This is a genomic window from Streptomyces sp. NPDC000594 (assembly GCF_040299965.1).
Taxonomy (GTDB): domain Bacteria; phylum Actinomycetota; class Actinomycetes; order Streptomycetales; family Streptomycetaceae; genus Streptomyces.
The window spans coordinates 56,548-113,534 of sequence record NZ_JBEPCY010000024.1 but is presented as its reverse complement, the minus strand read 5'-3'; the positions used below and the strand labels follow the sequence as shown (position 1 = coordinate 113,534).

Here is a 56,987-nt window from a genome sequence, read left to right as displayed (position 1 = left end):
CCCGGGACGGACAAGCGCGGCCGGCCGGACCCGCGGCCCGGGACGGGCAAGGTCTCCGGGAAGGGCGGATGGCCGGGGGGCCGGTCCACGGACCTCCGCCTCCGGGGGAACGTCCGCAGACTGCTGGGGATGATGCGGTGCGAACCGCGGCTGCTCCACGGAGTGGCGGCCCTGGGCACCATCGCGGTGACGATGGCGACGGCGGGGCCATGGCTCCTGGGCCGGGCCACGGACTCCGTGGTCGCCGGGGACGGGCCGGAGGAGGTGGGCACCCTGCTCGCCCTCGCCGCCCTGGTCCATGCGGCCGACGGGCTGTGCCGTGTCCTCCAGGGCCGGTGGACGGTGCGGCTGGCGAACGGCGTCGCGTACCGACTGCGTGCGGACAGCCAGGCCAAGACGGCGCGCCTGCCGCTGTCGTACTTCGACCGGTCCAGCCGCGGCGATGTGCTGAGCCGGGTCACCAACGACATCGACAACATCACCCTGATGATCCAGCAGGTCATCGGCAGCTTCGTCAACGCGCTGCTGACCGTGGTCGGCGTGCTCGCGGTGATGGTCTGGATCTCTCCGCTCCTGGCGCTCGTCGCCCTGGCCTCCGTGCCGCTCGCCCTCTTCGTGTCGGGGCGCGTCGGCGCACGGTCCCAGCCGCATTTCGTCCGGCAGTGGGCCTCCACGGGAGCGCTCACCGCACAGGTCGAGGAGACGTACAGCGGTCATCTGCTCGTCAAGGCCTTCGGCCGGCAGCGGCAGTCGGTACGGGAGTTCGCCGAGGTCAACGACGCCCTCTACCGGGACGGTCTGCGCGCCCAGTTCATCAGCGGCATCCTGCAACCGCTGATGATGCTCGTGTCCCACCTCAACTATGTGCTGGTCGCGGTCGTGGGGGCGGTGCAGGTGGCCTCCGGCTCACTGTCGATCGGCCAGGTCCAGGCGTTCATCCAGTACTCCGGCCAGTTCTCCGTCCCGCTGACACACCTGGCGGGGATGGCGAGCATGGTGCAGTCCGGTGTCGCCTCCGCCGAGCGGGTCTTCGAGCTGCTGGACGCGGAGGAGCAGACCCCCGACCCCCGGCTGGCGGCCGTGCTGCCGAGGCCCGTACGGGGCCGCGTCACCATGGAGGAGGTCTCCTTCCGGTACGCGGCGGACCGGCCGCTGATCGAGGACCTGTCGCTGACGGCCGAGCCCGGCCACACGGTGGCGATCGTCGGACCGACCGGCGCGGGCAAGACCACACTCGTGAACCTGCTCATGAGGTTCTACGAGGTGACGGGCGGCCGGATCACCCTGGACGGTGTGGACATCACCCGGCTGCCGAGGGACGGGCTGCGTTCCGAGATCGGCATGGTCCTTCAGGACACCTGGCTCTTCGGCGGCACCATCGCCGAGAACATCGCCTACGGCACCGCCCGCCGGGAGGTGGCCCGCACCGAGATCGAACGGGCCGCGCGCGCCGCGCACGCGGACCGGTTCATCCGCACCCTGCCCGATGGCTATGACACGGTGATCGGCGAAGAGGGCGGCGGGGTGAGCGCGGGGGAGCGACAGCTGATCACCATCGCCCGGGCGTTCCTGGCCGACCCCGTGATCCTCGTCATGGACGAGGCCACCAGCTCGGTCGACGGCCGCACCGAACTCCTCATCCAGGAGGCCATGGGCCGCCTGGCCGCGGGCCGTACCTGCTTCGTCATCGCCCACCGGCTCTCGACCGTGCGCCACGCCGACACGATCCTCGTCATGCGGGACGGCTCGATCGCGGAACAGGGCACGCACGACGAACTGCTCGCCGCCGGAGGCATGTACGCCGGACTCCACAGCGCCCGGTTCACACCGGACCGCCCGCCCGCCGCACCCCGAACCACCTGACGGAAAGAACGCCGCCATGCTGAGTCGCATTCTTGTCTGCGAAGAACTGCCGCTGATGAGAGAGGGGTTGCACACGCTCCTGGACGCGCTGCCCGACATCGACGTGCTCGCTTCCACGGGGAGCCAGATGGAGACGGTGCAACTGGCCCGGACACACCGGCCCGACGTGGTGCTCATCGGCGTGTCCGAGGTGGCGACCGCGGTACGCCTCGTGCGCCGCATCGGCGACGAGACCCGTACGCCGGACGCCGTGCCCGGGGCGGTGGTCTTCCACCTCAAGGGCGACGACCAAGGCGTGGCCGCACTGTTGCGGGCCGGCACCCGGGGCCTGCTGAACCGGGACGCCACCAGCGCCGAGGTGATCGCGGCGACGCGCGCGGTGGCGCGCGGCCGGGCCGCGGTGGGCCCGGAGGTCGTCGACAGCCTCGTCGAGTGGTTCCGGGACGGCGGTGCCGCGCCCCGGATGGATCCCGGCCCGGAGGCGGGGTCGCTGACCGGCCGGGAGCGGCAGGTCCTCTCCCTCATCGGCCGGGGTCTGTCGGTGGACGATGTCGCCGAGGACCTGTACATCGGCGTGAGCACGGTCCGTACCCATCTGCACCGCATCCGCCATAAGGTCGGTCTGCGCGACCGGGCCCAGCTCGTCGCCTTCGCCCATCGCACGGGCCTGGTGCGCCACGTGGCCTGACGGCTCCGGTCCACCACCGTACGGGGGAGCGCACGCACGCGCGGGGCATGGCGATGAACGCGCGCCCGTGCGGCCCCCTGTCCGGTTTCCTGTCGAAGGCGGTGTCCCCGTGCCGGCCTGCCCCGGCGGTGGACGGGCGGTGGCATCGAGGTGGCGGTGTGCGTCAGTGCTTCCAGACGGTCGCACGCCAGGTCGTCGGGTTGCCGGCGCCGTCGGTGCCGACGGCGAATCCGGCGACCACTCCGTCGTCGTTGATCGCGAACGCCGCGGCGTAGGGGCCGAGAGGCGACGGCGGCAGCGGGACGACCGTACCGTCGGGCTTCCACAACAGGGCCTTGTCCAACGCGGGATTGCCGGCCGGTGGCCACGCGTACCCGACGGCCGTCCCCCGGTTGTTGATCGACAGCACCTCCCCGGCCGCCTCCGCCGGATTGGCGAGCACGGTCCGGGTACCGTTCGCGTTCCAGCGGGCCGGGTCGCCGTTCGGGTTGTCCTCCAGCGAGGCCCCCACGGCGGTGCCCGCCCGGTTGACGTCGTATCCCCGCCCGCGCCCGGCGTCGCGGACGGTGCCGTCGGCCGCCCACACCAGGACCCGGTCGTACGCCGTGCTCCCGGCGAGCCGCCCGTGACCGAAGACCACGCCGCTGTCGGTGATCCGGCTCGTCCGGGCCCCGGCGAACCCCGCCGGGAGGGGCAGCGCGCTCACGACACCCGCCGCGTTCCAGCGCACGGGGTGCGCGGGGCCACCGGTGCCGTCCCGCCTCTCGGTCCACCCGACCGCCGTGCCGGCGTTGTTGACCGATGTCGCGGTGCCGCTGTTGTCGCCGGGCAGTACGGGCAGGTCGGTCCTGCTGCCGTCGGACCGCCAGCGCAGGGGGTGCGAGCGGTTGTCCGCCCCGGACGCGTCGCCGACCGCGACCCCGGCGTTGTTGACGGCCGCCGCGTTGCCGCCGGCAGACCCGCTGGGAAGCGCCAACCGCGCCGGGGCGGCGCCCGGTCTCCAGCGGACGGGGTGGGATTCGGACGGGCTGTTGTAGGACAGGCCGACCACCCAGCCGCGGTCGCTGAGCGCGGTCGCGCGGCTGAACCGCTCACCGGGCAGCGGCGCCAGGCGGGTGTAGCCGGGGCGGTCGGCGTTCCACCGGATCGCGAGCGGCCCGTCGGAGCCCTCCACGTAGTACTCGCCGACGACCGTGCCGCGGCTGTTCAGCGCCTTGACGAAACTGTGGATTCCTCCCGGCGGGATCGGCAGAAGCCGTGCGGCCGACCGCCGTTCGGAGGGCTCGGCCACCGCCACGGTCGCCGAACCCAGCAGGAGGAGGGAGGTTGCCGCCGCGGCGGCGAGGGTCGCAGGTCGGGAAACGCGTAAGCGGGCCATCGGACACTCCTGCTCTCGTCGAGGACATCGACGTACCAGTGCATGGGTCTTTCGTCTGTTCCAGGCCAGTAAGAGGCCCGCACCGCAGCTCAATTCTGCGATTCGGTTGACCCATTGGCAGTCCGATCTCCGAAACGGCTGGATTCGAACACGGTTTCCCTTGCCCCGCACCATCCGCCCGCCCCGCCCCACAGAGGCGTTGGCCTCCCCGTGACCTCGCCCCAGCAGCACTTCTGCCCCCACGGCCCCACGGCACCGAATCGCGGCCGACGACCGGTGAGCCCCCTCACCCGCCCGTGCACGGCAAAGGCCCACAGCATCTTCCGGCCACCGGCTCGGCCCCACGCCCGGTCCCACGCCCGGTCCCGCCATGCCGGTGCCGGGAAGGTCATGACCGGCCGGTGGGTCGTTCTCGCGGAAGGTGGTGCTGCGCCACAGTGGCGAAACATGCAGGTCAACCCCGGTTCGAGGGGCGATTGTCAGTGGTGGGTGCAAGACTCGTCCATGCCGGTGGGATCTGTGTCGCACACCGCGGCCGTGGGCCGCCGGACATGTCGAAGGAGCACGGACCATGCTCAGTACTGACTTCACGACAGGCTCCCCCAACTGGCTCGACCTGGGCAGCCCGGAGACGGCCGTGTCCGGGGCGTTCTACGGCGCGGTCTTCGGCTGGGATCTCCGGTCAGCGGGGCCGGACGCCGGGGGATACGGCTTCTTCCAGAAGGACGGCAGGACGGTCGCCGCGATCGGCCCGCTCACCGAGGAAGGCGCCTCCCCGGCCTGGACGGTGTATTTCCAGAGCCCCGACGCCGAGGCCACCGCCAAGGCCGTCGAGCAGGCCGGCGGCCGGGTGCGGGTCGCGCCCACCGATGTCATGGAGGCCGGAAGGCTCGCCGCCTTCACCGACGCGCAGGGCGCCGAGTTCGCCGTCTGGCAGCCCGCCGGCACCAGCGGCCTGGAGACCGCCGGTGAGCCGCACACCCTGTGGTGGGTCGAGCTGAGCACCACCGACCGGCTGGTTGCCTACGCCTTCTACCAGGAGGTCTTCGGCTGGCGTAAGCAGGATATGGAGATCCCCGGGATGACGTACACCGTGGTCTCCGCCGCCGAAGGGGATCTGGAGGATGCCTCCTTCGGCGGTATCGCCGAGGAGGGGGACGACCGGCCGGGCTGGTTCCCCTATTTCGACACCGCCGACGTCGACGCCCTGGTGTCACTGGCGCAGGAGAACGGCGGATCCGTGCTGATGCCCGCCGCCGATGTGCCCGAGGTCGGCCGGATCGCCTGGCTCGCCGATCCTCACGGAGCCGCGTTCGCGGTCATCAAGCCGATACCTCCGGCGTCCTCCTGACCGCACCGGACCGGCCGGGCGCCGAGTAGCGCGCGGCCGGGCCCGGAGCGCGTCCGTCCCCCGTGCCGCCCCGGTGTTCCGCGCCGCACGGGACCCGTCAGGCCCGGGGTGCCGCTCGGACCAGCTGGGCGAGGTGGACCGCCGCGTCGCGGAGCGGGGTGTCGTCGGCGGTGACACGGCTGAGGAGTTCGGCGCCCTCCAGCATGCTGATGACCGTCCCGGCGAGGGGGCGCGCCGCGGCCGGTGCGATGCCGCTCTCCGTGAGCTTGGCCGTGACGAGATCCCGCCAGTCGGTGAGGGCCCGGGTCGCCGCTTCCTGGAGGCCGGGGACGCGGCCGACGGTCTCCAGGGCGGTGACCGCGACCGGGCAGCCGTCGCTCCACTCCGACCGTTTGAGGTCCTCCGCCAGCAGCAGGGCACAGGCGGCCGTGGCCTCGGCCGGGTCCGCGGCCGAGGCGAGGCCCCTCGCGAGCAGGTCGCCGAACTCGTGCGCGCCGTGGTGCATCGCCTCGATCGCCAGCTCCTCCTTGCCCCCCGGGAAGAAGTGGTAGACGGAGCTGGGTGACGCCTGCGCGGCGCCCGCGATGCGCTTGACCGAGGTGCTCTCGTACCCCTGCTGCTGAAGCAGCGCGGCCGTGGCCCGGATGATCCGGCGGCGGGTGTCGGTGTCGGACGAGCGGTCGCGCGATGAGGTGGCTGCCATGGCCCCGAGTCTACTGGTTGGAACGTTCGATCCAAAGTTGTCGTATGCTCTGGATCGAACGTTCCAACCAGAGTGATGGATGGGTATCGATGAGAGCAGCAGCACCGGCCTCCTCATGGGAGAGCCACCCCGGATACGCCCGTATGTTCGCGCCGGGGGAGCTGACCGTGGGGCTCTTCCTGCCCCTGTGGCCGTACCAGGGCGAGATGGCGGCGATGCGCGGCCAGACGGAGATCGTCCAGCGGGCCGAGGGCGCCGGGTTCGCCGCCGCCTGGGTACGGGACGTGCCCCTGGCCGACCCGGGCTTCGGCGACGTGGGGCAGGTGTACGACCCGTGGACCGCCCTGACCTGGCTCGCCGCACACACCTCCCGGATCAGCCTGGCGTCCGGCAGCGTGATCCTTCCGCTGCGGCACCCCATTGACCTGGCCAAACAGGCGGCTTCCGTGGACCACCTCAGCGGTGGACGGCTGGTGCTCGGAGTGGCCTCCGGCGACCGGCCGGTGGAGTTCCCCGCGTACGGACTGGACCACGGTGCGCGCGGGGCCCGCTACCGGGAGGTGGTCGATTCCTTCCGCGGGCTGCTGGGGGAGGAGCGGCCCGGTGGTGCGAGCCTGCTGCCGAAGCCGGTGCACGGCCGGATCCCCCTCCTGGTCACCGGCTCCTCCCAGCAGTCCCCGCTCTGGATCGCCGAGCACGCCGACGGCTGGCTGGTCTACCCCGGCGCCACCGCGACCCCGGAGGGCCCCCGGGCGCTCGGGGACCGGATCGGCGCATGGCGTGACCTGATCCCCGGCGGGGAGTTCCGCCCGGTCGCGACCAATGAATGGATCGACCTGCACGAGGACCCGGGCCATCCGCCCACCCCGCTGCGCGGCGGCTTTGTCCTGCGTACGGGTAGCCGAGGGCTGCTCGAACTGCTCGGCCGCTGGAAGGCGGCCGGGGTCAACCACGCCGCACTCGGAGTCCAGCACGGCAGACGGCCCGCGGCGGAGGTCGTGGCGCAACTCGCCGAAGAGGTCGTACCGCACTTCCCCGCCCTGGCCTCCCCCGCACCGCTGGCTCCCGCGTGGTGACCCCCCTGTGCCCCGTGGCACCCGGTGCTCCCGGCGGCGGGGCGGAGGCCGGGGAGTTCCGCGAAGCCATGCGTCTCTGGGCGACGGGCGTCGCGGTCGTCACCACCCAGAGCCCCGAGGGCCCGCACGGGATGACCCTCAACTCCTTGCTGTCGGTGTCGCTCGATCCGCCCACCCTGCTGATCTCCCTCAAGCGGGGCAGCCGCACCGCGGAGGTCATCCGGCGGACCGGCCGCTTCACCGTCAATGTCCTCGCCGCGGGGCAACACGCCCTCGCCGACCGCTTCACACAGCGCCGGGTCTTCGGCGCCGAGGAGTTCACGGGCGTAGGCCACCGGCCGTCCCCCGACGGCGGAGGGCCGGAGTTGGAAGGGGCCGCTGTCGTTCTGACATGCCGTACGACCCAGTGCGTCGAGGTCGCCGACCACACCCTGATCGTCGCCAGGGTCACCACCGCCCACCGGCCGTCCGCCGGTGACTCCCGTGGGCCACTCCTCTATGTGGACCGGGGCTACCGCGCCCTCACCGAACAGGACGCCGCTGCGGGGAACGTCCCCGGCCCCTCCCGCCGGCCCACCGAGCGCTGACCCGACCCGCGCGGGTCGCCGACCGTGCCCCTGGGCCTTGCCGTCGCGAGCTGCCGTGGCCGTTCACGCGGGCTTCGCGTAGTCGCCGTACCCGGTCCAGTCGATCGTGACGCAGGGTTCGTCACCCACCACCCAGGCGTCGTGCCCGGGTGTGATCGCGATGAAGTCGCCCGGTCCGGCCTCGGCGCTCTCCCCGTCGTCCATGACGATCTTGATGCGGCCGCTCACCACATAGCCGGTGTGGGCCGACTGACAGCTGTCGGTCCCCGCCAGTGGTTTGACATGGTCCGACCAGCGCCAGCCGGGTTCGAAGACGGCCCGGCCGACGGGGCCGTCGGCCGTATTCAGCAGATCCAGCCGGCCTTTGCCCGCTTCGAACGGTCGGGTCTCGTCGGCGGTGTCGAAATTGCGGATCAGCAGCCCGGCCATGGTCAATCGCCTCCCGGACAGGAGCGGCCCCGAGTCCGTCTACCAGCCTAGTCCGGTGCCCGGGGAAGGCCCAGGGGTTCCGGACCGCACCGCGACGGTGCGGTCCGGAGCCCGGAGCCGGTGACGGCGTCCGGCCGGGGTCGGCTACCAGGAGGACTTCGTCACCCCGGGAAGGAACCCGGCGTGGGCCTGTCCGCGCATGCGCACGCGGGACAGGCCGAACCTGCGCAGATACCCACGGGGACGTCCGTCCACGCTGTCCCGGTTGCGCACCCGGGTCGCGCTGGCGTCGCGCGGCTGACGGCGCAGTTCCGCCAGGGCGGCCTGTCGTTCGGCGCCGGTGGACGACGGCCGTCGGATGATCTCCTTCAGCTCGGCCCGCCGGGCGGCGTACCGCGCGACGGTCGCCTTGCGCCGCTCGTTCTGCGCGATCTTGCTCGCCTTGGCCATCAGGCCTTCCCCCCTCGCGCCCGGATGCGGGCGACCGCGGCCTCGATGCCGATGGCGTCGATCGTCCTGATCGCCTTGGTGCTGAGCGTCAGGCGCACATGCCTGCCCTCGCTCGGCAGCCAGTACCGCTTGCGCTGGACATTCGGGTCGAAACGGCGCGAGGTGCGCCGGTGCGAGTGGGAGATGGTGTTGCCGAAGCCGGGCTTGGCGCCGGTCAGTTGGCAGTGTGCGGACACCCGGTGACCTGCCTCTCCAGGAGTGGACGGTTATCGTTAATGGAAATCATTGTCATATAGTAGCGTCCATGGCTCGCAACGAGATACGGCCGATCATCAAGCTCCGGTCCACCGCCGGCACCGGCTACACCTATGTCACCCGCAAGAACCGCCGGAACGACCCCGACCGCCTGGTCCTGCGCAAGTTCGACCCCATCGCCCGCCGGCACGTCGACTTCCGCGAGGAGCGCTGACCCCGGCCCCGCCCGAAGAAACCGGACCAGAACACCGGATCAGAGCACCGGAACCGGACACCGGAACAGAACAGAAGGAGTACGTCATGAAGCCCGACATCCATCCGCCCTACGGACCCGTCGTCTTCCGCGACAAGGCCGCCGGCTCCGCTTTCCTCACCCGCTCGACCATGACGAGCCACCGGACGATCGAGTGGGAGGACGGCAACACCTACCCCGTTGTCGACGTCGAGATCTCCGACGTCAGCCACCCCTTCTACACCGGCACCGCCCGCGTCATGGACACCGCCGGCCGGGTGGAGCGGTTCGAGCGCCGCTACGGCCGCCCCGAGGCCCGGTGATGGAGGGCACCGCACGGCTGCCGGTCGTGATCGTCGCCGGGCTGCACTCCCACGCCCGCCGGCGAACCGTCGACGGCCTGCTGCGCTCCGTACCCGACAGCGTCGGCCTCCACCACGACCTGGCGACCGCCCGCGACGGAACCGTACGGCGCGTGATCAGCGACGCCTCGGGACGGATCGCGTACGGCGACACCCCACTCGTCAACGGCTGCGCCTGCTGCGCCCTGCGCGAGGACCTCGTACCCGAACTGGAACGGCTCGCGTCCGAGGGGACGACCCGGCTCGCCGTTGTCGAACTGTGGGACTCCGTGGAGCCCCGCTCCATGGCCGAGGTGATCGCCGCCCATGCCGGCGAGATGGTGGAACTGGCCAATGTCGTCACCGCCGTCGATCCCTCGCTGGTCCTGCCGTATCTCGCCAACGGCGATGATCTGGCCGAGGCCGGACTCGCCGTGGCCGGGAGCGATCAGCGCACCATCGGTGACACCTGGGCCCGTCAGTTGGAGTACGCGCCCGTCCTGGCCCTGGTGGACGGCGAGGACGCCGACGACCAGGACCGGGCACTGCTCGACCAGCTCCATCCGACAGCCCGGAAGGCGGCCGCCGGCTCGGCGGAGCTGGCCCGGCTGGTCTTCGCCGGCTTCGATGTGGACGCGGCCGCCGCCGCCCAGCATCCGGCCTGCGCCCTGTTGCCCCAGGAGAGCGACGACGCCGGTGTCGCCACCTTCGTCTGGCACAGCCACCGCCCCTTTCACCCGGAGCGGCTGTATCAGGCGCTGGAGGAGCTGTGCTGTGCGGCGGCGCGCAGCCGTGGCCGGTTCTGGCTCGCGGACCGCCCGGACACCCTGCTCGCATGGGACGCGGCCGGTGGTGCGCTGTGCGTGGAGAGCGCCGGACCATGGCTGGCCGCCCTGCCGGAGGCCGCCTGGGAACTGGTGCCGCCGGTGCGGCGGGCCGCGGCCGCGCTGGACTGGCACCCCGAGCACGGTGACCGTTGCCAGCATCTGGTCTTCACCTCTCCCGGCCTCGACCGGGCGGGCGTCGAGGGCGTCCTGGAGTGCTGCCTGCTCACCGATGCGGAGTACGCCGCCGGTCCGGAGGCGTGGCAGCGCCTCCCCGCCGCCTTCGACGCCCTGCTCGGCTCCGCTGTCTGACTCCCGTGCCCTAAAGGCGTATGAGTCCCGCGAGCCCTGCCCGAATATCCCTCCCGCGCGTCCCGCCCCCGATGCGGGTCCGCGTTCCCCGTTACGAGGAAGGTCCCATGCCCCGCCGTTCCGAGTCCCGCAGGCCCGTCGCACCCCGCCCCAACCCCCTTGACGCGGCCGGGATCACCTTCATCGACTAGAAGGACACCGATCTGCTGCGAAAGTTCGTCTCCGACCGGGGAAAGATCCGCAGCCGGCGGATCACCCGGGTGACCGTGCGGCAGCAGCGGCGGATCGCCGCAGCGATCAAGAACGCCCGGGAGATGGCGCTCCTGCCCTACGCGAGCCGTTAGCTGTAGGACTCCCGGCCGGTGCCGCCGCCAGGGGTGGCGGTGCCGGCCACCGCCCCGGCGGACGGCGCCGCCCGCTTCTCCCGGGCGCCTCCGGGGCGAGTTCCGGGTGTTGATCGGGCGCCGATGGACAAACCCGGCGAACGGTCGCCCCGGGGGCGAACGTCTCGTCATCATGGAGGGCGAAGCGGACCGTCTCCGGCACCCGAGGAGCGTTGAGGTGGGGGAAGAAGAGGAGAGCGGCGGCGTCCGGGCGCTGCGGACCTGGGCCGGTGAGGCCATCGCCCGGGCGAAGGCGCTGCTGCCGGAACCGGGCACGGTCGCGGAGAACTCCCGCGCCCATGGCGCATCGGTCGGCGAACTCGAAGCGCTCTCGCATCTGTTGGACCACGACCCGGAGCTGCGCGGCTCGGTGACCCTCTGGCTCGGCGGCGCGCTCACCCTGCGCCATGGCATCGGGGGTGGCGCACCCGGGGACCGGGAGCGGGCGCATGCTCTGCTCCGGGAGGTACGGGACCCCGCGACGAGGACCGGAGCCACGGCCTCCGTCGAGGACCGGCGGTGGGCCGCGCTGTTCCTGTTGATGCAGGTGATGCCGTTCCAGGACATGCCCGGTGGGCTCGCGCCGCAGCCCGACACGACCGCTCTGTTCGACAGGATGATGGGGGAGGTGACCACCCTCGCGGCCGAGGTGCGGGAGTGGGTGGCCGACGCGGCCGAGCTGCCGCTGCCGGAGAACCTGAAGGATCTGCCGAAGCTTCGCGACCTCTGGGCCCACCCCACGGTCGACGGGATCGCCGATCTGCTCACGGACCTCGTACCGGACGACGACGGTCCATACGCCGCGGAGTGGCGTTCGATGATCAACTGGCTGAGGAGCAGGGTGAGTGGTTTCAACCCGCCCGGTGCCGCCCCGGATTCCCCAGGTCGGGCCGACGCCAGCGCCCAGGACACCCCGGACGTCCTTCCCGGCGGTGCCGTGTTCCGCGACCCTGACCTCTTCCGTCGGCTCATCGCCGCGAAGCAGGCCGCCGACACCGCGATCGCCGCTCTCGGCGGGTCACTCGAAGGTGATGGCCGCTGCCGTCAACAGACAGCTCGGACAGTTGCGCGCCGCGTTGGACGGCCTGCCGGAGAACGTGCCCGACGGCTGGCCGGACCGGGTCACTCTTGAAGCGCTCATGACCTTTCTCGTCAGTCTGAGCGAAGGCGCGGGTGGTACCTTTCAGGACTACGTACTCGCTGTCGCCCACAGGAAGAAGGTCAGCGACTACGTGCGGCGCACGTCGCAGAGCTCGATCCATCTGGCCGACGGCTTCGCGATCCTGGCGGAGAGCATGGACCTGTTGACGGAGATCCGCAGCGCTTTCCACGCCGCGGACGAGGAGCGGATCCACAGCCTCCTGGGGGAGGCTGAGCGCCAGGCCGAAGCCGCCGCCGCAGAAACCGACTTCCACTTCTTCACCCTCGCCGTCCGAGCCTGGGCCCGGCTCGTGCTCGGCTGTCTCACCATGGAGAAGGACCAGATCCTGCGGGGCTACACGGAGCTGGAGGAGGCCAGGGCGGCCATGAGGAAGAGCAGTCTCCCGGTCGGGGACAAGATGCTCGGGCTCGCGGATCCCGGAGAGATGGCGATCAGGCGTGCCTTCCTCACCGGCGATGCCACGGCCCTGCCGGCCCGGGAGTTACCGCCGGCCGACGCCCCCGCCGGTCGGCTGCGCACCGCCGCGAACCTGCTGGGCATGCGCTACCACCTCACGGAGGATCCGGCGGATCTCGATGCCGCCATCACCACGCTGGAACGGCTCCGCGAACACATCCGGCAGGGCCGGGCCCCGTTCCGGGCCGCCGCGCACCTGGCGTCGCTCGCCAGCCACTACCACGTCCGCTGGCACCGGGGGCGGAGCCGGTCCGACGCCGACGCTGCCACCGGCACGGCGAACGAGGCTCTGGCGATACTCGCCTCCGACGTTCTCATCCAGGACGGCGTCGAGCACCGCCTGATGGCCGCCCGCGAAGGCGCGTCCCTCGCCGTCCAGGCCGCCCTGTGGGAGGGCGAACACGGGAGCGTGGACGACCTGGTCGCTGCCCTGGAGCTGGGCAGGGCCATGGTGTTGCGGGCCGCGGCCACCTCCCGGGCCGTACCGGATTTGCTGGAGGAGCGCGGCCGTCCCGAACTCGCCGCCGCCTGGCGGAGGTCCGGAGCCGTCGACAGCGGCGAGCTGCCCGCCGAACTGCCCAGCACCCTGCGCCGACAGGCCCTGGAAGCCCTCGGCTACCGGGAGCGGGGCGGTCTGTTCAGCACCCCCACCCCGTGCGAATTGGCCAACGGCGTGGGCGAGGCCGGTGCGGACGCGCTGATCTATCTGGTCCCCGGGCTCAAGGGCGATGCCCCGGGCATGGTGCTGGCCCTGGGACCCGAGATCGGATTCGGCGGCGGCTCGCTCTCCATACTCTCCCATGAGGAAAGCGCCCCTCTGGAGCGCTACCTCGACGCGGCCAACGCCCGCTCCCCAGGTGATGCCGACGGGGAACGGGCCTGGGAGGAAGCCCTGTCCGACCTCTGCGACTGGGCGTACGAGGTCTTCGTCCCCATCCTGGCCGGGCTGGCGGAACACCTCCCCGGCGATGCGGCCGACCGCCGGACGCCCAGGGTCGTCCTGGTCCCCTGCGGCCGTCTCGGGATCGTGCCCTGGCACGCCGCCCGATTCCCCGAGGGAGCCCCGTACGAGTACCTCTGCCAGGCCCTGGTGATCAGCTACGCGGCCTCCGGCGGCGAGTTCCTGCGTACGGTGAAACGCGCGCCCCGCGATCCGGTCTCGGCCCCGGCGATGGTGGCCGACCCGGGCCTCTCGCTGACCTATGCCGAGCTGGAGGTCATGGAGCTGCGCGACACCTACTACCCGGGGGCGCGGCTGTACGGCGAGTTCACCGGCCTTCCGCCCGGCTCGGTCCCGGCCGGCACCCCCGACGAGCTGCTGGCTCTGCTCGCCCAGGACCACTCGATGGTCCATCTGGCCACCCATGGCATGGCGGGGACCCGGCCGACGGAATCGGCCCTGTACCTCGCCCCCGACGCCCCCGACGCCTCCGACGAGGGGACCGGCCTGCTCACCGTGACCAGGCTCCTCGACCGGCCCCGGCCCGCCGAACAGGACGACCCACCGGACGGACCGCTGATCGTCCTGAGCGCCTGCGACCACGACGAGGCCCTGACCCTCACCACGGCATTCGTCGCAGGCGGCGCCCGTGATGTCGTGGGGTCGCGATGGACCACCCAGGACTCCGCGTCGATGCTGCTGATGGCGGTCTTCCACCACCATCTGCGGGCCGGGCTCGGCCCCGTCGACGCGCTGCGGGCCGCGCAGCTGTGGATGCTCGACCCGGGCCGGAAGGATCCGGGCCGTCTGGGCGAGCGATTACGGGGGGACATCGGCCGCCCCGACCTCCGGCGGCCCGCCATCTGGGCCGCGTTCATCCATCAGGGCCACCCCGGCAGGGGAGAGGAGACCGTATGACCCCGGGTGAGGACAGTGGGATGAGGCTGCTCGGCCTCATCGACGAACATCGCGACAGCCTGCGCGCCCAGCTGACCGATGAGCAGTATGGACTTCTGCTCACCCAGCTGCGCGCGCTCGCCGACGCCCCGCCGGACGACTCCAGATCCGTACGCCGGGCCTTCCAGGCGGTACGGATCTGCCTGACGTCGCTCCCGTTCGGCCATCCGGTCCGGGAGGCGCTGGACTCCGTGCGGCTCGCCGGTGCGGCGTCCGTCGGTGTGCCGGTGGCCCCGAGGGCACGGGATCTGCTGGCCCGGCTCACGGTCGTGCCGTCCCTGCCCCCAGAGCCCCCGGAAACCTCGGCCATCATCGCCGCCGTCAAGAGCAGACTCCGCCGGGCACCCGCCTTCCCGGCCGCCGAGGTGCTCGCCCGGTACCGGGGTACGGCGCCACCGCCCGAGCTGATCCGGTTCGCCGATCCCGACCACGGCGACCGCTACCCGGAGTTCCAGTTCGAGCCCGGCGGCGGAGCCCCGTACCGGGTCGTCCTGGAGGTCAACCGGGTGCTGCTCGCCGACGCGGACCCCTGGGGAGCCGCCGACTGGTGGCTGAGCGGCAACGCCTGGCTGGGCGGGGGGCCGCCCGCCGGCCTGCTCGGCATCCGGCCGGACCGCGACCTGGTGGGCGCGGTCGTCGCGCTGGTGGAGGGGGACTGATGGACGGGAAAACCCTGCGGCCCTTCCCGTACCGCTTCCGGCCGCACTGGGAGATCCTGCCTGCGGGCACCCAGCTGTGGCGGATGCACTCGTCCCGGTACGCCGCCGGGGAGTTCAAGCCGTTCCACCCGGACGACCCCGCGCCCGGCCGGTTCCACGGCACGCCGGAGGACCCGTACCCCAGTCTGTACGCGGCGACCGACCCGGAGACCGCGCTCGCCGAGACGCTGCTGCGGTCGCTCCCCATCGACCGGGGGACCGGTATGCGACTGGTCCCGCGGCGGTCGGTGCTGGGCAGGTCGCTGAATGTGGTGCGGACCCGGTGCGAGCTGAGACTTGTCTCGCTGTGCTCCGGGGCGGCCCTCGCGGCCGTCTGCAACTCCCCTGAACTGCTGGAGAGCGAGGGGCCCGAGCACTATGCGCGTACCCGGCTCTGGGCGCGGGAGCTACGGGCCGAGGCGCCCGGAGCCATGGGGATGATCTGGGGTTCGAAACGCAATCCGTCACGGTACGCCGTGGTGCTCTTCGGTGACCGTCTCGCGGACCACGCGGGCGGGCCGCTCGAAGCACTCCCGTACCGCAGCATTCCGGATCTCGGCTCCCCGGAGGGCATCAAGGAGGCCAACCAGCTTCTGGAGCCGCTCCGTTCGGCGATCGACGTACCGCTTCACGGCTGAGGGGTGGGGACCCGGCGCGGACAGTTGCCGCGGGCGGTCCCCACCCCTGGTCACCTCACCGTACGCACCGCTGCTCCGGGTCCGTCCGGCACGGCCCGTCGGACGTGGGTACGGACGCGGGTACGGGCCCGGTGGACCGGTCAGATACCGGCGATGGACTGGATCCAGGGCCGGTACGCGGTCACATTGGTGTAGGCGGTGATGGTCTGCCGGTCGCTGGTGGAGGCGACGCCGACCTGGATGCCGTTGAGGTTCATCGGGCCGCCCGAGTCGCCGCCCGCGGTGATGCCGTCGCCCCGGCGGGCGCAGATCGCGGAGCCGTTGTAGGCGTCGCGGCAGCCGCCGGAGACGACGACATTGGCGACCTTCAGATAGCGGGACTGGCAGTTGATCTCGGCGCCGCACTGGGAGGTGGCGCCCCAGCCGTACACCTGTACGGTCTGGCCCACGGCGACCGAACCCGGCTGCCCCAACCGGGCGTAGGTCGCCTGGACCGAGCGGTCGAGTCTGACCAGGGAGAGGTCGGAGGAGGCGTGGTTGTAGACGGCGGAGGCGTTGGCCACCGTGCCGCCGCTGGTCTGGTCGAGGCTGCCGATACGGAACGACAGTCCGCCGCCGCTGACGCAGTGCCTCGCGGTGAGGATCCAGGTGGGCGCGATGATCGACGCGCTACAGGTCTGCCGGCCGTTGGAGAACAGCCGGGCCGCCCAAGGGGCGTTGCTCGCGAAGCCTCCGCCGATGATGGGCCGGGCCTTGCTGCCGGCCGCGCCGGTCGCGCTTGCCGTGCCTGCCGTGCCTGCCGTGGCATAGGGTGCGCTCTCCGCGGCCGGCGCCGGTGCCTGGGCCGAGGCGGTGGGGGCGAGAGCGACTACGGAGAGTGCGGCGGTCGCGAGGGCGGGTATGAGTCGGGTGAGACGCACGTGGTCTTCTCCATCATGTGGGGGTGGAGTCCTGCGGGGATGCGCAGGAAGCCAGGGACACACCAGGGGTGCTTGTTGCGTCCATGACACATGTGACTGCGGAGAATCTGGCAGACGCCGTGCTCCGGGCACAAGGGGTTGACGGAGCCGACTTGTGCGAAGGTCGATCAAGCGCGCGCCGGGACGGCGGTCGGCCGTCCCGGCGCGGGTATGCCGGAGAGGTGCCCCGACGGCTCAGGCTCCCGTGGTGGATCCGGGTCTGACGATCATCAGGACGGTGACGACGGCCCAGAGCAGATTGAAGATGCCCGTGAGCATCGCCAGCCGGGCTCCGGCACGCTCGTCCAGCGCCACGGAGCCGGGGCCCGCCGCCGTCCCGACCGCGTTCAGCGCGTCCTCCTGACGTGGCAGCAGCACTCCGACGAGGATGGCGGCGGCGATGCCCGTGAGCACCATGGAGGTGATCAGCCAGGCGCTGCCCAGGACGCCGAGGCTCTGTCCGGTGGCGAAGCCGAAGACGGGCACCGCGATGCCCACGCCCGCGTACACCCGGCAGATCCGGTGCAGCGTCCGCAGCGTCGCCAGAGGTTCGGGTGCCCCGGGGTCGGCCTGCACCTGGCGCAGCACATTCGGGAACATGCTCGCGGCGACGGTGACGGGCCCGATGGCGACGATCGCCGCCAGGACATGGAGCGAGAGAAAGAACTTGGTCACAGAAGGCACTCCGGTCGGCGGGGCGGTGCCGTCGCGGGAGCGCCGTTGACGGCCGACCCGCCCGCGATGAGCGCCTCAAGGGGCCCGGGGGCACCCGGGGGTTCGGACACGTCGAGGAGAACCGCCTGTGCCGGCATGCCGCACCGCTCCTGGTCTTGTCTGTCGTGGGAGAGCGAACGCCGCACAAGCTATGCGACCGCGGACCGGTGCGAGCAGTGGCAAAAGTGCCCCGTACCACTGGATTCTGGCCAGGGGTTCGTGTTCCCCGAACGGTGCGACGGGGACGGGGTCGGGGGGGCTCAGGGCCGGCGCGGGGATTTCCCGTCGGCCGCGGCCGCCGCCCTTCTCGCGCGGGTCCGGTTTCCCGTACGGGTCCGGCTTCTCGCGCGGGCCCGGCCGAGGTACCAGGTGCCCAGGGCCACCAGGACGGCCGTGCCGAACGCGTACGCCGGCAGCCAGAGGGTCGTGGTGGCCGAAAGACAGTCGGCGACGGCCTCATGGGCCCTGGCCTCCTGTGCGTGGGTCAGGGCGGCTCGGTCGCGGTCCGCCAGATCCGCCAGGGCGGCCTCGGCCTGGAGGGCCTCGTACCGGCCCACATCGGGACAGGCCTGCCGGGTGTCGGGCATCGGGAACAGCCAGGCCGTGCGCTGGAGTACGGGCGCCAGCGCGATGGCCACGCAGAGGCCGATGACGAGGGAGAACGCGATCAGATTCCGCAGGTACGCGGAGCCGGGGCCGGGGGTCCAGGCCGGCAGCCGGTAGAAGGAGAAGACCACCGCGAGCAGGGTCACTCCGATGTAGCCGGCGAACCACTGCCAGGAACCCTGGGCGAGTGCGGCGGCCAGTACGGCGGCGAGCGCGATGCCGATGACTCCGGGCTGGCCGGGAGTCTCCTGGCCGGTGCCGGTGCCGGTGCCGGTGCCGGTGCCGGTGCCCGTTTCCGTGCCGATGTCCGTGTCCGTGCCCGTGGTCGGCGATGGCCGGGCGCCCTGAGGGTCGGGCCGGGCGTCCTGGGGGCTGGGGCGGTCGTCCATGGCCTCTCCCGCGTGGTTCGGAGGCCATCAGCATCCGGGCTCGGCGCGTTCCGGCGGGGCGCCATGCCGGACCGGCCCGGCGGCCCCGCCCGGTTGGCGGGGCCGCCGGGTGTCGGTACCCCCATCGACTAGATACCCCCCATGGGTATTTGACGGTCGGTCGGGAGGGAGGTTAATCTCGCGTCAGACGGATACCCCGCCGGGGTATCGGAGAGGGGAAACAGTGATGACTGGGACGAACTGGCACCTCAAGGGCGAGTGGTTCGACGTGTGCAGCTGCTCGATGCCCTGTCCTTGCACCTTCGCGCAGGCTCCGACGGGTGGGGCCTGCCGGTTCACGCTGGTCTGGCAGATCCATGAGGGGCACTTCGGGGAGGTGCGCCTGGACGGTCTCGGCGTGGTGGCACTCGGGGAGTTCGGCGGGAACATGTGGGTGGGGGACCCCGACGCCACGATGAAGGCGATGTTCTACATCGACGAGAAGGGGACCCAGGAGCAGCGGGACGCGCTGGAGGAGATCTTCCGGGGCAATGTCGGGGGGTGGCCGGGTACCTTCGGCTCACTGATCAGCGAGGTGCGCGCGGTGGAGTACGCGCCGATCCGCTTCGAGGCCGCGCCGGATCTCGCGTACTGGCGCGCGACCGTGTCCGACAAGGTGAGTGTGGGGGCCACGGCGCTGACCGGCCCCACCGCGGACCCCACCCGCCGGGTGCAGCTGATCAACGCTCCCGGGGCGGAGGTGGGGCCCGGCCAGGTCGCGACCTGGGGGGTGGTGAGCGAGGACCGCGCCGAGGGCTTCGACTTCTCCGGTGAGTACCGCGGCGGGTCCAGCAAGCACTTCCCGTTCGACTGGCGTCCGGAGGCGTAGAACGGAAGGGCCGGTGGGCGCGCCGGGGGACGGCGCGCCCACCGGGGCCGTACGGGTCAGGAAGCCGTGGCCGGGGCGGGCAGGGGGGTCGCCAGCCGGCCCAGCATCCCCGCGACCAGGGCGGTCTGGGCCGGGACGGTGTCGGGGTGGATGAACTCGCCCCGGGCGTGGGCGCCGTCGCCGACCGCGCCCATGCCGCACAGGACGGGCAGCCCGAGGGCGGCGACGAAGTTGGCGTCGCTGGCGCCCCCGACGGCCGCGTCCCGCAGGCCCTCGCGGCCCTGCTCACGGGCGACCTCACGGGCGAGGTCGAGCAGGGGGAGGGAGGCGGCGCTGAGGGTCATCGGCGGACGGTTCCAGGCGTGGTCGATCTCGACGCGGACCCGGGGGTCGCTGACCTGGATGGCGTCCATCTCCCGGTCGACACGGGCCTGTTCGGCCGGGCTGCTGATCCGGATGTCGAGACCGGCGGTGGCCCGCCCGGCGACGACATTGATGGCGGAACCGCCCGTGATCAGCCCGGCGTTGACGGTGGTGCCGTTCTCGGGGGCGGCGACGGCGGCGGCGGCGATCACGAACTCGGAGAGTGCGGTGATCGCGCTCGCCCCGTCCTGCGGCGCGAGCCCGGCGTGCGCCTCGACACCGGTGACCGTGACCTGGAAGACCCCGGACCCCTTGCGGGCGGTCTTCACCGCGCCCTGGGCGGAGGGCTCAAGCACCAGGGTGGCGTCGACCGTCCGCGCGACCTGCTCGATCACCGGCCGTGAGGAGAGGGAGCCGATCTCCTCGTCGCCGTTGAAGAGGAAGGTGACGGTGGGCGTCGGCGCCCCGCTCTCCCGGGCCAGCCACAGCGCCCAGATGCCCTGGATCAGGCCCGCCTTCATATCGAAGATCCCCGGCCCGCTGAGCACGGGCCGGCCGTCGTCGCCGGGCTGCCGCCCCTCCCACCCCGCGAGGGTGCCGGTCGGCCACACGGTGTCGTAGTGGCCGACGAGCGCGACATGCCCCGGGCCACTGCCGGTGTAGGTCAGGGTGAGGGTGTCACCGCACTCGCCACCGGGATGGCGCCGCTCCTGGTCGGGCGGGCCGAGCCGGTCGACGGTCAGCTCGCGCAGCAGATCCAGCCCTGCCGCGAGACCGGGCAGGTCGTAGCTGTTGGTCTCCTGGCCGACGAGTCGCAGGATGTCGGCCACGATCTGTGACGACACCTCCTGGGCGCGGGCGGTGAGGGCGGCTGCGGGCGATGTGGTCATGGTCTGCTCTCTCGTACGAGGTCAGCGGGTGGGCTCTCCGGCCGGCGGGGGTGGGCCGGCGGCGGAGGAGATGGATCGGCGGTGTACGGGGTGGATCGGCGGTGTACGGGGTGGATCGGCGGCGTACGGGGGGATCGGCGCCGGACCGGCTTGGATCGGCGGTGTACGGGGGCAGCGGTGGACGGGGTGGGTCAGCTGATGCCGAAGGGGATGCCGAGCAGGTACCAGGCCACGAAGAACGCCATCCAGGCCACCCAGACAACGGCGGCGATCGGGATGGTGAACGAGGCCAGCGTGCCGATCCCGGCGGACTTGCGGTACTGCTGGATGAAGCCCAGGGCCATCACGAAGTACGGACTCATCGGGGTCACACAGTTGGTGACCGAGTCGGCGACACGGTAGACGGCCTGGGTGGTCTCCGGCTCGATGCCGATGAGCATCAGCATCGGGACGAGGACCGGCGCGGCCAGCGCCCACAGCGCGGAGCCGCTGGTGATGACCAGATTCATGAAGGTGATCAGCACCGCGATGCCGACCAGCACGGTCCAGCCCTGCATATCCAGGGAGCGCAGGGTCTCGGCGCCCTTGACGGCGAGGATGTCGCCGATGTTCGTCCACTTGAAGTAGGCGAGGAACTGGGAGATCGCGAAGAACAGGACCAGGATCGGCGCCATCGACCGGGTGCCGTCGATCATCGCGTCGATGATGTCCCGGGGCGCGGTGAAGGTGCCGGCGAGCCGCCCGTAGACCGTACCGAGCAGGGCGAAGAAGAGGCCCAGGACCAGCGCCATGCCGCCGATCACCGGGGAGTTGACGATGCCGCCGCCCTCGCCGCGCAGCGGTGAGCCGGTGGGAACCATGGCCAGCACCAGGAACACGGCGAAGCCGAGGGCGACCAGCCCGGTGACCCGCAGCGCGCGCTGCTGCTCCCCGGTGACCTCGATCGCCTCCCGCTCCTCGGCGGTCGGTGCGGAGACCGGCTCGTCCGGCTCCAGGTCCGTGCGCCGGATGAGGACCTTGTCCACGACGAGCGTGATCACCAGGGCCACCAGGACCGAGGAGCCGACCCCGAAGAAGTAGTTGGCCACCGGGGTGACGACATAGTCCGCGTCGATGGTGTGGGCGGCGGTGGTGGAGATGGACGACAGCAGGACGTCGGTGGTGGTGAGCGACGGAGAGGCGTTGTAACCGGCGGAGATCGAGACATAGGCGACGATACAGCCGAGCACCGGGCTGCGGCCCGCCGCGCGGAAGATCAGCGCGCCGATCGGGATGAGGGTGAAGTAGGCGGCGTCCCCCGCGACATGGCTGACCATGGCCGTCATCGACAGGGCGAAGGTGAGGTACTTGCCCGGCACCCGCGCGACCATGCGGCGGAGCAGGGCGGAGAAGAGTCCGCTCTTCTCGGCGACGACGATGCCGAACATCACGGTGAGGATGGTCGCCAGCGGCGGGAAGGCCGCGAAGTTGTCGACGGCCCCCTCGATGGCCATGGTGAGCCCGGCCTGGCTGAGCAGGCTCTCCACCGTGATGGTCTCGCGGGTACCGGGGTGCACGGCGCTCACGTCCGCCGCCGCCAGTGCGGCGCTGAGGACGGCGACGACCCCCGCGAGGATCCAGAACAGCCAGAACGGGTGGGGGAGTTTGTTGCCGACCCGCTCGATCGCGGCGAATCCCCGGAACGCGGCGCGCAGCGCTCTGGACTCCGGCTCGCTCGGCGGAGTCTGGACGGAGGTGACACTCATCGGTACCTCTTCGGTGACAGGAAGGATGTTCCTGCGAAGAATGGCATCTGAGTGAGAGATTCTCTAGTCTCTGGAGGTAACGGTGGGATTAACCAGCGGGCTAAGGTAGGGCTCCATGACCCGTCCTCTCCTCGACGAGCTCGACCGGCGCCTCATCGGCGCGCTGCATCTGGCACCCCGGGGCACCTGGGACGACATCGGCGGAATCCTGGCCGCCGACGCCAGTACGCTGAAACGCCGATTCGACCGGCTGCGCGAGGCGCGGATGATCCGGGTGATCGGGCAGGCCGACTGGGGGATCCACTCCACGGCGATGCCGGTCCATGTCTTCCTGGACATCACCGGCGACACCCCGCTCGCCGTCCTCCAGCGGCTGAGGGACCTGCCGCATGTCCAGCTGCTGGCGCAGATCTCCGGCGACTATCCCCTCTATGCCGTGGTCCACGCCCCGTCCGAGGCCGCCACCAGCCGGGCGATCGACCGAATGTTCTCCATCCCGGGCGTCCGCCGGGTCAACGCCCTGCCCGCCCTGAGCACCCTGCGCCGGGGCATCACCTGGGACCCCCAGTTCCTCACCGGCGCCGAGCGCGACGAGCTGCTGAAGCTCACGGGTACCCGGCCCGGCGCCACCGCCACCGCGACCAACACACCGCCCGGCAAGCCGCTGAGCGAGGCGGAGCGCACCGTCGTCGCCGAGCTGATCCAGGACAGTCGCGCATCGGCCGCGGGCATCGCCAGGACCGCCGGTCTGGCCACCTCCACCGCCCATCGGGTCGTCCGCCGGATCCTGGACGAGGGATGGGTCCGGCCGCGGCTGGAGATCGTCTCGGAGTGGCTGGGCTTCCAGACGCCCTTCATGCTCCGGCTGCGGGTGGCCCCGGGCGAGACCCCCGAGGTCATGCGGCGCATCGACCAGCTGCCGCAGACCCGGCTCGTCGCCCATGTCGCCAGCGAGATGTCCGTCCTCGCCACCGCGCTGGTCACCGACCGGGCCGCCGTGGCGCTCTTCATCGACAACGAGCTGGCCGAGATCCCCGGGATCCTCGCCGTCAGCGTCGATGTGATGCTGGTCGAGCCGCGCCGCTACTGGGTCGACCGGGACCAGACCTCCGGCCTCGGCACCTTCCACGCGCCGACGCTGCTCTGACCTGCACCGGCACCGGCAGCAGCGGCACCGGCACCGGCAGGGGTGGCATCGGCGGGGGCGGTACGGGTCAGCTGTCGAAGTCGACCGTCAGGGTGTCCGAGACCGGATACGACTGGCAGGTCAGCACATACCCCGCGTCGACCTCGGCCGGGTCGAGGGCGTAGTTGCGGCGCATATCGGCCGTACCGGTGGTGACCAGGGCGCGGCAGGTGCCGCAGACGCCGCCCTTGCAGGCGAAGGGGAGGTCGGGGCGGGTCCTCTGGGCGCCGTCCAGGATGCTGCCGCCCCGGGGGAGGGGCGAGGTGGTGGAGCGGCCGTCGAGGGTGACGGTGACCTGGCTGACCGGGCCCGCCGCGACGGCCTCCTCGTGGTGCGTCTGCCGTACGGGCTCGTCGTCGGCGTAGAAGAGTTCCTGGTGGACGCGGTCGTCGGGGACGCCGAGACCGGCCAGGACCCGCTGGGCGTCGCGGACCATGCCGTGCGGGCCGCACAGCCACCAGTGGTCGGCGGCCTCCACATCGACCAGTGAGTCGATGAGCACCGAGAGCCGGTCCGCGTCGAGGCGGCCGGAGAGCACCTCGGCCTCCCGGGGCTCACGGGAGAGCACATGGGCGAGGTGGAAGCGGCCCGGATAGAGATCCTTCACATCGGCCAGCTCATCGGCGAACATCACCGTGCCGGTGCGCCGGTTCCCGTAGAAGAGCGTGACGGTGGAGCGGGAGTCCGCCGCCAGGACCGACTCGGCGATGGAGAGCATGGGGGTGATGCCCGAGCCCGCCGCGATCAGCACATGGTGCCCGGCGGTGGTGAGATCGGGGGTGAAGACACCAGTGGGAGCCATCACCTCGACGGTGTCACCGGGGCGTATCCCGTGCACCAGCCAGGAGGAGAAGAGCCCGCCGGGCACCACCCGTACCCCGATGCGCGGGGAGGATCCGGCGGCGGAGCAGATGGAGTACGAGCGGCGCTCGTCCCGGCCGTCGATCTCGCGCCGGAGGGTGAGGGACTGGCCGGGGGCGAAGGCGAACTCGGGGCCCAGCTCGGCCGGTATCTCGAAGCCTATGGCGGCGGCGTCCTCGCACAGGGGCTGGACACCGGCGACCCGCAGGGAGTGGAAGACCGGACGGCGGCGGGTACGCGGCAGGGCCGCCGGGTCGTGGATCACGTTTGCCATCAGATCTCCTTGAGGTACTCGAACGGCTCGCGGCAGGCACGGCAGCGCCACAGCGCCTTGCAGGCCGTCGCGGCGAAGCGGGAGGTCTCCTCGGTCTCCCCCGAAGCGCAGCGGGGGCACGGCACCGTGCGCCGGGTCGGGGCCAGCACCAGGGGCACCGGTCCCGAGGGGCGGCCGGGCGCGGCCCCCGGCGGGGCGATGCCGTGCTCGGCGAGCTTGCGGCGGCCCGCCGGGGTGATCCAGTCGCTGGTCCAGGGCGGGGAGAGCACGGTACGGATCTCCACCCGCTCATACCCCGCGTCGCGCAGCCGGGCGGCCACATCGGCCCGCATCTCGGCGATGGCCGGACAGCCCGAGTAGGTCGGGGTGAGGCTCGCGACCACCGCGCCCTCGGGGGTGACCTCGACATCGCGGAGTACGCCGAGGTCGGCCAGGGTGAGCATGGGCAGCTCGGGGTCGGGCACCTGTCCCGCGATCCGCCGGGCGTGGTCCGTGGTGGGCGGGGCGGTCACCATGTCGCCTCCGGGTGGGCGCGGGCCACGCTCTGCAACTCGGCGATGAGCGGGGCGAGATGAGCGGTGTGGTCGCCGTCCCGCCCGGCGCCCGGCAGGGGACGGGCCGCCGGCCGGGGCAGCCCGGTCTCCTCGGCGATCCGCTCCAGGACCGCGGTGACCTCGTCCCGTACGTCGTACGCCGCGAACAGCTCGTCCAGATACGGGGCGGTCCGCTCCAGGGCGGTGACCATCCGGCGGTGGGACTCCTCGGTGCCGTCGCCCAGCCGTACCGCCCACTGGGCCGCGTACTGGCGGTGGTACGTCAGCTCCTGCACGCCCTTCGCCGCGACGGCCGCCAGGACCGGGTCGGGGTGCGAGGCGAGCGCCTGGAAGTGGGCGAGCCGCCAGCTGGAGAGGACCAGCAGCCGGGTGATGGAGAAGGCGAAGTCGCCGCAGGGGAGTTCGGCCAGCCGGACATTGCGGAACTCCCGCGCGTCCCGGAAGTAGGCGTACGCGTCCTCGCCGCGCCCGCTGCCGTCCACCTGTCCGGCGCGGGCGTAGAGCAGCCGGGCCTGGCCGAGCAGGTCGAGCCCGATATTGGCCAGCGCCACCTCCTCCTCCAGCTCGGGCGCGCGGGTGGTCCACTCGGCCAGCCGCTGGGCGCTGATCAGGGCGTCGTCGCCGAGGGCGACGCACTGGGCGGCCAGCTCCCCGGCGTCCACCCCCTCGGGCACGGCGGTGTCCACACCGTGCAGGGGGTCCTCGAAGCCGGTGCCGTACGCCCAGCGGGCATCGTCCTCGTGTCCCTCGGCGAGGGCGAGATACAGATGGTCGTCGCTCATGCCCTGCTCCTCGGCTGCGGTGGGCCCCTGCTCCTCAGATATGGGGGACATCATCGGGTATGTCGTAGAAGGTCGGGTGGCGATAGACCTTGTCGGCGCTGGGGGCGAAGAACGGGTCCTTCTCGTCGCGGGTGGAGGCGGCGATGTGCTCCGAGCGGACCACCCAGAGGGAGACGCCCTCATTGCGCCGGGTGTAGAGATCGCGGGCGTGGGTGAGGGCCATGGCGTCGTCCGCGGCGTGCAGCGAGCCCACATGGACGTGGTTCAGCCCGCGCTTGCCGCGGACGAAGACCTCGTAGAGCGGCCAGCCGCCCGGGGATGCGGTGCTCATGCCGCCGTCTCCTTCTCTGTCCGTTCTTCTGTTCGGGTGCCGTGGGCTGCCCGGGCCGCCTCCTTGGCCGCCCGTGCGGCGGCGGCCTCACGGACCCAGGCGCCCTCCTCATGGGCGGTGCGCCGCCGTGCCACCCGCTCGTCGTTGCACGGGCCGTCGCCCCTGATGACCCGCTGGAGCTCCGACCAGTCGGGGGTGCCGAAGTCATGGCGGCCCCGCTCCTCGTTCCAGCGCAGCTCGGGGTCGGGCAGGGTCACACCGAGCTTCCGGGCCTGCGGGACGGTCATGTCCACGAAGCGCTGGCGGAGTTCGTCGTTGCTGTGACGCTTGATCTTCCAGGCCATCGAGGCGGCCGAGTTCGGCGAGTCCCCGTCGGGCGGGCCGAACATCATCAGCGACGGCCACCACCAGCGGTCCACCGCGTCCTGCACCATCTCCCGCTGGGCCGGGGTGCCGCGCGCCATCGTCATCAGCAGCTCATAGCCCTGGCGCTGGTGGAAGGACTCCTCCTTGCAGATCCGCACCATCGCGCGCGCGTAGGGCCCGTACGAACTCCGGCACAGGGGGACCTGGTTGCAGATGGCCGCGCCGTCCACGAACCAGCCGATCACCCCGATATCGGCGAAGGTGGTGGTGGGGTAGTTGAAGATCGAGGAGTACTTCTGGCGGCCGTCGATCAGCCGCTGGGTGAGGTCCGCCCGGTCGGCGCCGAGGGTCTCGGCGGCCGAGTAGAGATACAGACCGTGCCCGGCCTCGTCCTGGACCTTCGCGAACAGGATGGCCTTGCGGCGCAGGGACGGCGCGCGGGTGATCCACTCGCCCTCGGGCTGCATGCCGATGATCTCCGAGTGGGCGTGCTGGGCGATCTGCCGGACCAGCGTCCTGCGGTATCCGTCCGGCATCCAGTCGCGCGGTTCTATCCGCTGGTCACGCGCGATCGTCGTATCGAACTGCTCCTGGAGCGGTGCGTCCCCGGTGTGTGGCGTGGTCATCGAAACCGTCCCCTACCGATCGTTCGGTTGGCATCAGTGTGGCGCCTTTCCTCCGGCCGGGCAAGACCTGGCCGGGCAAGACCTGGCCGGGCTCGACCTTGTCGGGCGGGATCCGGTCGCTCGGGCCCGGTCGCTCGGGCCCTGGCCCCTGGAGCCCTGGCCGCCGGGGATCCGGCCCTTCCTCCGGTCATGCCCGCTCCACCAGCATCGCGACGCCCTGCCCCACACCCACACAGAGCGTGGCCAGGCCCAGCCGGGCGTCCTCGCGCTCCAGCCGGCCGATGAGGGTGAGCAGGATCCGGGCGCCGGAGCAGCCCAGCGGATGCCCCAGCGCGATGGCACCGCCGTCGGCGTTGACCCTCTCCTCGTCCAGCTTCAGCCGCCGGATCACGGCCAGCGCCTGGACGGCGAACGCCTCGTTCAGCTCGACCGCGTCCAGATCGGCGGCCGTCCGGCCGGCCCGGGCGAGCGCCTTCTCGGTGGCGGGCACCGGTCCGAGGCCCATCAGCTGCGGCTGGACACCGGCGGACGCGGAGGTGACGATCCGGGCCCGGGGTGTGAGCCCGTACCGCCGTACGGCCTCGGCGCTCGCCACCACCAGCGCGGCGGCGCCGTCGGAGAGCGGCGAGGCGGAACCGGCGGTGACCACGCCGTCCGGCCGGAAGATGGTCCGCAGGCCACCCAGCCGCTCCAGGGTGGTGGTGGGGCGCGGCCCCTCGTCGCGGGTCACGGTGGTGTCGCCCACGGGCACCCCCACGATCTCGCGCTCGAAGCGCCCGGCCTCCTGGGCGGCGACGGCCCGTCGATGGCTGCGGAGCGCGAAGGCGTCGGACGCGTCGCGGGTGATGCCGTCCAGCGCGGCGACCTCCTCGGCGGTCTCGCCCATCGACAGGGTGATCCGCACGGTCTCCGGCCCGGCGCCGGCGGGCACCGCGCGGTCCGCCGCCGTGAAGCGCGGATGGGTGAACCGCCAGCCCAGCGAGGTGTCGTGGACCTCTCCCGGCTTGGCCCACGGGGTCCCCGGCTTGGCCATCACCCAGGGCGCGCGGGTCATCGACTCCACCCCGCCCGCCACCACGACCTGGGCCTCGCCGGAGCGGATCGCCTGGGCGGCGGAGGCCACGGCGGTCAGGCCCGAGGCGCAGAGCCGGTTGACGGTGTAGCCGGGCACGGTGTGCGGGAGCCCGGCGAGCAGGACCGCCATCCGCGCGACATCGCGGTTGTCCTCGCCCGCCTGGTTGGCGGCCCCGAGGATCACCTCGTCCACGGCCTCGCCCGGAACGCCCGCGCGCCGGACGGCCTCGCCGACCACCAGGGCCGCCAGGTCGTCGGGGCGGACCGTGGCCAGCGCACCGCCGTAGCGGCCCTGGGGGGTACGGGCGCCGTCGATCAGGAAGACCTCGTCAGACATGGGCGGACTCCTCAGCGGGTACGGACCGCCGTCGGCCAGAGGGAATCGGGGGCATCTGTTCCACCTCTTGACAGGCAGCGGGGTGGCTGGATTACTGGGCGTGGCGCAAGCTAACCGAATGTTCGGTCGGGAGGCAAGGTCCGGGACACCCGGACACCCGGACACCGGGACACGGCGTTGGAAGCACGGCGCCGGAACACGGCGGGGGAGCGGGCCCGGCACCCGCCCCGCAGCGAGAGGCGCGACGGTGACCAGGACACCGAGCACGACGACAAGGGAGTCGCGATGAGCACCGAACCGACGGCCGTGGCGGGCCCCGGGATCCTCCCCGGCCCCCTCCGGGGAGCGGCGATCCCTCCCGGCCTGCTGGACGACGCCGAGCGGCTGACCCGCGCACAGCTGGCGGAGCTCCAGCTCGACCGGTTGCGCGCCACCCTGCGGCACGCCTACGACCACGTGGAGCTGTACCGCGCCCGATTCGACGAGGCCGGGATCAGGCCCGACGACTGCCGCTCCCTCCGGGATCTCTCCCGGTTCCCCTTCACCACCAAGGCCGATCTGCGGGACACCTATCCGTTCGGGATGTTCGCCGTCCCGATGGCGGATGTCCGGCGGGTCCACGCCTCCAGTGGCACCACCGGCCGTCCCACCGTCGTGGGCTACACGGACAACGACCTCTCCCTGTGGGCGGATGTGATCGCCCGCTCCATCCGGGCGGCGGGCGGCCGCCCCGGCCACAAGGTGCACATCTCCTACGGCTACGGCCTGTTCACCGGAGGTCTCGGCGCCCACTACGGCGCCGAGCGGGCCGGCTGCACCGTGATACCGGCCTCCGGTGGCATGACCGCCCGCCAGGTGCAGATCATCCAGGACTTCCGCCCCGAGATCATCATGATCACCCCCTCCTACATGCTCACCCTCCTCGACGAGTTCGAGAAGCAGGGGATCGACCCGCGTACCAGCTCCCTGGAGGTGGGCATCTTCGGCGCGGAGCCCTGGACGGAGGAGATGCGCCGCGAGATCGAGGAGCGCGCCGGCATCCACGCCGTCGACATCTACGGTCTCTCGGAGGTGATCGGCCCCGGTGTCGCCCAGGAGTGCGTGGAGACCAAGGACGGGCTGCATGTGTGGGAGGACCACTTCTACCCCGAGGTGGTCGACCCGCTCACCGGCGAGGCGCTGCCCGACGGCGAGGAGGGCGAACTCGTCTTCACCTCCCTCACCAAGGAGGCACTGCCCGTCATCCGCTACCGCACCCGCGATCTGACCCGGCTGCTGCCCGGCACCGCGCGGCCCGCCTTCCGCCGGATCCAGAAGATCACCGGCCGCTGCGACGACATGATCATCCTGAGGGGGGTGAATGTCTTCCCCAGCCAGATCGAGGAGATCGTGCTGCGCACCCCGGGTGTCGCCCCGCACTTCCGGATCGAGCTGACCCGCCGGGGCCGGATGGACCATATGACCGTCCTGGTCGAGGCGCGGCCCCAGGCCGGCCCCGGGCAGCGGGAGGAGGCCGCCCGGTCCATCGCCCGGAGCGTCAAGGACGGGGTGGGGATCACCGTGGAGGTGCGGATCGTCGACCCGGAGACCCTGGAGCGCTCCCTCGGCAAGATCCGCCGGATCAAGGACCTGCGCGGGGAGTGACGCCCGGCGGTCCTGGGGGTCCCGGCGGGCGCGGCCTCTCGCGCGCCCCCGGCCTCCGGGCCTCCGCCGCGCGCCTCAGCCCCTCCGGCGTACTCGTACCCCTTCCCGCAGGTCCCGGCCCTTCCGTGCGGGTGTCGCGATCGAGCACCATGGCATGATCGCGAAGGAGGCGGTTCATGGCCGGTACCCCCGACATCCTGGAACACGGCGAACGGTTCCAGGCGCTGGTCTCCGACGCGTTCGCCCCCCTGCGCGTCCGCCCCGACCCATCCGCCGAGGCCCACGGCCCCGCCCCCGCACTCCACAGCGCCAGGCCGGGCCAGGTCCTGGTCACCAGGATCACCGGCGGCCCCTGCACGGTGCTGCGCACCCCCTCACTCATCGGCTCGGGCGACCGGGAGCTGGTGAAGGTCGCGCTGTACGGGAGCGGGCGCGCCGGCGTCGAACAGGACGGCCGCCAGTGTCTGACGGCCCCCGGCGACCTCGTCCTCTACGAGACCGCGCGACCCTACCGGCTGCGCTTCTGGGACTCCTTCGACCTGGTCGTCCTCGGTATCCCGCGCACCCTGCTGGGCCCGCACACCGATCGGCTGGCCGCCCGCACCGCTGCGGCGGTGCCGACCGACGGCGGCGGCAGAAGGCTCGCGGCGGCGCTCCTCCGGGACGCGGCGGGGGACCTCGACGCCTGTGGCGGCAGCGGGGGACCCCATCTGGCCGACGCGCTCGTCTCCGTCGTCCTGACCGCGCTGGCCGAACAGCCCGTGGAGCTGCGCCCCGCCGACGACCTCGGCGAACGCATCCTCACCTACTGCCTCGGCCGTCTCGGTGACCCCCGGCTGTCCCCGGAGTCGGTGGCCCGTGCCCACCATGTCTCGGTGCGCTATCTCCACAAGGTCCTGCGGCGGCGCGGGGTGACGCTCGCCTCCTGGCTGCGGGCCCGCAGACTGGAGCGCATCCGCCGGGACCTGGCGGATCCGGCCCTGGCCGACCGCAGTGTCTCGGCCATCGCCGCGGGCTGGGGCCTCCTCGACGCCACACACCTCAGCCGCGCCCTGCGCGCGGAATGCGGGCAGAGCGCGGCCGAGATCCGCCGGGCGGCGGGGGTACGCCCCGCCGTCCGCACCCCGCGGGGCGCGCCACGGGAGTGACGGGGAGCGCCCACCTTCGCTAAAGCGCCCTGCTGTGCCCCGCCCTCCCTACGGCGCAGCGCTCAGCCAGGTGGCGGACGGGTCGTACCCCGGGTCGGCCAGCATCGTGTGCAGCTGGCGCCGGCGGACCCCGAGATTCCCCCCGTCGAACAGCGGGTAGACCAGCGCGTCCTGGAGGATCCCGGCGAGCGGGTTCTCATGGCTGTAGCTGTCCATGCCGACGACCCGCATCAGATCGGTGATGACCCGTACCGCCGTCTCCGAGCCGAAGATCTTCGCGTGCAGGGCGAGTTCCACCGCCCCCGGGCTCCCGGTGTCCAGGGCGTGACAGGCCCGCCAGGACAGCGAACGTACCGCCTCCATCGCCGACTTGGCGTCCGCGAGGGCATAGCCGACCGCCTGGTGGTCGATGATCGGCACCGCGCCCGCCCGCCGCTCCCGCCGGGCGAAGTCGAGCGCGAACTCGAACGCCGCACGCATCTTGGCCAGCGCGAACACCCCCACCAGCGCGGCCGTCGGGACAAAGCTGCCCGCGACGATCTCCCGCCCGGCCCCCGGCGCGCCGAGGACATGGCCCCTCGGTACCCGTACATCGCGCAGGGTGATCGTGGGCGTCTGATGGGCCCGGTGGCCGAGCAGATCGAGGCTGGTGTCCAGGGTGAGACCGGGTACGGGGCCGGGGACCAGCAGCACCGACAGCGCCCGCTCCGGCGGCGCGTCCCGGTCGGTACGGCAGACGACGGCCAGCAGATCGGGGCCCTCGCCGTCCCAGCCACCGGCGCTGGAGACCCACTTCTTCGCGCCGTTGACGACCCACTCATCGCGCTCCTCGTCCAGGACCGCGGTGGTACGGATGCCTTCGGCGGGCGCCGGGGCGTCGTAGTTGGCGCTCCCGCCCGGCTCGCTGAACGCGAACGCGGCGAGGGGTGCGCCCGAGGGCTCCAGAAAGCGGCCGAAGTGCTCGCGCAGCTGCTCGGGGCTGCCGGCCGCCATCAGGGGGGTGAGACCGAGGGTGACCGCGAAGAGGGTGAGGGAGACATTGGCGTCGACGGCGATGAACTCCTCCGCGACCAGGGCGAAGTCCACCATGCCCCGGCTCTCCCCACCGAGCGGGGCGGGCAGGATCCGGCGCAGCCAGCCGTCGGCGACGACCTGTTCGTAGAGGGGCCGGGTCGCCTGCCAGCGCGCCTCGGGGTCGGGGAGGTGCCGGGTGGCGGGGCCGACCTCGGTGAGGACCCGCCGGGCGAAGTCCCGGGCCTCCTGGCGGAGCTGTCGCTGTTCGGGGGTGAGGGTGAAGTCGATGGCCATGCTGGGTGCTCCTCGTTCGGTGCGCCGTGGGGCGGCGCGTCAACTCCGCCGGGGCCCGGTCCCGTACGCCCACGTGCCCGTGCGCCCGTGCTCGTGCCCGTGCCCGTACGTGTACCGGGGCCGTACGCCTGCCTCAGATCCGGCTGGTCCAGACGCTCTTGATCTCGGTGTACGCCTCGATGGCCGCCCAGCCCATCTCCCGGCCCAGGCCGGAGGACTTCATCCCGCCCCAGGCCGCGGCGGCGTCGAGACCCTGCATCATGTTGATCCACACCGTGCCCGCCTTGATCTGCCGGGCCAGCCGGTTGGCGGTGCCGATGTCCCGTGACCAGACCGCGGCGGCCAGCCCGTACGCCGAGTCGTTGGCGAGCCCCACCAGTTCCTCCGGATCCTCGTACGGCAGCACCGCGAGGACCGGACCGAAGATCTCCTCCCGGGCTATCCGCATCTCCTGCCGCACCCCGGCGAAGACGGTCGGCTCATGGAAGAAGCCGGGGGCCAGCTCACCGCCGGGACGGCCGCCGCCGGTCAGCAGCTCGGCGCCCTCCTCGCGGCCCAGCTCCACATAGCGGACGGTCTGTTCGAGCTGCTCGGCCGAGACCAGCGGCCCGAGATGGGTGTCGGGGTGGAGGCCGTCCCCGAGCCGGAGCGAACCGGCCGCCGTCGCGAGCTTCTCGGCGAACTCGTCATGGCGCTTCCCGTCGACATAGAAGCGGGTGTACGCGGCGCACACCTGGCCCGAGTTGAGGAGCCCGCCCAGGAGATTGCCCTGGACGGCCGCGTCGATGTCGGCGTCGGCCGTGATGACGCTCGGCGCCTTCCCGCCCAGCTCCAGGGAGACCTTCTTCAGGGTCCGGCCGCACTCCGCGCCGATCTCCCGCCCGGCGGTGGTGGACCCGGTGAAGGAGATCTTCCTGACCAGCGGATGACGGACCAGCGCCCGGCCGGTCTCCGGGCCGCCGGTGACGACATTGACCACTCCGGCGGGGACCCCGGCCTCCTCGATCAGCTCGGCCAGCCGCAGCGCGGAGAGCGGGGTCTGCTCGGCCGGTTTGATCACCACGGTGTTGCCGGTGGCGAGCGCGGGGGCGAGCTTCCACACCAGGATCATCAGCGGGAAGTTCCAGGGGGTGATCAGCCCGCAGACGCCCAGGGGCTCCCGTACCGAGCGGTAGTCGGTGTCCGGGACCGACAGGGGTGCCGTCACTCCGGTGATCTTGGTGACCCAGCCCGCGTAGTAGCGGAAGTGCTCGACGGCGTTGGGCACCGAGAAACCGGCGCTCACCCCGAGCGGCTGCCCCTGGTCCCGGGTCTCCAGCCGGGCCATCTCGTCGGCGTGCTCCTCCAGCAGGTCCGCGACCCGCAGCAGCAGCCTCGCCCGTGCGGCGGGCAGCAGCCCGCCCCACGCGGGGGAGGTGAACGCGGCGTCCGCCGCCCGTACCGCCGCGTCCACATCGGCCTCGGTGGCCTCGGGAACCTCGGCGATGACCTCCCCCGTCGCGGGGTTCAGCGTGGGAAAGGCGGTACCGCTCCCGGCGGTCCACTCGCCGCCTATGAGCATGTCGGTGCGCATGTGGTGTCTCTCCCTCGGAGGTGGGCCCACCGGCGAGGGGAGCGGACGGGCTCCCGCCGACGGGGCTCGGTGTGAGGGAAAGCTAGACCGGCGCACCGGCCGCGGCTCGCCACTGGGCGCACGAACAGTCGCCCGGGAGCGCACGATCACGGTCCGCGCGGAGCGCGGTGGGAGGGCGGTACGGGGAGCCCGGCCGGGTGGCGCGGTCCGGTGGCGCGGTCCGGTGGCGCGGTCCGGAAACGCCGACAGGTGCGGGCGGGCCGGTCCGTCGCCGTGGTGTTCAGCGAGGGGACGAGGCCGCCCGCACCTGTCGGTGCCGCGGGGTCAGGAACGGGGCTGTGCCGCCCGGGTGGTGGAGGTGCGACGGCCGCTGCCACCGCGGCGGCGGCCGGCGGTGCGGTCGGCCCCGCCGGTGGTGCCACGGCCCGAGGCCGGGTCGCCCGCCGTGCTCCGGGCCGAGCCGCCGCGTCCGCCGGAGGCGGGGGCGTCACCGGAGGCGGCCGAACCGGCCAGCCGCCGGGTGCCCCGCCCCTGCGTCGCGGTGGTGGCACCGGCCGGGGAGCCGGTTCCGCCACCGCCACCGCGGCGTCGGCGGCCGGCCCGCCGACCGGCCTCGGCGCCCGGTCGGGCCGACTTCGGCGGGGTGGGCTGGGGCACCTCGATGGTGACGGCCACACCCGACGGCTCACGCGCGCCGGTGATGGTGGCCAGCTCCGCGTCGCTCGATGTGATGCGGGCGGTACGGGGACGGATCCCCGCATCCGACATCAGCCGGGTGACCTCGCGCTTCTGCTCGGGCAGCACCAGGGTGACCACACTTCCGGAGCCACCGGCGCGGGCCGTGCGGCCACCTCGGTGGAGGTAGTCCTTGTGGTCGGTCGGGGGATCGACGTTCACCACCAGGTCGAGATCGTCGACATGGATGCCCCGGGCCGCGACATTCGTCGCCACCAACGCGGTGACCTGGCCGTTCTTGAACTGCTCCAGGGTGCGGTTCCGCTGCGGCTGGGACCGGCCGCCATGGAGCGCCGCCGCGCGGACACCGGCGGCCAGCAGCCGCTTGGCGAGCCGGTCGGCGGACCGCTTGGTGTCCAGGAAGAGGATGACCCGGCCGTCACGTGCCGCTATGCGCGTGGTGACGGCCTTCTTGTCGGTCTCGTCCTGGATGTGCAGGACATGGTGCTCCATCGTGGTCACCGCGCCCGCGGACGGGTCCACGGAGTGCACGACGGGGTCGCTCAGGAAGCGCTGCACCAGACGGTCGATATTGCGGTCCAGGGTGGCCGAGAAGAGCAGCCGCTGTCCGTCCGGCCGCACCTGCTGGATCAGCCGGGTGATCTGCGGCAGGAAGCCCATGTCGGTCATCTGGTCGGCCTCGTCCAGCACCGTGATGCGCACCTGGGCGAGCGTGCAGTCGCCACGCTCGACGAGGTCGTTGAGCCGGCCGGGGGTCGCCACGACGACCTCGGCGCCCCGGCGGAGCGCACCGGCCTGCTTGGTGATGGAGAGCCCGCCGACCGCGGTGGCCAGCCGGAGGTTCACGGCCGTCGCGTAGGGGGTCAGCGCGTCGGACACCTGCTGGGCGAGTTCCCGGGTGGGCACCAGGACCAGGGCGAGCGGCGCCTTGGGCTCCGCGCGCAGTCCGGAGGTGCGGGCCAGGAGCGCCAGCCCGAAGGCCAGGGTCTTGCCGGAGCCGGTCCGTCCGCGTCCCAGCAGATCACGGCCGGCCAGCGAATTGGGCAGCGTGGCACCCTGAATGGGGAACGGAGTGGTCACGCCCTGTGATGTGAGCGTCTTCAGCAGTCCTGCGGGCATGTCCAGAGCAGCGAAGTCCTCGACAGCGGGAAGTGCGGGTGTGCTGCTTTCCGGCAGGCGGAATTCGCTGGGCACTGACGCGGGTCGCCGGGGTGACGAGGCGCGCTGGTTTGATTTCGGGGACCTGCGGGACATGCCGTTTATCTGCCTTCCTGGAAACAGCGCAAACCGGGGTCCGCACCATGACGGTGCGGACCCCGGTGAGGGAATACGCGTCCGGCCGATTAGGCGGGGACGATGTTCTCCGCCTGCGGGCCCTTCTGGCCCTGCGTGACGTCGAAGGAGACCCGCTGGCCCTCCTGGAGCTCACGGAAGCCCTGGGTCGCGATGTTCGAGTAGTGGGCGAAGACGTCGGGGCCGCCGCCGTCCTGCTCGATGAAGCCGAAGCCCTTTTCAGCGTTGAACCACTTCACAGTTCCCTGTGCCATGACATTCTCCTTGTGTAGAGCAGAGGCCCCATCCGGAGATGCCGGAAACAAAAATGCGCCTGAAGGATAAACATTCCCGTCAGGCGCACATAGGTTCATGGGTACCAAAACTGCAACGGAAGAACCGTAGCACACTTCGGCGGGCTGTGTGGATCATCAGCCGCGCCCGAGCGGGGGCATTCCCTCGAACGGATGACTACCGAGGGTCACGGTGAGACGCCCTTCCCCGCCCGTCGGCCCGACGGGCGGGGAAAGCACCCGGGAGGCGGCATCCGAGGGAGGGAACGGGCGGGGGAACGGGCGGGGCGGCGGCGGGAAGGGTGGCCCCTCGGTGGACTCAGCGGACCACCGCGTACGCCTGCTCCCCGCGCGGGCTCGCGGCGGCCAGCACACCGCCGTGCTCGTCCACCCCGGTGGCGCAGACCTTCCCCAAAGAGAGGGGAGCCACCACCTTCAGCCGGTGCCCCCGCCGTGTCAGCTCCTCCAGGGTGCCGGGTGCGAAGCCCTCCTCCAGGACCAGGGTGAGCGGCTCGGAGCGGCGCGGGGTGAAGGAGGTCGGCACATGGTCCGTATGGAAGGTCGCCGCCTCCACCGCCGCCTGCGGCGCCATCCCGAAATCGAGATGGTGGAGGAGGAAGTTCAGCGTCCACTGGTCCTGCTGGTCGCCGCCGGGGGTGCCGAAGGCCAGCCGTGGCCTGCCGTCGCGGAGCAGCAGGGTCGGGCTGAGGGTCGTCCGGGGACGCTTGCCCGGGGCCAGGGTGTTGTTGTGGCCCTCCTCCAGCCAGGCCATCTGTCCCCGGGTGCCGAGCGGAAAGCCCAGCCCCGGCACGACCGGGGAACTCTTCAGCCAGCCCCCGCTGGGCGTGGCGACGACCATATTGCCGTCCCGGTCGGTGGCGCTGACACAGGTGGTGTCCCCCTTGGCCGCCGTGCGCTGGAGCACGGTGGGGATGCCGTCGCCCAGCTGGGAGAGCCAGTCGGGCTCGCCCGGCACCGGGGTGAGATCGCGGACCGGCGGGATCCAGGGCTTCCGGCCGCCGGGGGAGCCGGGCCGCAGCTCTCCGGAGGCATGCGCTCCGATCAGCTCCCGCCGCGCCGCCGTATAGCCGGGGTCCAGGAGTTCCCGTACGGGGACATCGGCATGGTCCGGGTCCCCGTACCAGGCCTCCCGGTCGGCGAAGGCGAGCTTCGCGGACTCCACCACGGTGTGCAGATGGTCCGCGCTCCCGTATCCGGCGGCGGCCAGGTCGTACCCCTCCAACAGGGCCAGCTGCTGGAGGAAGACGGGCCCCTGTGACCAGGGGCCGCACTTGTGGACCTGGTGGCCCCGGTAGTCGAAGGTCACCGCGGGCTCGCTGCCGGCCCGCCAGGAGGCCAGATCGTCGCCGGTGAGCAGGCCGCGATGGCGCCGCCCGGTGGAGTCGATCATCTCGGTGCCGGCCAGGAAGCGGTCGATGGCCTCGGCGACGAAGCCCTGGTAGAAGACGGTGACGGCGGCGTCCGCTTGGCCCTCCCGGTCGTGGGTGGCCGCCCGTGCCTCGTCGAGGATGCGCCGGAAGACGGCGGCCAGTGCCGGGTTGCGCATCCGCTCTCCGGGCCGGGGCACCCGTCCGCCGGGCAGGAAGGTACGCCCGGACTCGGCCCACTCGTCCCGGAAGAGCGGGGCCATCACCTCGATCATCGCCGCCGCCCTGGGGAGCAGCGGATAGCCGTCCTCGGCGTATCCGATGGCGGGCTCCAGCACATCCTCGACCCGGAGCCGGCCGTGGTCGCGCAGCAGCCGCATCCAGGCGCCGAACGCCCCGGGGACACAGGCGGCGAGCAGTCCGGAGCCGGGGACCGCGGCCAGCCCCAGCTCCCGGAAGGCGGCCGGGGTCGCGGCCCGGGGCATGGGTCCCTGCCCGCAGATGACCCGGGTCCGTCCGCTCCCCGCCTCGTACACCATGATCGGCACATCGCCGGCCGGGCCGTTGAGGTGGGGCTCGACGACCTGGCAGACCAGGGCGGCGGCGACGGCGGCGTCGAAGGCGTTGCCGCCGCGGTCGAACATCGCCATCCCGGTCGCGGAGGCCAGCCAGTGGCTGGCGGCGACGGCGCCATGGGTGCCGTGGAGTTCGGGGCGGTGCAGCACGACGGGTCCTTCCGGAGATGGTCGGGCGGTGGGCGGCACGGGCCGTTCCGCCCGTACGGGCTCAAGCGGTGGTACGCGCTGTTCGCGGAGGCACAGGCTGTTCGGGCGGGTACACGCTATTCCGGCGGGTACAGGCTGTTCCGGCGGGTACGGGCTATTCCGGTGGTACGGGAGAGGTGGCCGTTACCGGTGACACGGGCGGCGCGGTCGGTACGGCGAGCGTGCCCCGGGCGGCGACGGTGACCGCCCCGGCCGCGGTGGCCCGTACCGCCTCCCCGTTCTCCAGGGTGATCACACAGTCGATCCGGCCGGTACGGGTGGTGCCGCCGCCCATCCGGACGGTGTAGGGGTGGTCGCCGTCCCCGGCGGGCAGCCGTCCGGTCGCCAGGAGCCAGAGGCCGAACGCCATCGCGACCGGGGCGCAGGCCGGGTCCTCCGGGATGCCGAAGCCGGGGGCGAAGAGCCGGGCCCGCACGGTGCGGCCCGCCGGCTCCCAGGTGAGGAGGGCGAGGGCGGCGAGTCCTTCGGCGGCCAGCCGCGCGGGGTCCGGGCGGGCCCGGTCGAGGGCGGCCCCGTCGACCGGGAGCAGGGCGAAGGCCGCGCCGAAGCCGGTCGCCAGCGGGGGGCCACCGCCCGCGTCGTCCCCGCTCAGCCCGGCGGCGGCGAGCAGCGGTCCGGGGTCGAGGGGGGTCGGTGGCACCGCTCCGCGCCCGATCAGGGCGGCCCCCTCCGCCGTGGCGGTCAGGGTCTGGCGTCCGCCGCCGCACCCCTGGACCAGGGGCCCGGCCGGCAGCCGTCCGAGCCGTACCAGGGTGGCGGCGGTGCCCACCGCGCTGTGGCCGCCGAAGGGGACCTCGCCCGATGGCTGGAACACCCGTACCCGGTACTCCTCGTCCGGCCCGGCGGGCGGCAGGACGAAGGCGGTCTCGGTGGTGCCGAGTTCGGCGGCGAGGACCGCCATCGCCCCGTCGTCCAGCCCGGTGGCGTCCGGGAGGACGGCCAGCGGGCTGCCCGCGTAGGGGCGGTCGGTGAACATATGGACGATCTCGTAGGGGATCAAGGGCGGTCTCCGGGGCGCAGAACGGTGGCGGCGATCTCTTCGAGGACTTCCGGTCGTCCCTGGTAGGGGAAGTCGGGGCGGGGCCAGTGGCTGACCACATCGGTGAAGCCCAGCTCCGCGAAGCGCCCGCAGGCGTCGGTGTAGGACTCCGCCGATGCGCTGACCTCGGTGATCATCGCTCCGGTGACGACCAGACGGCGCAGGGTCGCCGGGTCCCGGCCGATGGCGTCGCAGGCGGCGTCCAGTGCCTTGGTCTGCCGGTGCAGGCCGTCCAGCGCCCGGTCGTAGCGGAGGGGTTCGCCCCAGCCGGGCCGGCCCGCGGTGATCCAGATGTCCGCGTGCCGGGCGGCGAGGCGCAGCCCGCGCGGTCCGGTGGCGGCGAGGGCGAGGGGGACCCGGGGGCGCTGGACACAGCCGGGCCGCATGGCCGCGTCCCGGCAGCTGAACCACTGGCCCCGGTAGCTGGTGGTGGACCGGGTCAGCAGCAGTCCGGTGAGTTCCACGAACTCGGCGAAGCGGTCGGCCCGTTCGGCGGGGGTCGGCGGGTCCTGGCCGAGGGCCTCGTCGTCCAGGCCGCCGGCCCCGGCGCCCAGTCCGCAGATCAGCCGGCCCCGGGCGATGTCGTCCAGGGTCATCAGTTCCTTGGCGAAGGGGACGGGGTGCCGGTAGGAGGGGGTGGCGACCAGGGTGCCCACGGTGATGCGGCTGGTGACGGCCGCCGCCGCCGTCAGGGTGGGCACGGTCGCGAACCACGGCCGGTCCCGGAACCAGCGCCACATCAGATGGTCATAGGTCCAGGCGTGGTCGAAGCCCAGCTCCTCGGCGCGGATCCACCGCTCGCGCGCCGTCTCCCAGCGGTGCTCGGGGAGCAGCACCACACCGTGGCGCAGGGCGCTCACCACGCGGCCGGGGTGCCGGACCCGGCCCCGGGGCTCTGTCCGGCGGCCAGCGCGGCGGTCCGTACCAGCGCGGGGATCAGATCCTTCTCGCAGGCGCTCACCGCCGGGTCGCACAGCTCCTCGGGGACCGGGTCATGGGGCCGGGCGGCCTCGGGGTGGAGGCCGTTGGTGGTGAGGTCGATGGCGACGGCCCGCTGTCGGCGCAGCAGCTGGGCCAGCGCCTCCTGCGGGGTGACCGGTCCGCGCAGGGTGAGGAAGTAGCAGTCGAAGACGGAGCCCCAGGCGCGGTGGCCGCCGATGTCGCCCTCCTGGACCGAGCGCTGGAGCAGGGAGCGCCCCTGGTCCACCAGTTGGGAGGCGACGCCCAGATGGATCCGGTTGGTGAGGGCGATCTCGCGCAGCAGCTCCGGCTCCCGGGCCGGGACCACGGGCGGCGGTCTGCGGCCCCGGAAGAGGCTGCGGACGGCCGGGTAGTCCGGCGCCCAGGTGCCGCTGAACTTGGTGTGCTGGCGGTACATGCTGGGCCGGATCGTCCGCTGGTAGATCGCCCGGGTGCTGGAGCCGGTGTAGAGGAGCATCCCGGAGTACGCCCGGACGTACTCGGTCAGCCGTACGGCGGCGGCGTCCTGGTCCCCGGTGCCGGCGTTGATCCCGGCGAGGGTGTCGGCGAGCAGCCGCCAGATGGCGAAGGAGACATGGTGGCCGATGATCCAGCGGAACCAGAACAGTTGCTCCAGCGACGGGGCGTCCGGGGTCACCGGGTCGGTGGTGCCGAATCCCCGGCGGGCCTCGTCGAGGAAGCGGTCCACGGCGTCCCGGGCCTCGCCGGTGAGGGATCCGGGGGCGACGGTGACGGGCACCGGCGGTGCGGGAAGGGTCAGCGGCTCCAGTGCGTAGGGGTAGTCACCGAAGTCCCAGCCCGTCTGTCCGGGGAAGTCCAGCGCGGCACGGGTCGACGAGGTTCTCACCGCTCGCCCCCCGGGACATGGGTGAACTCGAACTCCAGGCCGTTCACATCGAAGAAGTAGAAGCTCTCCACACCGTCCTCGTCCACGACGATGTCGGTGGGGCCCTCCTCGCGGGCGAAGGCGAAGCGGCCGGTGGCCTGGAGGGCGAGCCAGTGCCGGCGCCGCTCCGCCAGCTCCTCGGAGGAGGTCGCCAGCAGACAGATGTGCTGGAAGCGGGGGTGCTCCGGGAGGGGCTGGGCGCCGGCGGTGCCCTCGTACTCGAAGAGATGGAACCGCACTCCCTCGGCCTTCACTTCGGCCATGGCGACGATGCCGGGGAGCCGGTCGCGGGTGAGCGGCGAGAAGACATCGGTGGACCAGGTCGGCCGGCAGCCGAAGTACTCCTCGTACCAGGCGACGCTCTGGGCGAGATCGGCGGTCTGTACGGCGATGTGGTGCAGCCGGGGCGGTGCGGGGCGGGTCACGGGGGATCCTTCGGTCGGCGCCACGGTGGTCAGAGCTGCTCCAGCTCGAAGATCACTTCTCCGACCGCGATGTCGATCGCGTACTTCTTCCGCAGCCGCCAGCCGCCCTCGGCGAAGACCGACTCCCAGTCGGTGACGCGGGGGATGAAGGTGCCCATGAGGTCATGGGCCACTTCGAAGCCCAGGGTGAAGGTGGGGAGGTCGCGGTCGGCGGTGCCCACGGTGCGGGTGGCGTCGCCCAGCAGGAACCGCCGGGTGGCGGGGAAGATGCTCCGCAGCCGCCGCAGGATGTCGACACAGCGCTCCCTGGGCCAGAAGTCATGGCCCATCATGAAGCAGGTGAGCAGCTCCACCTCGGCGAAGCCGGGTCGCTCGGTCATGTCCCGGACATCCGCCAGGACGAAGGAGAGCCGGTCGGCGAGTCCGGCGTCGTGCGCGGCCGATGCGGCGACCTCCAGGCTGGGGCGGGCGATGTCGATCCCGAGCCCGCGCGCCTCCGGGTGGCGGCGCAGCAGCTGGCTCAGCCGCTCCCCGCTGCCGCAGCCCAGGTCGGCGATGACCCGCGGGGTGAAGTCGAGCCCCTCGACGGCCTGGTCGAACCAGGGGTCGTAGCAGAAGGAGCTGATCTCCCGGCAGGCGAAGGAGATGGCGGCGCTGTCCCGCTGGTAGTAGTCACCGGTGCGGTTCTGCTCGGGAAGTAATTCGGGCATCCGGCGGAAGAGTTCACCGCTGCCCCGGGTGAGCCAGTGGAAGAACGAGCGGGTCCGGTAGGCCTCCTCGAAGTTCACCGCCGGGGTCACCTTGTTGTCGGCGCGTTCCACTATGTCGACCGCGGCCAGTGCGCGAAAGAGTCCGGTGGTCGCCGAGGGGTCCAGACCGTGTGCGGTCGCGAATTCGCTCGCATCGAGGGCACCTTGGGACTTCAGCTCGTCCAGGGCGCCCACTTCCCAGGCGGCGCTGATCGCCGACGCCGCCACGGCCGAATTGAAGATATGGGCCACTGCTCTTTCGCTGCCATCAATCGACATGCCCGCTCGCTCCCACTAGTTCACTGTGCTGATGGGCCAGAGAAACCACTGTGCGGAGAAACCATGGGGCCGCCACCACGGGACGCGTGGACGGCCGATGTCGCAGAAGTACGATGTTCTTCGACGTCGCTCTTGACGTCGTTCCATGCCCCGGGAAGACCGATTCCATGCCTGTGGGGGACCGGTTGTCATTCTTCCCCGGAGTGCAACGGCCGTGAACCGGAAACCGCTCGAACGAGGGTGGCCCCCGGTGTGGCCCTTGACATGGTCCCTATCCGACCCCCTGACGGCAAGTGACCTGATTCATACTGTCGGTGGATTGACGGGATGTCCATATGCTGTGCTGACGTCGGGGGAGGGCGGAGCGGCCGGGGCCGGGGTGGCGCGATCCTAGGGGGGGTTGCCCATGCCAGGGGCCACAGGTCACACTGTGGCCACTTCTCCGCCATGACCACCTCAGGCGGGCGGCCGATGTCGTTGCCGGAACGGGGAACGCAGTGAAACGCGAAACACCGTATCGGGGTGAGCGCGCACGGATCGGGGCAGAGTTGTGGGCGCCGAGCGGCGTTCACCGTACTGCCCCGGAGTGTTGTCCGCGCGGCCGTCCACCCATTTCGATACCCCGGAACGGGTGACGCGGCGGGAAAGTCCGCCCGGCCGCCCGCGCCATGGCCCGTGCCCGTCGTCCTCCCGCCGGGTTCCGACGTTTTCCGACTGTGCCCCGACCATGTTCGGGCCATGTTCCGGTCGTGTTCCTGCCGTGCCCCTGCTGTTTTCCGACTGTCCTCCGACTGTTTTCCGACGGTCTTCTGACTGTCTTCCGGCGGTCTCCCGGGCTGTTTCCGTTGCGCGCCGGCCGTTTCCCGCGACGCGCCGCCGTCGCCGTTCTTCCGCGCCGCCGTCACCGATGTCATGGATATGAGGTGTGAGATGCCGGACCGCCGAGTGGAGCGTATGGACCTCCTGGCCGGTCAGCGGGGCATGTGGTACGCCCAGCAATTCGACCCGGACAGTACCGTCGTCAACGTCGGCGAATACCTGGACATCGAATCACCGCTCGACATCGAGGTGTTCCGGGAGGCCCTGCGGAGGACGACCGACGAGGCACAGACCCTGCGGCTCGTCTTCACCGAGGAGGACGGCGTCCCCACGCAGTCCGTCGACCCCGCACCGGAACACCCCCTGACGATCGTCGACGTCCGGGGCGAGCCGGACCCCCACCGGGCGGCACTGGAGTGGATGCGGGCCGACCTGCGCCGCTTACGGGATCCACGGCGGGGGCACCTGGTCACCCATGCGCTCTTCCCGCTGGACGGGCGCCGCTTCCTCTTCTACCAGGGTTACCACCACATCCTCTGCGACGGCCGGGGCTATGCGCTGCTGGGCGACCGGCTCGCCGGGATCCACACCGCGCTCGCCGAGGGCCGCACACCGGACGGCCCCGCCTTCGCGCCCCTGCGCACCCTGCTCGACCAGGACCTCGCCTACCGGGGGTCACAGCGGTACACCGCCGACCGCGACCACTGGATGGCGACGCTGGCCGACCGCCCCGCCCCCCGCAGCCCGAGCGGGCTGCGCCCCCAGGGCCCGGCCCGGGAACGCAGCAGGGAGCGGCGGTCCGTCACCCCGGCCGACGCCGCACGGCTGCGGAACGCGGCCGGAGCGCTGGGGACCAGCCTGGCACGGCTGACGGTGGCGGCCACCGCGCTCTACCTCAGCCGGGTGACCGGCGCCGAGGACGTGGTGCTGGGCTTCGCCGTCGCCGGACGGGACCGCGAACCCCGGACGCCGGACGGGACGCCCGCGCCGGAGGTCCCGGGCATGATGTCGAACATCGTCCCCGTCCGGCTGGCGGTGTCCCCCCGGATGACCCTCCGGGACCTGGTCGACCAGGCCTCCCAGCAGGTGCGCGCGGCCGTGCGGCACCAGCGTTACCGGTACGAGGACCTCTGCCGCGACCTGGGTGTGGTGCCCGGCGAGGCGCTCTGGTCGATGACGGTCAATGTCATCCCCTTCGCCCGGGGCGGCGCCTTCGGCGAGGGCCGCTTCACCGCGCACAATCTCGCCGCCGGACCCTTCCACGACCTCTCCCTGCTGCTCTGGGACAACCTTCCGGACGGCGGTCTGCGGCTGGCCCTCGACGCCGACCCCCGGCTGTACGGCGATGCGGACCGGCGAAGCCATATGACCCGTCTCGCGGGGCTGCTCCAACGGCTCACCGACACCGCGCCGGAGACCCGGGTGGGCACGATCGGTCTGCTGGCCGGAGCCGAGCGGGAGCGCGCGCTCCGGCAGGGCGGCCGGTCCACCCCGGCCGCGCCCGAATCCCCCCTTCCGGCGGACCTTCTGCTTCCGGCGGTCCTCGCGCGGCAGGCGGCCCGTACTCCGGACCGGACCGCCGTGATCGCGGCCGACGGGTCGCTCACCTACGCCGAACTGGACGCCCGCGCGGGCCGGCTCGCCCGGGTGCTGATCGCCCGGGGCGCCGGACCCGGGCGGTACGCGGCCCTGCTGCTGCCCCGCTCCTCCCGGGCCCTGGTGGCCATGGTGGCCGTCCTGAAGGCGGGCGCGGCCCTGGTCCCGCTCGACCCCGGCCATCCGGACGGGCGCATCGCCCGGACCCTGGCGGACTGCGCCCCCGCCGTTCTGGTGACCGTCGCCGCCCACGCCGAACGGGCCGGCCGGGCCTGGCCCGACGGCCCGGTACTGGTCCTGGACACAGCCGACGACACAGCCGACGCAGCCGACGACGCGACGGAAGCCGGAGCCAACGGCGCCGAAGCCGATGCCGTCGGAGCCGTCGGAGCCGGAGCGGTGGCCGACGGCGCCGGGCACCCGGTGGGGCTGCTGCCCGCCCACCCCGCGTACGCCCTCTACACCTCCGGCTCCACCGGCCGCCCCAAGGCCGTCGTCGTGGAGCACCGGGCGATCACCCCCTTTGTCCTCAACACCGCCGCCCAGCACGGCCTCGGACCGGACGACCGCGTCCTGGCCTGGCACTCCTTCACCTTCGACGCCTCCCTGCTCGGTCTGTTCGTCCCGCTGGCCACCGGCGCCGCCGTGGTCCTCGCCGACGAGACCCAGCGGGTCGACCCCCACGCCCTCCAACGGCTCCTGGCCGACGAGCGGGTGACCGTCGCCCACTTCACCCCGGGCGCCATGCCCGCACTGCGCCCCCGGGAACTGCCCGCGCTGCACACGGTCACGGCGGGCGGCGAACGGCTCCCCGCCGAACTGGTGGACCGGTGGGCGACCGGCGGCCGGAGTCTCTGGAACGCGTACGGCCCCACCGAGACCACCGTGGACGCCACCCGCCACCGCTGTACCGTCCCCGCGCCGGGGGTGGACCCGCCGATCGGCCATCCGGTGGCGGGCGCCGTCGCCCAGGTGCTGGACCAGGGGCTCCAGCCGCTGCCGGACGGTGTCACGGGCGAGCTGTATCTCTCGGGCGGCGGTCTCGCCCGTGGCTATCTGGGCCGTGCCGCGCTCACCGCCGAACGGTTCGTGGCCGACCCCTATGGGCCGCCGGGCGGCCGGATGTACCGCACCGGCGACCTGGTCCGGCGGGGTGCGGACGGCGCGCTGGAGTTCATCGGCCGCACCGACGGCCAGGTCAAGGTGCGCGGCTTCCGGATCGAACTCGGCGAGGTGGAGTCGGCGCTCGCCCGCTGTACGGGGGTCGGCCAGGCGGCCGCCGCCGTCCACCACGACCCCGCCGCCGGGGCGCGGCTGACCGGCTATCTGGTGCCGTCACCGGGTGTGGCCCCGGACCCCGCCGCCGTCCGCGACGAACTCACCGCCCTGCTGCCACCGTCCATGATCCCCACCCGTCTGGTGGTCGTGGGGAGCCTGCCGCTCACCTCCAGCGGCAAGGTCGACCGGGCCGCCCTGACCCCGCCGGAGGAGCCCGCCGAGGGCATCCGGCCCCCCGCCACCCCCGTCGAGCGGGCGCTGTGCGCGATCTACGGCGAGATCCTGGGCATCGATCCGGCGAGGGTCGGCGCGGACGGCGACTTCTTCGCCCTGGGCGGCCACTCCCTGCTGGCCGCCCGGCTGCTCGGCCGGGTCCGTACCGTTTTCGGCGAGGAGATCGGGATCCGGGCGGTGTACGAGGCACCCACCGTCGCCGCCCTGGCCCACCGGCTCGACCCCGACCGCCGAAACGACCCCGACCGCCGAAGCGACGCCGACCGCCGAAACGAATCCGACCCCCGGAGCGAGCCCGACCCCCGCAGTGCCCCGTACCGCCGGAGCGACCCGGGCCGCCGGGAGCCCGGCGCCCGCCCCCGTACCGCCGGACCGGTTCGCGGGGTGCGCCCGGACCGGATCCCGCTCTCGTACGCCCAGTCCCGGCTCTGGTTCCTGCACCAGCTCCAGGGCGCCGACGCCACCTACCACCACCCGCTGGCGCTGCGGCTCTCCGGACCGCTGGACATCCCCGCGCTCCGGGCGGCGCTGCGGGATCTCGTCGACCGCCACGAGGCCCTGCGGACCGTCTTCCCCGTCCTCGACGGAGAGGCCCACCAGCGGGTCCTGGAGACCGATGAGGCCGCCCCGGCGCTCCCGGTGGTCCAGATTCCCGAGGTCCAGATCCCGGTGGTCCAGGCCCCGGCGGACGGACCCGCCGCCGGACCCCCCGCCGAACTCGCCGCCGAACTCGCCCGGCTCACCCGGCTCCCCTTCGCCCTCGACCGCGAAGCCCCGCTGCGGGCCACCCTCTTCGCCGAAGGCCCCGGCGAGCACATCCTGCTGCTGGTCATCCATCACATCGCGGGCGACGGTTCGTCGCTGCGGCCGATGCTGCGGGACCTCTCGGCGGCGTATACGGCACGGCGGGACGGACGGGCCCCCGCGCTCCCGCCGCTGCCGGTGCAGTATCCCGACTACGCGCTCTGGCAGCGGGACCGGCTCGGCTCCGCCCAGGACCCCGGCAGTGCGATGGCCCACCGGCTCGCCCACTGGAAGACCGCCCTCGCCGGGCTGCCCGAGGAGATCGACCTCCCCTTCGACCGCCACCGTCCCGCCCGTGCCACCTCCCGGGGCGACTCCCTCCCCCTGACGGTCCCCGCCGCCCTCCACCGGGAGCTGGAGGCGCTGGCCCGCTCCCGGGGCGCGAGCCTCTTCATGGTGATGCAGGCCGCGTTCGCCGCCCTCCTCGGCAGGCTCGGCGCCGGGGAGGACATCCCCATCGGCTTCCCCACCGCCGGACGGTCCGACGACGCCCTGGAGGAGCTGATCGGCTTCTTCAGCAACACCCTGGTGCTCCGTACCGACCTCACCGGGGACCCCGCCTTCACCGAACTCCTGGATCGGGTAAGGGAGTCCACGCTCGACGCCCTCACCCATCAGGACCTCCCCTTCGACGTCCTGGTCGGGGAGGTGGTCCCGGAGCGCACACCGGCACGGCACCCGCTCTTCCAGGTGATGCTGGTGCTCCAGAACACCCGCGCGGGCCGACTGGAACTCCCGGGGATCACGGTGCGCCCCGAACGGGTGCACACCGGGACGACCCCCTTCGACCTGGTGGTCGAGCTGGACGACACCGCATCCGACACCGCACGCGGCACCGGCGGACCCGGCGGACCCGGCGGACCCGGCGGGTTGAGCGGCGCGGTCCACTTCAGTACGGACCTCTTCGACCGCTCCACCGTGACCGCCCTGGCCCGGCGGCTGCTGCGGCTCCTCGAAGGGATCGCCGCCCGCCCCGCGACCCCGATCGGCGCCCTGGATCTCTTCCTGCCCGGCGAACGGGACCAGGTGACCCGGAGATGGAACGACACCGCCCACCCCATCGCCGAGGTGACCCTGCCCCGGCTCCTTGAGTCCTGGGCGGCCCGCACGCCCGGCCGTACCGCCGTCACCGCCGACGACGGGCGGCTCACCTACGCCGAACTCAACACCCGCGCCAACCGGCTGGCCCGCCATCTGATCGCCCGGGGCATCGGCCCCGAACAGGTCGTCGCCATCGCCCTGCCCCGCTCGCTGGACCTGGTCGTCACCGTGTGGGCGGTGCTCAAGGCGGGCGCCGCCTATCTGCCGCTCGACCCCGGATACCCGGCCGCGCGCATCGCCTTCCTGCTGGCCGATGTCGGCCCGGCGGCCCTGGTCACCCTGGCCGCGACCGCCGCCGAACCGCCCGAGGGCCCGCCCCGGATCCCACTGGACGACCCCGGGACCCGGACCCTGCTCGCCGGTCTCTCCGGGGACGACATCCAGGACAAGGAACGGACCGCGCCGCTGCTGCCGCAGACCCCGGTCTATGTCATCCACACCTCCGGCTCCACCGGCACCCCCAAGGGGGTGACGATGACCTCCGGCGCGATGGTGAATCTGGTGCAGTGCCACACCGCGTGGATCGCCGACGGCCCGCCCGCCGACGATACCGATACCGATACCGATCCCGATACCGAGCCCGGTGGCCCCGTGGCCCAGTTCTCCGCCTTCAGCTTCGATGTCTCCGCCTGGGAGATCATCGAACCCCTCACCGCGGGCAAACAGGTCGCCGTGCCCGGTGCCGAGGTCCGCCGCGACGCCGCCGCACTGGTCCGCTGGCTGGACGAACACCGGGTCCGGGAGATCTGCACCCCCCAGGTGATGGTGGAGGCCATCGCCGAGGCCGCCCTCGAACAGGGACGCGCCCTGCCCGCGCTGCGCGACATCAGCCAGGGCGGCGAGGCCCTGCGACTCCCCGCCCGCCTCCGGGAGTTCCTGTCCCTGCGGCCCGGCCGCAGACTCCACAACCTCTACGGCCCCACCGAGACCCATCTGGTCACCGCGTTCGCCCTGACCGCCGAGGAACTCACCGACTGGCCGTCCACCACCGCCCCCATCGGCGCACCGATCTGGAACACCCGCCTCCATGTCCTGGACCCCTGGCTGCGGCCGGTGCCCCCGGGGGTCCGGGGCGAGCTGTACATCGCCGGTGCCGCCCTCGCCCGGGGCTACTGGGCCCGGCCCGGCCTCACCGCACAACGCTTCGTCGCCGACCCCTTCGGCCCGCCCGGCGGCCGGATGTACCGCACCGGCGACCTGGTGCGCTGGACCGAGGACGGCACCCTGGCCTTCGCCGGACGCACCGACGACCAGGTGAAGGTACGGGGCTACCGCGTCGAACCCGGCGAGATCGAGGCCGTCCTCGCCCGCCATCCCCGGATCGCCCAGATCGCCGTCGTCGTCCGCGAGGACACCAGCGCCCCCCACACGGGCAGACGGCTGGTCGCCTATGCGGTGCCGCACCCCGGGAGCGAGCTGACCGACCACGATCTGCGCGCCTTCGCCGCCGCCTCCCTCCCCGACTTCATGCTCCCCTCCGTCACCGTCCTCCTGGAACGGATGCCGCTGACCCTGAGCGGAAAGATCCACCGCCGGGCGCTGCCCGCACCGGACTTCACCCGCCACACCGCAGTACGGGAACCACGCACCCCCAGGGAACGGGCCCTGTGCGCGCTCTTCGCCGAACTCCTCGGCCTGGAACGGGTCGGCCCGGACGAGTCCTTCTTCGACCTCGGCGGACACTCCCTGCTCGCCACCCGGCTGACCAGCCGCATCCGCTCCACCCTCGGCGCGGAGCTGACCGTACGCACCGTCTTCGAGTCATCCACCCCGGCGGCGCTCGCCGCCGCCCTGCCCGACCGCCCCGACGACGAGGGCGGCGGCCGGCGCAGACCCGCGCTGCGACCCATGCCCCGGGGGGAGTGACCCCGATGACCACCCCGATTCCCCTCTCGTACGCCCAGGCCCGGATCCACTTCCTGGACCGGCTGGACGGCGGTACGGGCTACCGCATCGCCCTCGCCTACCGGCTCCGCGGCGAGCTGGACCGCGACGCCCTGCGGACCGCCCTCGCCGATGTCGTCGCCCGCCACGAGAGCCTGCGGACGGTCTTCCCCGCACCCGGGGGCATCCCCTGCCAGCGTGTCCTCGCCCCCGAGGCCGCCCGCCCGCCGCTCCCCGTCACCCCCGTACCGGACGGGAAGGAACTGGCCGAGGCGCTGGAGTCGGCGCTGCGCCGGAGCTTCGACCTCACCCGGGAACCACCCCTGCACACCACCCTGTTCGCCCTGGGCGAGCGGGAACACGTCCTGCTGATCCTGCTCCACCACATCGCCGCCGACGGCTGGTCCCTCGCCCCCCTGCTGCGCGATCTGACGGACGCCTACACCGCCCGTCTGCGGGGCCGGGCCCCGGACCGGCCACCCCTGCCCGTCCAGTACATCGACTACACCCTCTGGCAGCGGGAACTCCTCGGCAGCGAGTCCGACCCCACCAGCCTGATCAGCGAACAACTCGCCTACTGGCGCACCGCCCTGGACGGGCTCCCGGCCTGTCTGGACCTCCCCGCCGACCGGCCCCGGCCCGCGGTGGCCGGCTACCGGGGCGGCTCCGTCCCGCTCTCCATCGGCCCCGGGACCCACCGGGCCCTGCGCGAACTGGCCCGCGCCGAGGGCGCCACCCTCTATATGGCGCTCCAGGCGGGCCTGGCCGCCCTGCTGACCCGGCTCGGCGCGGGCACCGACATCCCGATCGGCTCCGCCATCGCCGGACGCACCGACGACGGTCTTGACGACCTGATCGGCATGTTCGTCAACACCCTGGTGCTGCGCACCGACACCAGCGGGAACCCTACCTTCCGCGAACTGATCGCCCGGGTACGGGAGACCGACCTCAGCGCCCAGGCCCATCAGGACCTGCCCTTCGCCCGGCTGGTGGAGGTGGTGCGCCCGGTCCGCTCCGCCTCCTGGAACCCGCTCTTCCAGGTGGGGCTGAGCCTGCTCGACGACATCGACGCGGTCCCCCCGCTGCCCGGCCTGACCGTCACACCGGAACCGGTGACCGCCGAGACCGCCAAGATGGATCTCTCCCTCCATCTGCGGCAGCGCCGGTCCGCGCGGGGGGAGCCGGCCGGTCTGGAGGGGACGGTGGAGTACGCCTCCGACCTCTTCGACCCCGGCACCGTCACCGTACTGATGGAGCGGTACGCGCGGCTGCTGGCGGCCGTCACCGCCCGGCCGGACCGGCCCATCGGCGAGGCCGGGCTGCTCACCCCCGAGGAGCGCACCCGGGTGCTCACCGGAGGCCCGCCGGTCGTCGACGGGCCGCTGCTTCCGGAGCTGTGGGCGGAGCAGGCGGTACGTACCCCCGGGGCGGTGGCCGTGGAGTGCGGCCCCCGGCGGCTCACCTACCGGGAGCTGGACGCCCGTGCGAACCGGCTCGCCCGGACCCTGATCGCCCGGGGTGCCGGGCCCGAGGACCGGGTGGCGCTGCTGCTGCCGCGCGACATCGATCTGATCGTGGCGGTGCTGGCGGTGCTGAAGACGGGCGCGGCCTATGTACCGCTGGACCCGGAGTACCCCCGGCAGCGCCTCGCCTTCATGCTGGCGGACGCGGCGCCCCGGCTGCTGCTGACCGTACGGGGAGGGGCCCGGGCGGCGGGGGGCGCCGACTGCCCGGTGGTGGAACTCGACACCGGCCCGGACGCGGATACGGGCCCGGACGCGGATACGGGCCCGGGTGTGGGCACGGCCCTCGACCCGGGTGCCGATCCGGATGCCGCTCCGGTCGGGGACGCGGACCGGGTGAGGACCCTGCGGCCCGCGCATCCCGCGTATGTCATCTACACCTCCGGCTCCACCGGCCGCCCCAAGGGCGTCCTGGTCGAACACGGCGCACTCGCCGCCTATGTACGGAACTGCGCGCGGCGCTACCCGGACGTCGCGGGGGTGAGCGCGCTGAATCTGTCGATCTCCTTCGACGCGGCGGTCACGATCCTCTATCCGCCGCTGATCAGCGGCGGACGTCTGCGGATCGACCCACCGCCGGGTCAGGGCGGCGGGCAGGGCGAACCGCCCGCACTGATGGCCGCGACCCCCGGCCATCTGGAGCTGCTGACCACCCTGCCCCCGGCGGCGTCGCCCAGCGGCACCCTGCTGATCGGCGGGGAGGCGCTGCACGGCCCGCCGCTCGCCCGCTGGCGCGCCCGCCATCCGGGGACCGAGGTGCGCAACCTCTACGGGCCCACCGAGACCACCGTCACCTGTTCGGAACACCGGATCCGGCCCGGCGACCCCGTCCCGCCCGGCCAGGTGCCCATCGGCCGGCCGCTCGACGGGGTGCGGCTGCTGGTGCTCGACGGACGGTTGGGGCTTCTGCCACCGGGTGTGGTGGGGGAGGTGTACGTGGCGGGACAGGGGCTGGCTCGGGGGTATCTGGGCCGCCCGGCCCTGACGGCGGAGCGCTTTGTCGCCGACCCCTTCGGCCCGGCCGGATCACGGATGTACCGCACCGGCGATCTGGCCCGGCTGCTCCCCGACGGTGTCCTGGAGTTCGCCGGACGGACGGACGACCAGGTCAAGGTGAGGGGGTACCGGATCGAGCCCGGGGAGATCGAGGCCGCGCTCAACGCGCTGCCCGGGGTGGCCCGGAGCGCGGTCGTCGTCCGGCAGCGGTCCGCCGAGGACCGCCGGCTCGTGGCCTACGCGGTGCCCGCCGGTGACCCCGCCCGGATCGATCCCGCCCACCTCCGCCGGATGCTCGCCGACACCCTGCCCGCGCCGATGGTCCCCTCGGCGGTGGTGGTCATCCCCGAACTGCCGCTGACCCGCAACGGCAAGCTGGACCGCGCGGCCCTGCCCGCGCCGTCGGCACCCCCGGCCGCGGGCGGCGCCGAAGTGTCGCTCACCCCGGAGGAGTCGGCACTCCGCGCGGTCTTCGCCGAGGTCCTGGGGGTGGCCGTGGACCGGGTGGGCGTCGAGGACAGCTTCTTCGAACTGGGCGGACACTCCCTGCTGATCCCCGCCCTGATCCGGCTCGCCCGGGACCGGACCGGGGTCGACATCTCCCTTCAGCGGGTCTTTCTCCAGCCGACGGTCGCGGGGCTGCTCCGGGACCGGGCGCCGGACCGGGGCGCGTTCGGCCCCGTACTGCGGCTGCGGGACGGCGAGGGCACACCACTGTGGTGCGTCCACCCGGGCAGCGGGGTGGGGTGGAGCTATACGGGGCTGCTGCCCCATGTGCCGCGCTCCCATCCGGTCCTCGCCCTCCAGGCGGCCGGTCTCGACGGGACGGGCGACTTCCCGGAGAGCTATGACGCACTCGTCGCCGGCTACTGCCGCCGGATCCTCGACGCCCAGCCGCACGGTCCCTATCTGCTGACCGGCTGGTCCCTCGGGGGTACGGTGGCCCACTCCCTCGCCGTACGGCTGCGTGGGCTCGGCCACCGGGTGGATCTGCTGATGGCGATCGACTCCTGGCCCCCCGGCTCCGTACCCGGGGAGTCGGCGGCCGATCCGGTGGACCTCCGCGCGGTGGCCCTCGACGGCGGCCGGTCCCCCGGGTACGGAGCCGTTCCGGCGGAGGCCGGGCCGAGCGAGGAACTGCGGATCGAGGTCACCCGTAACCTCATCCGGCTGGCGGGCGGCGCCCCGGTCCCGCCCGGGGTCTTCGACGGACCGCTGACCGTCGTCAGCTCGCCCGAGGGTGAGCGCGGACCCGGGATGGCGGCGCGCTGGCGCCCGTACACCGGTGGGCCGGTCACGGTGGTGCCGGTGGCGGCCGGGCATCTGCGGATGATGGACCCGGAGGCGCTCGCCGTCATCGGGCCGGTGCTCGGCGACGCCCTGCGCTCCCTCACCGGAACCGGTTCCGGTACGGGGTCCGGCACCGGGTGAGGGAGCGGCGGTACGGGTGAGGGAGCGGCGGTACGGGTGGGGGAGCGGTGGTACGGGTGGGGCGTCAGGCGGCGTTCAGGGCGACCGTCGGGTGCAGCCGGGACGCCCGTACCGCCGGATAGAGCCCCGCCAGTACGCCGATGAGCAGCGTCGCCGCGAACCCGCCCGCCACCGACCAGGGCGGGACCACCGGGGTCCAGCCCTGCGCCACGGCGAAGCCGAAGGTCGCCGCCGTGCCGAGGACCGCGCCCGCCGCGCCGCCCAGGGCGGACAGCAGCAGTGACTCCATCAGGAACTGGAGACGGATCGCGTTCCGGGTGGCGCCGATCGAACGGCGCAGCCCGATCTCCTGACGGCGTTCCAGCACCGAGATGACCATGGTGTTGGCGACGCCGACCCCGCCGACCAGAAGTGCCACCGCGCCGAGGCCCAGCATCAGGGCGGTCAGTCCCTTGTCGGTCGCCGCCTTCGCCGCGAGCGCGTCGGAGGGGCGGGAGACCTTGACGAGATGGTCGCCCTCGGGGCTGACCGTACGGGCCAGTACCGCACGGACATCGTCGACGGTCCCGTCCGGGGAACGCTCGAAGACCATCGTGGGGTGACCGTCGAAGCCGAAGTACTTCTCGGCCGAGGGGAAGCCGATCAGCGCCACCCGGTCCAGGGTGGGGACCAGTTCCACCGGGTCCAGGATGCCGATCACGACCACATACCGGTCGCCCATCATGATCTTCTCGCCCGGATCGGTGATGCCCAGCCGCCGGGCGGCGACCGAGCCGAGGACGGTGACGGGGAGCCGCTCGGTGGCGGAGTCCAGCCATCTTCCCCGGTCGACGCCCGCGCCGAGGGCGGTCAGCAGATCGGTACGGGCCGCCTGGGTGGTGACGCCCGCCGCCCGTTCCTCGGGCACCAGATCGCTGCGGCGGATCCCGGCGTCCACGCCGCCGGTCGCTGTGGCGTGCCGGACGGGGCCGATGCGCTCGACCATCGCCACCGCCGACTTGGGGAGCTTCACCTGGTTGCCCATCGGGTCCTCGCCCGCCTCGACGGTGAGGAGATTGGTGCCGAGCCGGTCGAGGCGGGCCATCAGATCCGCCTTGCTGGAGTGGGAGAGGCCCACCACCGCGACCATCGTCGCGATGCCGATGGCGATCCCGAGGGCGGAGAGCACGACCCGGGCCCGGCGGGCGCGCAGCCCGACGGCGCCCAGCCGGAGGATGTCCCCCAGCGGCAGCCGGGCGGGCCGCAGCCGGGCCCCGCCCTCCTCCGGTTTCCTACGGATGTTCATCGGGAACCCACCTCCCGGGCGGCGGAGTCCTCGACGATCCGCCCGTCCCTGACCCTGACCCGGCGCGGCAGCGACTCCGCGATCCCCTGGTCATGGGTGATCACACAGATGGTGGTGCCCGCCGCGTTCAGCTCGTGCAGCAGCTCCATGACCACCTCGCCGGAGGCGGTGTCCAGGGCGCCGGTCGGTTCGTCGGCGAGCAGCAGATCCGGCTCGCCCACCAGGGCCCGTGCGATGGCGACCCGCTGTTTCTCCCCGCCGGACAGCTGGGCCGGGCGGTGGCCGAGCCGATGGCCCAGCCGGACGCGCTCCAGGGCACTCCGGGCGCGGGCCCGGCGCTCCCGGCGGGGGACACCCGCGTAGAGCAGCCCGTCCGCGACATTGTCGACGGCGTCCCGGCCCGGGGCCAGATGGAAGTGCTGGAACACAAAGCCGATGTGCCGGGCGCGCAGCGCGGAGAGCCGGTCGTCGGAGAGCCGGCCCACGTCGTACCCGGCCACCCGGACCGTGCCCGCCGTGGGCGCGTCGAGGGTGCCGATGACCTGGAGCAGGGTCGACTTGCCGGAACCCGAGGGCCCGACGATCGCGAGGAGTTCGCCCGCTGTGACGGTGAGGCTCACCCCGCGCAGGGCGTGCACCTCACCGGCGTACGACTTGACCACGTCCCGGACCTCCACGACCGGGGGCGGGGCGGCTGCGGGGACGGTCATTCCGCTGCCACCCCGACCTTCAGGCCCTCCGTGATCCGCGGGCCGCTGACCTCGATGCGGCCGTCGGCCGTCATCCCGGTCCCGACCCGCACCATCCGGGACGAGGAGCCCTCGACGATCTCCAGTCCGTAGCCGCCGTCGGTGCCGCGCAGGGCGACGATCGCCTCCACCGGGACGGTGAGGACCCCCTTGCGGCTCTTGCTGACAAAGGT

At 72.7% G+C, this 56,987-nt stretch carries 47 protein-coding genes and 1 pseudogene (1 of these 48 running past the window's edge); 19 read left to right on the top strand and 29 right to left on the bottom strand.

The window, feature by feature from the left end; all coding sequences use genetic code 11:
• Window positions 1-129: 129 nt before the first annotated feature.
• On the top strand, window positions 130-1,863 hold the full coding sequence (locus ABT354_RS27155) for an ABC transporter ATP-binding protein (protein WP_351498413.1): 1,734 nt from the start codon (window positions 130-132) through the stop codon (window positions 1,861-1,863).
• A gap of 16 nt (window positions 1,864-1,879) precedes the next feature.
• Window positions 1,880-2,551 carry a LuxR C-terminal-related transcriptional regulator gene (locus tag ABT354_RS27150; protein WP_351498411.1) on the top strand — a complete coding sequence of 224 codons (672 nt, stop codon included), beginning with the start codon at window positions 1,880-1,882 and terminating at the stop codon, window positions 2,549-2,551.
• Between the two features lie 163 nt (window positions 2,552-2,714).
• Here the strand turns inward: ABT354_RS27150 and ABT354_RS27145 are convergent, their stop codons facing one another.
• Window positions 2,715-3,929, bottom strand: a complete 1,215-nt coding sequence (locus tag ABT354_RS27145) for a hypothetical protein (RefSeq protein WP_351498409.1) — start codon at window positions 3,927-3,929, stop codon at window positions 2,715-2,717.
• Between the two features lie 571 nt (window positions 3,930-4,500).
• On the opposite strand from ABT354_RS27145, the gene ABT354_RS27140 reads away from it, so the two are divergent.
• Window positions 4,501-5,280, top strand: coding sequence for a VOC family protein (locus ABT354_RS27140; protein WP_351498407.1), 780 nt, complete (start codon window positions 4,501-4,503; stop codon window positions 5,278-5,280).
• A 97-nt stretch (window positions 5,281-5,377) separates the two neighbouring features.
• On the opposite strand, the gene ABT354_RS27135 is transcribed toward ABT354_RS27140, so the two are convergent.
• Window positions 5,378-5,983, bottom strand: a complete 606-nt coding sequence (locus tag ABT354_RS27135) for a TetR/AcrR family transcriptional regulator (RefSeq protein ID WP_351498405.1) — start codon at window positions 5,981-5,983, stop codon at window positions 5,378-5,380.
• An 89-nt stretch (window positions 5,984-6,072) separates the two neighbouring features.
• Here ABT354_RS27135 and ABT354_RS27130 point away from each other — a divergent pair, with 89 nt between their 5' ends.
• Both ABT354_RS27130 and ABT354_RS27125 read left to right on the top strand, forming a co-directional pair.
• A complete protein-coding gene (locus ABT354_RS27130; protein WP_351498403.1) occupies window positions 6,073-7,059 on the top strand; it encodes an LLM class oxidoreductase in 987 nt (328 codons plus the stop codon).
• A 14-nt stretch (window positions 7,060-7,073) separates the two neighbouring features.
• Window positions 7,074-7,646: a flavin reductase family protein gene (locus ABT354_RS27125; RefSeq protein ID WP_351498401.1), complete on the top strand. Its 573-nt coding sequence runs from the start codon at window positions 7,074-7,076 to the stop codon at window positions 7,644-7,646.
• 63 nt (window positions 7,647-7,709) lie between these two features.
• On the opposite strand, the gene ABT354_RS27120 is transcribed toward ABT354_RS27125, so the two are convergent.
• The 3 genes from ABT354_RS27120 to rpmB all read right to left on the bottom strand — a co-directional run bounded on the left by ABT354_RS27120 (window position 7,710) and on the right by rpmB (window position 8,761).
• Entirely contained in the window at window positions 7,710-8,075 is a 366-nt protein-coding gene (locus ABT354_RS27120) for a cupin domain-containing protein (RefSeq protein WP_351498399.1), read from the bottom strand.
• A gap of 144 nt (window positions 8,076-8,219) precedes the next feature.
• Window positions 8,220-8,525 carry a 30S ribosomal protein S14 gene (gene rpsN / locus ABT354_RS27115; protein ID WP_351498397.1) on the bottom strand — a complete coding sequence of 102 codons (306 nt, stop codon included), beginning with the start codon at window positions 8,523-8,525 and terminating at the stop codon, window positions 8,220-8,222.
• Window positions 8,525-8,761 (bottom strand): 50S ribosomal protein L28, encoded by a 237-nt coding sequence (rpmB, locus tag ABT354_RS27110; RefSeq protein ID WP_351498395.1) that lies wholly within the window; start codon window positions 8,759-8,761, stop codon window positions 8,525-8,527. The genes rpsN and rpmB overlap by 1 nt, the downstream gene beginning before the upstream one ends.
• A 68-nt stretch (window positions 8,762-8,829) precedes the next feature.
• Between rpmB and rpmG the strand changes: the two genes are divergently transcribed.
• The 8 genes and pseudogenes from rpmG to ABT354_RS27070 all read left to right on the top strand — a co-directional run bounded on the left by rpmG (window position 8,830) and on the right by ABT354_RS27070 (window position 15,723).
• Window positions 8,830-8,994 carry a 50S ribosomal protein L33 gene (gene rpmG / locus ABT354_RS27105; protein ID WP_351498393.1) on the top strand — a complete coding sequence of 55 codons (165 nt, stop codon included), beginning with the start codon at window positions 8,830-8,832 and terminating at the stop codon, window positions 8,992-8,994.
• 86 nt (window positions 8,995-9,080) lie between these two features.
• Entirely contained in the window at window positions 9,081-9,335 is a 255-nt protein-coding gene (locus tag ABT354_RS27100; protein ID WP_351498391.1) for a type B 50S ribosomal protein L31, read from the top strand.
• Window positions 9,335-10,489: a CobW family GTP-binding protein gene (locus tag ABT354_RS27095; RefSeq protein ID WP_351498389.1), complete on the top strand. Its 1,155-nt coding sequence runs from the start codon at window positions 9,335-9,337 to the stop codon at window positions 10,487-10,489. The genes ABT354_RS27100 and ABT354_RS27095 overlap by 1 nt, the downstream gene beginning before the upstream one ends.
• Before the next feature lie 107 nt (window positions 10,490-10,596).
• Window positions 10,597-10,833, top strand: a pseudogene (gene rpsR, locus ABT354_RS27090) (30S ribosomal protein S18).
• Between the two features lie 217 nt (window positions 10,834-11,050).
• Window positions 11,051-12,004 carry a hypothetical protein gene (locus ABT354_RS27085; protein WP_351498387.1) on the top strand — a complete coding sequence of 318 codons (954 nt, stop codon included), beginning with the start codon at window positions 11,051-11,053 and terminating at the stop codon, window positions 12,002-12,004.
• Window positions 11,904-14,348 carry a CHAT domain-containing protein gene (locus ABT354_RS27080; RefSeq protein ID WP_351498385.1) on the top strand — a complete coding sequence of 815 codons (2,445 nt, stop codon included), beginning with the start codon at window positions 11,904-11,906 and terminating at the stop codon, window positions 14,346-14,348. Before ABT354_RS27085 ends, ABT354_RS27080 begins: the two co-directional genes overlap by 101 nt.
• The gene (locus ABT354_RS27075; RefSeq protein ID WP_351498382.1) at window positions 14,345-15,046 is read left to right on the top strand and encodes a hypothetical protein; all 702 of its coding nucleotides are present in this window, start codon (window positions 14,345-14,347) and stop codon (window positions 15,044-15,046) included. Before ABT354_RS27080 ends, ABT354_RS27075 begins: the two co-directional genes overlap by 4 nt.
• Complete coding sequence (locus ABT354_RS27070; RefSeq protein ID WP_351498380.1) at window positions 15,046-15,723, top strand: RES family NAD+ phosphorylase; 678 nt, start codon at window positions 15,046-15,048, stop codon at window positions 15,721-15,723. The genes ABT354_RS27075 and ABT354_RS27070 overlap by 1 nt, the downstream gene beginning before the upstream one ends.
• Before the next feature lie 140 nt (window positions 15,724-15,863).
• Here ABT354_RS27070 and ABT354_RS27065 read toward each other — a convergent pair whose 3' ends face one another.
• From ABT354_RS27065 to ABT354_RS27055, 3 genes are all read right to left on the bottom strand, one after another.
• Window positions 15,864-16,643, bottom strand: coding sequence for a S1 family peptidase (locus ABT354_RS27065; RefSeq protein ID WP_351498378.1), 780 nt, complete (start codon window positions 16,641-16,643; stop codon window positions 15,864-15,866).
• 234 nt (window positions 16,644-16,877) lie between these two features.
• Window positions 16,878-17,357: a hypothetical protein gene (locus tag ABT354_RS27060; protein ID WP_351498376.1), complete on the bottom strand. Its 480-nt coding sequence runs from the start codon at window positions 17,355-17,357 to the stop codon at window positions 16,878-16,880.
• 299 nt (window positions 17,358-17,656) lie between these two features.
• Entirely contained in the window at window positions 17,657-18,391 is a 735-nt protein-coding gene (locus tag ABT354_RS27055; RefSeq protein WP_351498373.1) for a hypothetical protein, read from the bottom strand.
• A gap of 226 nt (window positions 18,392-18,617) precedes the next feature.
• Here ABT354_RS27055 and ABT354_RS27050 point away from each other — a divergent pair, with 226 nt between their 5' ends.
• Entirely contained in the window at window positions 18,618-19,259 is a 642-nt protein-coding gene (locus ABT354_RS27050) for a DUF1326 domain-containing protein (RefSeq protein WP_351498371.1), read from the top strand.
• Between the two features lie 56 nt (window positions 19,260-19,315).
• Here ABT354_RS27050 and ABT354_RS27045 read toward each other — a convergent pair whose 3' ends face one another.
• Window positions 19,316-20,512: a M20 family metallopeptidase gene (locus tag ABT354_RS27045; RefSeq protein WP_351498369.1), complete on the bottom strand. Its 1,197-nt coding sequence runs from the start codon at window positions 20,510-20,512 to the stop codon at window positions 19,316-19,318.
• Window positions 20,513-20,703: 191 nt separating this feature from the next.
• Entirely contained in the window at window positions 20,704-22,257 is a 1,554-nt protein-coding gene (locus tag ABT354_RS27040; RefSeq protein ID WP_351498367.1) for an AbgT family transporter, read from the bottom strand.
• Between the two features lie 115 nt (window positions 22,258-22,372).
• Between ABT354_RS27040 and ABT354_RS27035 the strand changes: the two genes are divergently transcribed.
• Entirely contained in the window at window positions 22,373-23,404 is a 1,032-nt protein-coding gene (locus tag ABT354_RS27035; RefSeq protein ID WP_351498365.1) for an Lrp/AsnC family transcriptional regulator, read from the top strand.
• A 67-nt stretch (window positions 23,405-23,471) separates the two neighbouring features.
• Here ABT354_RS27035 and paaE read toward each other — a convergent pair whose 3' ends face one another.
• The 6 genes from paaE to ABT354_RS27005 form a co-directional block, all read right to left on the bottom strand.
• Window positions 23,472-24,578, bottom strand: coding sequence for a 1,2-phenylacetyl-CoA epoxidase subunit PaaE (paaE, locus tag ABT354_RS27030; protein WP_351498363.1), 1,107 nt, complete (start codon window positions 24,576-24,578; stop codon window positions 23,472-23,474).
• Complete coding sequence (paaD, locus tag ABT354_RS27025) at window positions 24,578-25,093, bottom strand: 1,2-phenylacetyl-CoA epoxidase subunit PaaD (protein WP_351498361.1); 516 nt, start codon at window positions 25,091-25,093, stop codon at window positions 24,578-24,580. Before paaD ends, paaE begins: the two co-directional genes overlap by 1 nt.
• A complete protein-coding gene (paaC, locus tag ABT354_RS27020; protein WP_351498359.1) occupies window positions 25,087-25,914 on the bottom strand; it encodes a 1,2-phenylacetyl-CoA epoxidase subunit PaaC in 828 nt (275 codons plus the stop codon). The genes paaD and paaC overlap by 7 nt, the downstream gene beginning before the upstream one ends.
• 34 nt (window positions 25,915-25,948) lie before the next feature.
• The gene (gene paaB / locus ABT354_RS27015; RefSeq protein ID WP_351498357.1) at window positions 25,949-26,245 is read right to left on the bottom strand and encodes a 1,2-phenylacetyl-CoA epoxidase subunit PaaB; all 297 of its coding nucleotides are present in this window, start codon (window positions 26,243-26,245) and stop codon (window positions 25,949-25,951) included.
• Entirely contained in the window at window positions 26,242-27,237 is a 996-nt protein-coding gene (gene paaA / locus ABT354_RS27010; RefSeq protein ID WP_351498355.1) for a 1,2-phenylacetyl-CoA epoxidase subunit PaaA, read from the bottom strand. The genes paaB and paaA overlap by 4 nt, the downstream gene beginning before the upstream one ends.
• 187 nt (window positions 27,238-27,424) lie before the next feature.
• Complete coding sequence (locus tag ABT354_RS27005; RefSeq protein WP_351498353.1) at window positions 27,425-28,648, bottom strand: thiolase family protein; 1,224 nt, start codon at window positions 28,646-28,648, stop codon at window positions 27,425-27,427.
• A gap of 285 nt (window positions 28,649-28,933) precedes the next feature.
• Here ABT354_RS27005 and paaK point away from each other — a divergent pair, with 285 nt between their 5' ends.
• A complete protein-coding gene (paaK, locus tag ABT354_RS27000; RefSeq protein WP_351498351.1) occupies window positions 28,934-30,292 on the top strand; it encodes a phenylacetate--CoA ligase PaaK in 1,359 nt (452 codons plus the stop codon).
• Between the two features lie 176 nt (window positions 30,293-30,468).
• Window positions 30,469-31,440, top strand: a complete 972-nt coding sequence (locus ABT354_RS26995) for an AraC-like ligand-binding domain-containing protein (RefSeq protein WP_351498349.1) — start codon at window positions 30,469-30,471, stop codon at window positions 31,438-31,440.
• A gap of 48 nt (window positions 31,441-31,488) precedes the next feature.
• On the opposite strand, the gene ABT354_RS26990 is transcribed toward ABT354_RS26995, so the two are convergent.
• The 10 genes from ABT354_RS26990 to ABT354_RS26945 form a co-directional block, all read right to left on the bottom strand.
• On the bottom strand, window positions 31,489-32,748 hold the full coding sequence (locus ABT354_RS26990) for an acyl-CoA dehydrogenase family protein (RefSeq protein WP_351498347.1): 1,260 nt from the start codon (window positions 32,746-32,748) through the stop codon (window positions 31,489-31,491).
• 133 nt (window positions 32,749-32,881) lie between these two features.
• Window positions 32,882-34,321 (bottom strand): aldehyde dehydrogenase family protein, encoded by a 1,440-nt coding sequence (locus ABT354_RS26985; RefSeq protein WP_351498344.1) that lies wholly within the window; start codon window positions 34,319-34,321, stop codon window positions 32,882-32,884.
• Between the two features lie 324 nt (window positions 34,322-34,645).
• The gene (locus ABT354_RS26980) at window positions 34,646-36,271 is read right to left on the bottom strand and encodes a DEAD/DEAH box helicase (protein ID WP_351498343.1); all 1,626 of its coding nucleotides are present in this window, start codon (window positions 36,269-36,271) and stop codon (window positions 34,646-34,648) included.
• Between the two features lie 89 nt (window positions 36,272-36,360).
• A complete protein-coding gene (locus tag ABT354_RS26975) occupies window positions 36,361-36,564 on the bottom strand; it encodes a cold-shock protein (protein ID WP_030069301.1) in 204 nt (67 codons plus the stop codon).
• 337 nt (window positions 36,565-36,901) lie between these two features.
• Window positions 36,902-38,695, bottom strand: a complete 1,794-nt coding sequence (locus tag ABT354_RS26970) for a gamma-glutamyltransferase family protein (RefSeq protein ID WP_351498340.1) — start codon at window positions 38,693-38,695, stop codon at window positions 36,902-36,904.
• Between the two features lie 154 nt (window positions 38,696-38,849).
• Entirely contained in the window at window positions 38,850-39,755 is a 906-nt protein-coding gene (locus tag ABT354_RS26965; protein ID WP_351498338.1) for a PhzF family phenazine biosynthesis protein, read from the bottom strand.
• The gene (locus tag ABT354_RS26960) at window positions 39,752-40,657 is read right to left on the bottom strand and encodes an LLM class flavin-dependent oxidoreductase (RefSeq protein ID WP_351498335.1); all 906 of its coding nucleotides are present in this window, start codon (window positions 40,655-40,657) and stop codon (window positions 39,752-39,754) included. The genes ABT354_RS26965 and ABT354_RS26960 overlap by 4 nt, the downstream gene beginning before the upstream one ends.
• The gene (locus tag ABT354_RS26955; RefSeq protein WP_351498333.1) at window positions 40,651-41,622 is read right to left on the bottom strand and encodes a 3-methyl-L-tyrosine peroxygenase-related protein; all 972 of its coding nucleotides are present in this window, start codon (window positions 41,620-41,622) and stop codon (window positions 40,651-40,653) included. The genes ABT354_RS26960 and ABT354_RS26955 overlap by 7 nt, the downstream gene beginning before the upstream one ends.
• Window positions 41,619-42,086: a VOC family protein gene (locus tag ABT354_RS26950; protein WP_351498331.1), complete on the bottom strand. Its 468-nt coding sequence runs from the start codon at window positions 42,084-42,086 to the stop codon at window positions 41,619-41,621. Before ABT354_RS26950 ends, ABT354_RS26955 begins: the two co-directional genes overlap by 4 nt.
• A gap of 29 nt (window positions 42,087-42,115) precedes the next feature.
• On the bottom strand, window positions 42,116-43,114 hold the full coding sequence (locus tag ABT354_RS26945) for a class I SAM-dependent methyltransferase (RefSeq protein WP_351498328.1): 999 nt from the start codon (window positions 43,112-43,114) through the stop codon (window positions 42,116-42,118).
• A 930-nt stretch (window positions 43,115-44,044) separates the two neighbouring features.
• Between ABT354_RS26945 and ABT354_RS26940 the strand changes: the two genes are divergently transcribed.
• On the top strand, window positions 44,045-50,812 hold the full coding sequence (locus tag ABT354_RS26940) for a non-ribosomal peptide synthetase (RefSeq protein ID WP_351498326.1): 6,768 nt from the start codon (window positions 44,045-44,047) through the stop codon (window positions 50,810-50,812).
• Between the two features lie 5 nt (window positions 50,813-50,817).
• Window positions 50,818-54,780: a non-ribosomal peptide synthetase gene (locus ABT354_RS26935; protein ID WP_351498324.1), complete on the top strand. Its 3,963-nt coding sequence runs from the start codon at window positions 50,818-50,820 to the stop codon at window positions 54,778-54,780.
• A gap of 64 nt (window positions 54,781-54,844) precedes the next feature.
• Here ABT354_RS26935 and ABT354_RS26930 read toward each other — a convergent pair whose 3' ends face one another.
• The 3 genes in view from ABT354_RS26930 to ABT354_RS26920 are tightly spaced (each overlapping or abutting the next) and all read right to left on the bottom strand, a layout consistent with a single transcriptional unit that may run on beyond the window.
• Window positions 54,845-56,065 carry an ABC transporter permease gene (locus ABT354_RS26930; RefSeq protein WP_351498322.1) on the bottom strand — a complete coding sequence of 407 codons (1,221 nt, stop codon included), beginning with the start codon at window positions 56,063-56,065 and terminating at the stop codon, window positions 54,845-54,847.
• Window positions 56,062-56,775 (bottom strand): ABC transporter ATP-binding protein, encoded by a 714-nt coding sequence (locus ABT354_RS26925; RefSeq protein ID WP_351498320.1) that lies wholly within the window; start codon window positions 56,773-56,775, stop codon window positions 56,062-56,064. The genes ABT354_RS26930 and ABT354_RS26925 overlap by 4 nt, the downstream gene beginning before the upstream one ends.
• Window positions 56,772-56,987, bottom strand: the 3' end of a protein-coding gene (locus tag ABT354_RS26920) for a peptidoglycan-binding protein (RefSeq protein WP_351498318.1). 855 nt of this gene lie beyond the right edge of the window; 216 of the gene's 1,071 nt are visible here — the last part of the coding sequence; its start codon lies beyond the right edge, outside the window; its stop codon occupies window positions 56,772-56,774. The genes ABT354_RS26925 and ABT354_RS26920 overlap by 4 nt, the downstream gene beginning before the upstream one ends.

Bases quoted from the DNA above. Each gene is read 5' to 3' on its own strand.
- ABT354_RS27155 (WP_351498413.1), top strand. From the start codon at position 130: ATGATGCGGTGCGAACCGCGGCTGCTCCACGGAGTGGCGGCCCTGGGC.
- ABT354_RS27150 (WP_351498411.1), top strand. From the start codon at position 1,880: ATGCTGAGTCGCATTCTTGTCTGCGAAGAACTGCCGCTGATGAGAGAG.
- ABT354_RS27145 (WP_351498409.1), bottom strand. From the start codon at position 3,929: ATGGCCCGCTTACGCGTTTCCCGACCTGCGACCCTCGCCGCCGCGGCG.
- ABT354_RS27140 (WP_351498407.1), top strand. From the start codon at position 4,501: ATGCTCAGTACTGACTTCACGACAGGCTCCCCCAACTGGCTCGACCTG.
- ABT354_RS27135 (WP_351498405.1), bottom strand. From the start codon at position 5,983: ATGGCAGCCACCTCATCGCGCGACCGCTCGTCCGACACCGACACCCGC.
- ABT354_RS27130 (WP_351498403.1), top strand. From the start codon at position 6,073: ATGAGAGCAGCAGCACCGGCCTCCTCATGGGAGAGCCACCCCGGATAC.
- ABT354_RS27120 (WP_351498399.1), bottom strand. From the start codon at position 8,075: ATGGCCGGGCTGCTGATCCGCAATTTCGACACCGCCGACGAGACCCGA.
- rpsN (WP_351498397.1), bottom strand. From the start codon at position 8,525: ATGGCCAAGGCGAGCAAGATCGCGCAGAACGAGCGGCGCAAGGCGACC.
- rpmG (WP_351498393.1), top strand. From the start codon at position 8,830: ATGGCTCGCAACGAGATACGGCCGATCATCAAGCTCCGGTCCACCGCC.
- ABT354_RS27100 (WP_351498391.1), top strand. From the start codon at position 9,081: ATGAAGCCCGACATCCATCCGCCCTACGGACCCGTCGTCTTCCGCGAC.
- ABT354_RS27095 (WP_351498389.1), top strand. From the start codon at position 9,335: ATGGAGGGCACCGCACGGCTGCCGGTCGTGATCGTCGCCGGGCTGCAC.
- ABT354_RS27080 (WP_351498385.1), top strand. From the start codon at position 11,904: ATGGCCGCTGCCGTCAACAGACAGCTCGGACAGTTGCGCGCCGCGTTG.
- ABT354_RS27075 (WP_351498382.1), top strand. From the start codon at position 14,345: ATGACCCCGGGTGAGGACAGTGGGATGAGGCTGCTCGGCCTCATCGAC.
- ABT354_RS27070 (WP_351498380.1), top strand. From the start codon at position 15,046: ATGGACGGGAAAACCCTGCGGCCCTTCCCGTACCGCTTCCGGCCGCAC.
- ABT354_RS27055 (WP_351498373.1), bottom strand. From the start codon at position 18,391: ATGGACGACCGCCCCAGCCCCCAGGACGCCCGGCCCGACCCTCAGGGC.
- ABT354_RS27050 (WP_351498371.1), top strand. From the start codon at position 18,618: ATGACTGGGACGAACTGGCACCTCAAGGGCGAGTGGTTCGACGTGTGC.
- ABT354_RS27045 (WP_351498369.1), bottom strand. From the start codon at position 20,512: ATGACCACATCGCCCGCAGCCGCCCTCACCGCCCGCGCCCAGGAGGTG.
- ABT354_RS27040 (WP_351498367.1), bottom strand. From the start codon at position 22,257: ATGAGTGTCACCTCCGTCCAGACTCCGCCGAGCGAGCCGGAGTCCAGA.
- ABT354_RS27035 (WP_351498365.1), top strand. From the start codon at position 22,373: ATGACCCGTCCTCTCCTCGACGAGCTCGACCGGCGCCTCATCGGCGCG.
- paaE (WP_351498363.1), bottom strand. From the start codon at position 24,578: ATGGCAAACGTGATCCACGACCCGGCGGCCCTGCCGCGTACCCGCCGC.
- paaD (WP_351498361.1), bottom strand. From the start codon at position 25,093: ATGGTGACCGCCCCGCCCACCACGGACCACGCCCGGCGGATCGCGGGA.
- paaC (WP_351498359.1), bottom strand. From the start codon at position 25,914: ATGAGCGACGACCATCTGTATCTCGCCCTCGCCGAGGGACACGAGGAC.
- paaB (WP_351498357.1), bottom strand. From the start codon at position 26,245: ATGAGCACCGCATCCCCGGGCGGCTGGCCGCTCTACGAGGTCTTCGTC.
- paaA (WP_351498355.1), bottom strand. From the start codon at position 27,237: ATGACCACGCCACACACCGGGGACGCACCGCTCCAGGAGCAGTTCGAT.
- ABT354_RS27005 (WP_351498353.1), bottom strand. From the start codon at position 28,648: ATGTCTGACGAGGTCTTCCTGATCGACGGCGCCCGTACCCCCCAGGGC.
- paaK (WP_351498351.1), top strand. From the start codon at position 28,934: ATGAGCACCGAACCGACGGCCGTGGCGGGCCCCGGGATCCTCCCCGGC.
- ABT354_RS26995 (WP_351498349.1), top strand. From the start codon at position 30,469: ATGGCCGGTACCCCCGACATCCTGGAACACGGCGAACGGTTCCAGGCG.
- ABT354_RS26990 (WP_351498347.1), bottom strand. From the start codon at position 32,748: ATGGCCATCGACTTCACCCTCACCCCCGAACAGCGACAGCTCCGCCAG.
- ABT354_RS26985 (WP_351498344.1), bottom strand. From the start codon at position 34,321: ATGCGCACCGACATGCTCATAGGCGGCGAGTGGACCGCCGGGAGCGGT.
- ABT354_RS26980 (WP_351498343.1), bottom strand. From the start codon at position 36,271: ATGTCCCGCAGGTCCCCGAAATCAAACCAGCGCGCCTCGTCACCCCGG.
- ABT354_RS26975 (WP_030069301.1), bottom strand. From the start codon at position 36,564: ATGGCACAGGGAACTGTGAAGTGGTTCAACGCTGAAAAGGGCTTCGGC.
- ABT354_RS26945 (WP_351498328.1), bottom strand. From the start codon at position 43,114: ATGTCGATTGATGGCAGCGAAAGAGCAGTGGCCCATATCTTCAATTCG.
- ABT354_RS26940 (WP_351498326.1), top strand. From the start codon at position 44,045: ATGCCGGACCGCCGAGTGGAGCGTATGGACCTCCTGGCCGGTCAGCGG.
- ABT354_RS26935 (WP_351498324.1), top strand. From the start codon at position 50,818: ATGACCACCCCGATTCCCCTCTCGTACGCCCAGGCCCGGATCCACTTC.
- ABT354_RS26930 (WP_351498322.1), bottom strand. From the start codon at position 56,065: ATGAACATCCGTAGGAAACCGGAGGAGGGCGGGGCCCGGCTGCGGCCC.
- ABT354_RS26925 (WP_351498320.1), bottom strand. From the start codon at position 56,775: ATGACCGTCCCCGCAGCCGCCCCGCCCCCGGTCGTGGAGGTCCGGGAC.